Source organism: Streptomyces sp. NBC_01268, from assembly GCF_036240795.1.
GTDB lineage: Bacteria > Actinomycetota > Actinomycetes > Streptomycetales > Streptomycetaceae > Streptomyces.
Map to the genome: position 1 here is coordinate 7,553,046 of NZ_CP108454.1, position 57,671 is coordinate 7,610,716.

The following is a 57,671-nucleotide window of genomic DNA, read 5'->3' on the forward strand; positions in this document are numbered from 1 at the left end:
CGAGGTCCGCGCGGACCCGCGTGACGACGACTCCTAGCAAGGGCAGAACATTTTGATATCCACCACTCTGGGCGTGCGCCGTGCCGTGACCGTCGCGGTCACGACCTCCGCCGTCCTGGCCGGCGGCCTCTTCGTCGGCCAGGCTCAGGCCGCGACGCCGCCCGCCCCGTCCATCACCGCCGCCGGCGGCTTCGTGATGAACAACGGGACGGGGACGGCGCTGTTCGGCAAGGCCGCGGACACCCGCCGGTCGACCGGCTCCACCACGAAGATCATGACCGCGAAGGTGGTGCTGGCCCAGCGCGGCCTGAACCTCGACACCAAGGTCACGATCGACAAGGCGTACAGCGACTACATCGTCGCCAAGAACGCCTCCTCGGCCCGGCTCATCGTCGGCGACAAGGTGACGGTCCGTCAGCTCCTCTACGGCCTGATGCTGCCGTCGGGCTGCGACGCCGCCTACGCTCTGGCCGACAAGTTCGGCACCGGCACCACCCGGGCCGCCCGCGTGAAGTCGTTCATCGGCAAGATGAACGACGAGGCCCGCAAGATGGGCCTGCGGAACACGCACTTCGACTCCTTCGACGGGATCAGCAACGGGTCGAACTACTCGACCCCGCGCGACCTGACGAAGATCGCGAGCAGTGCGATGAAGAACTCCACGTTCCGCACCATCGTGAAGACGAAGTCCACGACGCAGAAGGTCACCACCAGGAGCGGTGGCTACCGGAACATGGCGTGGACCAACACGAACAAGCTGCTGAGCACGTACAGCGGCGCCATCGGCGTGAAGACCGGCTCCGGGCCGCAGGCCAAGTACTGCCTCGTCTTCGCCGCCACCCGCGGCACCAAGACCGTCATCGGCGCGGTGCTCGGTTCGCCGAACGAGACGAACCGCGCGGCCGACGTGAAGAAGCTGCTGGACTACGGCTTCGCCAGGTAGCGGCGACGGGAGGCGACCGGCGCCCCGGTGGGCCGGTCGCCTCCCCTCTCCCCGGCTGCCTCCCGCCCCGGCGGGAGGCAGCCCCGGCGGGCAGCGGTCGGACCTCAGCGCTCAGGTGCAGGTCAGCACGGTCTTGGCGATCGTCCCGCGGGCTTCGAGGGCCGCGTGGGCCGACGCCGCGTCGGACAGGTCCAGGCGTCGGCCGATCCGGACCCGCAGGTTCCCGTCGCGGACCAGGCGCAGCACGGCCGTTCCCCGGCGCAGCAGCTCCGCGCGGTCCCCGATGTGGTGGGCGAGGTTCGGACGCGTGACGTACGCGGATCCCGCGGCGTTGAGGCGCTGCAGGTCGAACGGGGGGACCGGGCCACCGGACTGGCCGTAGACCGCCAGAACTCCCCTCGGGCGCAGCGCCGCCAGGCTCTCGTCGAAGGTCGGACCGCCGATGCCGTCGAAGACCGCGGCGGCCCCGAGACCTCCGGAGTGCCGCCGCACCGCCGCGAGGAGCGCGCCCGGCCGGTAGTCGACGACCTCGGCCGCCCCCGCGGTACGCGCCGCCTCCGCCTTCGCCTCGGTCGACGCCGTGCCGATCACCGTGCCGCCGCGCAGCCGCACGAGCTGGGTCAGCAGCATGCCGACGCCGCCCGCCGCGGCGTGCACGACGACGGTGTCGCCGGGCTCGACCGGATACGTGTCGTGGCAGAGGTAGTGCGCGGTCATGCCCTGGAGCAGGGCGGCCGCGGCCTGTTCGGCGGCCAGTCCGGCCGGCACGGGCACCAGCCGGTCGGCGCTCAGCAGCGCGTACTCGGCGTACGCGCCCGGCAGGTTCGCCCAGGCGACCTCGTCGCCGACGGCGACCTCGCGCACCCCGGGCCCGAGCTCGACGACGGTGCCGGCGCCCTCCTGTCCCGGGACGAAGGGCAGTTCGTGCGGGTAGAGGCCGGAGCGGAGGTAGACGTCGATGTAGTTGACGCCCGCGGCGGCGATCCGCACCAGCGCCTCGCCCGGGCCCGGCGACGGGCGGGGCAGGTCGACGAGCTCCAGCGCCTCGGGTCCGCCCGGCCGGCTGACCCGTATCGCCCTCATGGCCGCGATCGTACGACGGGGGTCCGACGCCGGGCGAGGGACGGGCGGTTCAGTCGCGGTCATAGCCGGCCTCTTCGGCGAGCTCGCGGACGATCGGCAGGACCTGGCGGATCTCGTTCTCGTGGCGGCGCCACTTGTCCGGGTCGGGCCGGGTCTGGGTCATCACCACGGGGAGGTCGCGGCGGCCCCAGGCCTCGGCGAAGGGCAGGTCCGCCGCCTCGGCCACGGCCTCCATCGTGGCCACCGGGTCGGCCTGGACGTCCTCGTAGCGCACGAGCACGGCGTTGCCGGTGGGGGCGAGGGCCTTGGCGGCGTCCAGGACGGCCCGGTTGTGGGCCAGCCAGTTGCGGGCGCAGACCTCGGCCAGCGTCAGGTCCACCCAGTCGCGCCAGCCGGGCGGCAGGCTCAGGTTCCACCACTGCTCGCCCCACGGGAACACGTCGGAGTAGCCCTTGATGCGCAGCGGCTCCGGCACCGGGTAGGAGAAGAACATCCGCGGGTTGAGCCAGGCGTCCATCAGGGAGCCGATGCTGGTGCGCGGATCGCGGACGACGAAGACGTACTTGGCGTCCGGGTAGAGGGCCTGGAGGAAGGGGATCCGGAAGCAGGACTGGATGCTCTTCTCCACCAGCCGTATGCCGTCGGCGAGTTCGGCCCCGGTGGGGCGCGGGCCGCGCGGCGGGAAGCAGAACGGGGTGATCTCGTCGAGTTCGCCGCCGTCCCGCGTGGTGGGCGGGCCCTCGGGCAGGTCGCCGGGGAAGCGCTCCTTGAGGGCCTTGAGCGGCACGTCGTAGTAGTACGGCTGGGGGCCCTGCGCGCTGATGAAGTCGAGGTAGTCCAGCTTGTCGTCGACGGTCCACTCGGCGCCGGGCCGGCGCGCGGCGGCGAGCAGGTCCGCGCTCAGCCGGGCCGCCACCTCGGGGGTCGCGTCGGAGGCGTCCAGGGCGTTGGAGTGCCAGCCGCGCCGGCTGGGGTGCAGGTCGCCGCGCTCCCAGATCGGCTTGCCTTCGCGGCCGATGCTCCAGACGTGCTCGCTGCGTTCGATCAGGCTGCGGACCAGACTGGTGCCGGAACGGGGGTGGCCGACGATGAAGACGGGCTGCTTGAGCATGGCTGAGGTCGCTTTCGTGAGGAGGCGGGTTCTCATGCGGGCCAGCGAGCGGATCTGACGTGCCGGTTCGCGAGCCCGGCCACGGTGATGAGGGCCTGGACGCCGGCGATGAGCACGATGGCGCCGGTGACGCCGAGGAACTGCAGGGCCAGACCGCCGACCAGGGAGCCGAGCGGGGATCCGGCACCGATGAGCGTGATGGTCGCGGCGATGGCACGGCCGCGCCGGTGGTCCGGTGTCTGCCGGAAGATCATGATGTCGACGAGGATCTTCAGCGCGGGCAGCCCGAGCGCGGCCAGGGTCAGCATCGCGAAGACCCAGACGGGTCCGAGCGGGAGCGCCAGCAGGGCCACCGCGACGGTGGTGAGCGTGGACGCGCAGAGCAGCAACGCGCCGGGGCCGAGCACCCGGTGGAGCCGTGGCACCAGCGCCGATCCGACGAGCATGCCGACGGCCGTGCCGGACAGCGCCAGGCCGATGGTGCCGGGGGAGTGGTCCTGCTCCTGCAGGGTCACCATCACCATGAGGATCGCGGCGGTGACGCTGAAGTAGAAGATGCTGACCAGCAGAAGCGCGGACCGCAGCAGCCGGTCGCCGAGCAGTTCGACCAGGCCGGAGAAGGCGGTGGTCAGCGGGCCGAGCGCGCTCTTCTTCCCGTCGGGCGCCGGTGCGGTGGCCGCCGGTTCGTCGGGCCGGTCCGTCGTCGGTACCCGGACCACCAGGGCGCAGACGAACGAGATCACGAAGCCGGCGATCGCGGCGACGAACGGGAAGGTGCGGGAGACCAGGTAGAGCGCGCCGCCCAGGGGCGGTCCCGCCAGGGCGGCGGCTCCGCTGCGGGCCTCGTCCTGGCTGAGCGCCGCCGTCAGCTGATGGTCCGGCACCACGGCGCGGATCAGCAGCATCCGGGCCGGTGCGCCGAAGGCCGTACCGGTGCCCAGGACGACCGCGGCGAGCATCAGGAGCCCGAAGTCCGCCTGACCGGCCAGCAGACCGAGGACGATGAACGCGAGGGTGAGCGCCCGGACCGCCTCGGAGATCAGCAGGATGCGGCGCCGGTCCCACCGGTCGACGACCACGCCGGCCGGCAGTCCGACCAGGAGGGCGGTGCCGATCTGGACGAAGCCGAACAGGCCGGCCAGCGCCGGTGACCCGGTCAGGGACATGATCAGGAGGGGATAGGCGACCTCCACGGTCTCGAGGCCGAGGTTGGCCGCGGCCGCCCCGATCCAGAGAATCTGGAAGCGTCGGTTACGGCGCAGGGGTGTCGGCGGGGGAAGAGTCGCGCTATCACTCTGATGTAAGCGTTCACTCATGCGTGAAAGGTAGCATGGTCGTGAATGGTTCGCTACGAGGAAACGGAGATGGGTTCATGGCTGAAGACGCCGACGCGGTGGCGGTCGTCCGCGAAGTGGACGACGTGGAGACGCTGAAGGCCCTGTCCGACCCGCTGAGGCTGGCGATCCTGCGCACGATGATGAGCGACGTACGCGCCGCGCACCGGGTGAAGGACATCGCCCGGCTGCTCGACCAGCCGCCCACCCGGCTCTACCGGCACATCAAGGTGCTGGAGGCGGCGGGCCTGATCAAGGTGGCGCAGACCCGGATGGTCTCCGGGATCCAGGAGAGCCAGTACCAGGTGGCGCAGTTCGCCCTGCGGCTGAGCCGCGACCTGCTGGCCGCGCCGGGCAACGCGGGCGAACTCGCCGACGCGTTCGCGGCCACCCTGAACGACTTCCGCGACCGGCTCGTACGGGACATCATCAGCGGGCGCTTCCAGCCCGAGCCCGATCCCGAGGCCGATCCCGAGGCCGCCGAGCAGCCCGATCCGCTCGGCCCGATGGTCGTGGCACTCGACCGCCGGCTCACGCCGGAGCGGGCCACCGAGTTCAGGTCCCGCCTGTCCGCGCTGATGGAGGAGTTCAACCGCCCCGACGACGAGGAGAAGGCCGTCGTCCCGGTCGAGTTCCTGATGATGTTCTGGGCGCCCAAGGAGCCCGCGGGGGACGCCCCCGCGTAGGCGCCCCCGCGGGCGGCGGGCGGCTCCTCGGACACGTGAAGGCGCCCTCGGGCTCCGGCCGGTGAAGGCCGGACCCCGAGGGCGCCCTGGTGCGGGTCAGGACCGCCGGACGGCCGCCCTGCCCCCTGAGCCCGTTCGGCTCACTTGGTCGCGATGAAGAGCCGGCCGCCGGGGAACCGGTGCGGCACGCACTCGGCCTGCTCGAAACCGGCCTGCCGGAAGCGGGCCAGCCAGTCCTCCTCCGGAGGCAGCGTCACGTTCATGAACCCGGCGTGCAGGTAGGTGAAGAGCGCGCTGAACCGGCGCTCGCGCTCCGCCGACGCGTACGGCACGGCGTCGGTGATCGCCATGATGCCTCCCGGGCGCAGCGCCTCCCGGCACTGGCGCAGCACGCGGTCGAAGACGTCGCCCTCCTGCACGATGTCGTGGAAGACGAACCCGGCGTGGATGACATCGGCGCCCGCCACCGGCCCCGGGTCGTCGGCGATCGACTGGATCGGACGCTCCACCACCGTCAGACGCTCGCCGACCCCCGCCGCCAGCGCCGCGCGGGACGCCTCCCGGCACGCGCCCGCGCTCATGTCCAGGGCCACCCCGGTGCTCTCCGGGAGCCGGCCGAGCAGGTCGATCAGCAGACCGGCGGCACCGGCGCCGAGGTCGACGATCCGCTTCGGGCGCGCCCCCAGGATCACCTCGGTGGCGGCCGGGTAGAAGCCCTGGCTGCCGATCCACCGGGAACTGACCGCGACCTCGCGCCCGTCGCGGCTGTACTGCGCCGCCGCGGCGGCCGGGTCGCGGAGGAACTCGGCGGGATGCTGCACGTACGGCTGGTTGGCCCGCAACGACCAGGTGAGGTAGCCGGACTGGTGGATCCGGTCGGCGAAGTCGTCCGCGACCCGGAACTCCTTGACACCGGTCGGCACGAGCAGCGCCGCGGCGACCAGGGTGGCCAGGAATCCGGCCATGCCCTCCTCGGGCACGTCCGCGGCCACGGCCAGCTCGGCGGCGGTGACCGGGTCACCGCGCTCCAGCAGGGGGACGATCCCCAAGCGGTCGGCCATCTCCAGCAGGGTGGCGACGGCGGCGAGATCGGCTGCGGTCTCCGGGGTGCTGATGCTTGACATCGGGCTCTCCCACTCCATTTCGACGGTCATCGGGAAGTTCCACGGGGCCGGACCGGTGTGGTGCCCGGCCTGCGGGCGCGGCACGGTCGGCGCCGCGCGGGTCTGGGGTCGCTCATCGGGCATCAGGCGCCCTCTCCACCGGAGCGCCGGCGGAGCTTCGGCCGGCTGCGGTGCGCCGCCCGTCCGAGGTGTGCGGCGAGCGCGGCGACCGTCGGGGACTCGAACAGCGCGGCCACGCTCAGGCTCGCGTCGAACCGGGTGCGCACCCGGTTGAGCAGGCGGGTGGCGAGCAGCGAATGCCCGCCGAGGTCGAAGAAGTTGTCGTGCACACCGACCCGCGAGGTCTTCAGGACCTCGGCGAACATGGCGCACAGCGCGGCCTCCCGCTCGTCCCGGGGCGCCAGGTAGGGCGTGTCGGACGCGCCCGGGTCGGGCACGGGCAGCGCCTTCCGGTCGACCTTCCCGTTGCCGGTCAGCGGCAGCCCGTCCAGCGTGACGAACACGCTCGGCACCATGTGGTCCGGCAGGGTCCGGGCGGCGTGCGCCCGCACGGCCGCCACGTCCACGTCGGCCGGGACGAGATAGCCGACCAGCCGCTCCCCGTCTCCGGTGACCGTCGCGTGGGCCACCTCCGGGTGGCCGGTCAGGGCCGCCTCGACCTCGGCCGGCTCGATCCGGAACCCGCGGACCTTCAGCTGCGCGTCGACCCGGCCCTCGAACTCCAGCACCCCGTCGGGCCGGTACCGGGCGAGGTCGCCGGTGCGGTACATGCGCCCGCCGGCCGGGCCGTACGGGTCGGCCACGAACCGGGCGGAGGTCACGTCCGGCTGGTACGCGTAGCCCCGGGCCAGGCCGGTCCCGGTCACGTACACCTCACCCGGCACCCCCGGGGGCACCGGCCGCAGCCGCTCGTCGAGCAGGTACAGCCCGGTGTTGTCCATCGCCCGGCCGATCGGCACCGTACGGGACGGGGCCGTGGCGATCGGGTACCAGGAGGAGATGACCGTGGTCTCCGTGGTGCCCCAGGCGGCCGCGACCGAGGTGTGCGGCGCCTCGGCGAGCAGCTCCGCCACCGAGGCGGGCGACACCACGTCACCGGCCGTCCAGACGAGGTCCAGCGCGGCCAGCGCCGGCCGGGCCTCGGCCACCATCAGGTTGAACAGCGCGGAGGTGAAGACCGCGGTGGTGGCCCCGCCCTCGACGATGGTGCGGGCCAGCACGTCGGTGTCCAGATCGCCCTCGGGCGCGATCACCACCCGGCCGCCGGTCAGCAGCGCCAGCCAGATCTCGTACGTGGACGGGTCGAAGGACGTCGGCGAGTGCATCAGCGTGTCCGCCCGCCGCAGCCCCGCCCAGGCCCGGTCGGCGACGAACTCGGCGACGCCGCGGTGCGAGACGCTGACCGCCTTGGGCGCGCCGGTGGAGCCGCTGGTGAACATCGTGTACGCCGTACGGTCCGGGTGCGCGGTCGTCGCGGGGCCGTGCTCCTCGGTGCCGGGCGACGGCGTGACGACCGTGACCCCGGTCAGCCCGGTGGGGTCGTCGGTGACCAGCAGGCGGGCCCGCATGTGGTCGACCATCAGCTGCTGCCGGGCCGGCGGCGCGGAGCGGGGCAGCGGCAGGTAGCCGCCGCCGGCCTTGACGACCGCGAGCACGGTCACGAGGTAGTCGATGCCGCGCGGCTGACGCACCGCCACCGGATCGTCGGGCCCGCAGCCCGCCGCCACCAGCGCGTGCGCCAGGTGATTGGCGCGCCGGTCGAGGTCCCGGTAGCTGACCGACCGGTCGCCCTCGACCGCGGCGACCGCGTCCGGGGTCTGCGCGGCCTGCCGGGCGAAGAGGACGGCCAGGTCCTCGTCGACGACCGGCCGCGCCGTGTCGGGCCCGCCCGAGAGCGCGGCCCGCCGTTCGGCGTCGGAGAGCAGGTCGATCCGCCCGATCGGCAGGTCCGGATCGGCGACGGCCGCGCTCAGCACCCGTATCAGCCGGTCCGTCAGAGCGGCCACGGTCTCCCGGTCGAACAGGTCGGTGCGGTAGCGCACGTCCCCGGTGATGCCCTCGGGCACCCGGCCTGCGCCGTGGTGCTCGACGAAGCTCAGGCTCAGGTCGAAGTCCACCGGACCGACCCGGATCGCGTCGAGCGCCTCCCCGGCCGGCGCCGGAGACACGTCCACGCCCGGCAGCGCGAACGCGGACTCGGCGTTGTTCTGCAGCACCAGCATGGTCTGGAACAGGGGGTGCCGGCTCAGCGTGCGGGCCGGGTTCAGCTCGTTGACGATCCGGTCGAACGGCAGCTCCTGGTGGGCGTAGGCCGCCAGGTCCAGCTCCCGCACCCGGCCCAGCAGTTCACGGAAGCCGGGGTCTCCGGAGGTGTCGGTCCGCAGGACCAGGCTGTTGACGAAGCAGCCGATCAACTGGTCGAGGCTGTCGTCGCTGCGTCCGGCCACCGCCGTGCCGAGGGGGATGTCGGTGCCCGCGCCGAGCCGGGTGTACAGCGCCGCGAGCGCCGCGTGCAGCACCATGAACAGCGTGGTGTGGGTGCTCCTCGCCAGGTCGAGCAGGCCGGCGTGCAGCGACGCGGGCAGGGTCACCGGCAGCAGTGCGCCCCGCAGGTCCGAGGAGTCGGGCCGGGGCCGGTCGTAGGGCAGGGCCAGCTCCTGCGGCAGCCCGGCCAGCCGCTCGGACCAGTACGCCGAGAGGCGGTCCCCGGCCGGACCTTCGAGCAGCTCCCGCTGCCACAGGGTGTAGTCGGCGTACTGCACCGGCAGCGGACGCGGGACCGGCACGTCGCCACGGACCCGGGCGGCGTACGCCTGGGCGAGGTCGTGGGCCAGCGGGGCCTGGGACCAGCCGTCGCCCGCGATGTGGTGCATGAGCAGCAGCAGCGTGTGCCGCTCGGGTCCGGTACGGAACAGGTGCAGCCGCAGCGGCAGGTCCGTGGTGAGGTCGAAGCGGTGTCCGGCGGCGGCCGCCACGGCGCGCTCCAGGTCGGCCGGCTCCACCGGCTCCACCCGCAGCACCTCGTCCGGGTCGGCCTCCTTCAGGATCTGCTGGCTCGGCGCCCCGTCCACCTCGGGGAAACGGGTGCGCAGCGTCTCGTGCCGGTCCAGCAGGTCGCCCACCGCGGCCCGCAGCCCCTCGACGTCCAGGGCCCCGTCCAGGCGCAGCACCAGCGGCCAGCCGAGACCGTTCCACCGGGACAGGAACCACAGCCGTTCCTGGGCGTAGGACAGCGGCAGCGGCGAGGGCCGCGCGGCCGGCACCAGGGCGCCGCGGGTCCGGTGCGCCTCCTCGCCGGAGCCGATCCGCGCGCCGAGGGCTGCCGCCGTCGGGGCCTCGAACAGGTCCGCGACGCCCAGGTCCGCTCCGAGGTGCGTGCGGATCCGGTTGACCAGACGGGTGGCGAGCAGCGAGTGGCCGCCGAGGTCGAAGAAGTTGTCGTGCGCGCCGACCAGGGATCTGCCGAGCAGCTCGCCCATGAGCTCGACGAGGATCTCCTCGGTGGGGGTGCGCGGCGCCGTGTATCCGGAGCCGGTCTCGAACTCGGGCTCCGGCAGCGCCCGCCGGTCGACCTTGCCGTTGCCGGTGAGCGGCAGCCGGTCGAGGACGACGAAGGCGCTGGGCACCATGTAGTCCGGCAGAGCAGCGGCCACCTGGTCCCGGACGCGGGCGAGGTCAGGCCCCGCGCCGTCGGGCACCAGGTAGGCGACGAGCCGGCGCTCACCGCCGCGGTCCTCGTGGGCGGTGACGAAGGCCTGCCCGACCTCCGCGAGGGCGGTGAGCGCGGACTCCACCTCGGCCGGCTCGACCCGGAAGCCGCGGATCTTCACCTGGGCGTCGGCCCGCCCGACGAAGTCCAGGGTGCCGTCGGCCCGCCACCGGGTGATGTCACCCGTGCGGTACATCCGGCCGCCACGCGGCCCCCAGGGATCGGCGACGAACCGTTCCGACGTCAGGTCGGGCTGCCCCGCGTACCCGCGCGACACCCCCGAACCGGCGATGTAGAGCTCGCCCGGCACCCCGGCCGGCACCGGCTGGAGCCGCGCGTCGAGCACGTACAGCCGGGTGTTGTCCATCGGCGCGCCGATCGGCACCCGGCCCGGCACGGACTCCGCGCCCGACATCGAGAACCGTGACGAGCAGGTGGTCGTCTCGGTCGGCCCGTACAAGGCCCGGACCGTCAGGCCGGGATGGCGCTCCAGCAGGCGGGCGACGGCCGCGGGCGGCACCACGTCGCCACCGGTCAGGACCTCCCGGACCCCCGCGAAGCAGTCCGGGTCCTCGGCGAGCGCCGCGAACAGACCGGAGGTGAGCCAGACCCGGTCCACCCCCGACGCGGACACCGCGCGGGCCAGGGCGGTGTCGTCGAGGATCCCCTCGGGCGCCACCACGACCGTGCCGCCGGTCAGCAGCGGGGTCCAGATCTCGTGCACCGACGCGTCGAAACCGGTCGCGGAGTGCATCAGCACCGTGCCACCGGCCCGCCAGAGCCGGTCGCGGACGAACCCGGCCGCGTTGCGGTGCGTCAGGACGACGGCCTTGGGAACGCCGGTCGAGCCACTCGTGAACATCACGTACGCGGCCTGGTCCGGATGCGGCTCCGGGCCGGGCGGCCCGGCCGCCTCGCCGTCCCCCGGCGTCAGCACGGTCAGGTCCACGAGGTCGTGCGGCACGTCGTCAGGCCGGTCCGTGACGAGCAGCGCGGCACCGGCCCGTTCGGCCATCCGGCGCAGCCGGCCCGGGGGAGCGGTCGACGGCAGCGGCAGGTACGAGGCACCGGCCTTGAGCGCCGCGAGCATGGACACGACCAGATCGGCCGAACGCGGCTGCAGCAGGGCCACCGGCCGGTCCGCGACCGCCCCGGCCGCCACCAGCCGGTGCGCCAGGTGGTTGGCGCGCCGGTCCAGTTCGGCGTAGGTCAGGACGACGGGGCCGGTGACCGCCACCGCGTCGGGGTCCGTCGCGGCGCGCTCGGCGAACAGGCCCGGTATCGACGCGGCGGGCAGCGCCCGTGCCGTGTCGTTCCAGGTCCGCAGGAGGGTGTCGCGCTCGGCGTCGTCCAGGACGTCGAGCCGCCCGAGGCGCTGGTCGGGATCGGAGGCGACGGCCCCGAGGACCCGGAGGAACCGGTCGGCCAGCACCCGCACCGTGGCCGCGTCGAAGAGTCCGGTGCGGTAGACGATCTCGCCGACGATGCCGTCGGCGGCACCGTCCCGCCGGTAGGCGTCGGTCAGGTTGACGAAGAGGTCGAGCTGGGCGGCGGACGGCGTCGACCGCACGACCTCGACGTCCAGGCCCGAGAGGCCGAACTCGGCGTCCGCGTTGTTCTGCAGGACCAGAGTGGTCTGGAACAGCGGGTGGCGGCCGAGCGCGCGGACCGGGTTGAGCGCCTCGACGAGCCGGTCGAAGGGCAGCTCCTGGTGGCTGAGGGCGGCCACGTCCTCGGTCCTGGTCCGCTCCAGGAGCTCGCGGAAGGTCGGATCGCCCGACGTGTCGGTGCGCAGCACCAGGTTGTTGACGAAGAAGCCGACCAGATCGTCCAGCTTGTCGTCGCCGCGCCCGGCGACCACCGTCCCGATCGGGATGTCGGTGCCCGCGCCGAGCCGGGTGAAGAGCGTGGCCAGGGCGGCGTGCAGCACCATGAAGAGCGTGGTCCGGCTCTGCTGGGCCAGGGCCTGGAGCGAGGCGTGCAGCGACGCGGGGATGCTCAGCGGGAGCAGCTCGCCCGCGTGGTCGGCGCCGCTCGGGCGGGGCCGGTCGTAGGGGAGCGCTAGCTCCTCCGGGAGACCGGTCAGGTGCTCGCGCCAGAAGCCGGTCATCTGCTCCTGGTACGCCGAGGTCAGCAGGGAGCGCTGCCACAGCGCGTAGTCGGCGTACTGCACCGGCAGCGGCTGCCAGTCCGGTGCCGCCCCGGCGGCCCGGGCGGCGTACGCGGTGGCCAGGTCCCGGGCCAGCGGCCGCATCGACCACCCGTCGCCGGCGATGTGGTGCAGCACCAGGACCAGCACGTGCCGGTCCGGCGCGGTGCGCAGCAGCCGCACCCGCACCGGGACGTCGGCGGTGATGTCGAAGGGCTCCCGGCACGCGTCGCGCACGGCCTCGTCCAGGTCGGGCCCGGCCACGTCGAGCACCCGCACCAGGCCGTCGGCCGGTCCCGCGGGCAGGATCCGCTGGTACGGCTGCCCGTCCTGCTCGTCGAAGACGGTGCGCAGCGACTCGTGCCGCGCCATCAGGTCCTCTACCGAGGCGACCAGCGCGGCGTGGTCCACCGGGCCGGTCAGACGCAACACCACGGGGAGGTTGTACGTCCAGCCCAGCGGGTCCATCCGGTTGACGAACCACAGGCGCTGCTGGGCCCAGGACAGCGGCACGCGGTCCGGGCGCGGGGCCGCGACCAGGGCCGGCGCCTCGAGACCGGCGGTCCCGGCGACGGCGGCCGCGAGACCCGCGACGGTGGGCGCGGCGAAGAGCGCGTCCAGCCCGAGCCGGACGCCGAACGCGGCACGGATCCGGTTGAGCAGGCGGGCGGCGAGCAGCGAGTGGCCGCCGAGCTCGAAGAAGTCGTCGTCGATGCTGATCCAGGGCCGGTCGAGCAGTTCGGCGGCGAGCTCGCAGAGCAGCCGCTCCCGCGCGTCACGGGGTGCCCGGCCGGACACACCGCCCCGGAAGTCGGGTTCGGGCAGCGCCCGCCGGTCCAGCTTCCCGCTCGCGGTCAGCGGCAGCGCGTCGAGCACCGTGAACGCGGACGGCACCAGGGAGGAGGGGAGCCGCTCCTTGCCCCAGTCGCGCAGGGCCGCGACGAGGAGGCCCCGACGGCGGGTGGCGATCGGGTCGTTGGTGAAGGGGGCGGGGCCGGTGACGTCCGTGGAGGAGCTGGAGCGGTGCAGGTACACGCCGTCCAGCACCTCGGAGCCGTAGGACGCCCCGGACCCGTCCGCGCCCTCGGGGCGGCCGGCGGCCGGGAAGAGGACGTCGACGAGGTCCGGTCCGTCCGCGGACCAGGTGACGACGGCGGTGCGCCCGTGCGCCTCGGCCAGCCCGTGCCAGGACTCCGGGTCGATCCGGTCGTCCGGTCCCTCCAGCGCGGCGCGCGCTGCTTCCACCGGTGCGCCCGCGCGGACCGCCCGCAGGGCGGCGACCTCACCGGCGACCCGGGCGTTGCGCACCCCGGTGAGCCGCAGCGCGGAGCCGTCGGAGAGGCGGGCGGTCAACTCCTCGGGACCCCGCACGTCGAGGCCCCAGCGGAGCGCCGGGACCGCCGACAGGTCCTGCGCGGCGGCGCCGTCCTTGTGCAGCACCACGTCGTAGCGGTGCCGGGTGAGCTCGTTGAGGTCGGCGCCGCGCTTGAGCCGTACGTCGACCGCGCCGGCGCCGACGGTGCAGAAGAGCCCCGGGTGGATCAGGAGCTCCTTCTCCAGGACCACCGCCTGTTCGATCTCGCGGCGCAGCACCTCGGGGCCGGGGTCGTGGTCGAGCTGCCCGAGCCGGACGCCCGTCCACATGGTGTCCACGAGCGGCAGGCACCGCACGTCGCCGACGAGCAGCCGGCCGCCCGGCCGGAGCAGGTCGAGCAGCTTGGCCAGGACGTCCCGCAGGTAGCGCTCGTGGGGGAAGTACTGCACGACCGAGTTGATGACGATGGTGTCGAAGTGGGCGCGGGGCAGGCCGGTGGTGACGTCGGCGGCCTGGACGCGCAGGGTGACCTTCGCGGCGGTGCCCGGTTCGCCGGCGAGCCGGTCGCGCAGCCCCTCGATCGCGGACGCCGAGTAGTCGGTGCCCCAGTACTCGTCGACCTGGCCGACCAGCGGCGTCAGGATGAGCCCGGATCCGACGCCGACCTCCAGGACGCGGCGGGGCGCGAAGCCGCGGACGCGGTCGACGACCGCCTCCCGCCAGCGGGCCATCTCCTCGACGGGAATGCCCGTACCGGTGTAGGTGGAGTTCCAGCCGGAGAAGTCGGCGCCGAAGGCGGCGCGGTCCGACCCGTCGTAGAACGTCTCGTAGATCTGCTGCCACTCGTCGACGTGCCGTTCGGCGTTGCCGTCGTCGGACTCGGGGGCCCGCGCGGCGACCACGTAGGCGGCGAGCCGCTTCTCGCCCAGCTGGTCCTCGTGCACCAGGACGCGGGCCTGCCCGACCGCCGGGTGGCCGGCGAGGACCGCCTCGATCTCGCCCGGCTCGATCCGCAGGCCGCGGATCTTGACCTGGTCGTCGGCCCGGCCGCAGTAGGCGAGCTGACCGTCCGGCAGCTGCCGGACCAGGTCGCCCGTGCGGTACATCCGGCTGCCCGGCGCCCCGAACGGGTCGGCGACGTAGCGCTCCGAGGTGAGTCCGGCGCGGTTCACGTACCCGCGGGTCACGCCTCCGCCGCCGCTGTACAGCTCGCCGATCTCGCCGGGGGGCGTCGGGCGCAGCGCGGCGTCGAGGACGTACAGGCGGGTGTCGCCGGACCGGGAGCCGATCGGCGGCGCGTCCGGGCCGGCGACGAGCGGGGCCGACAGGGTGATCGCCATCGTGGTCTCGGTGGGTCCGTAGCCGTTGACCATCCGGCGGTCGCGGCCCCAGGTCTCCACCAGGCGGGCCCCGCAGGCCTCGCCGCCGACCATCAGGGCGCGCAGCGCGGGCAGTTCGGTGGGCGGGACGGTCGCCAGCACCGAAGGCGGTGTGAACGCGTGGGTGATCCCGTGCTCCGCGAGGAACGCGGCCAGCTCCTCGCCGGCGAGCGTGTCGGGGGGCGAGACGACCAGGGTGCCGCCCGGCCCGAACGCCAGCAGCACTTCGATGATCATGGCGTCGAAGCTGGGCGAGGCGAGCTGGGACACCACGGAGTCGGGGCCCGCCGCCATCCGGTCCGCCAGGTCGGCGGCGAACGGCGGCACCCCCCGGTGCGGTACGGCGACCCCCTTGGGCCTGCCCGTCGAACCGGACGTGTAGATCACGTACTCCAGCGACAGCACGTGGTCCACCGGATCCGGGGCGGTCACCGGCGCCGTCGCCGCCTCGGCGAGCAGCTCCGGCAGCACCCACTGGGGGGTGCCCGGGGTGTCCGGCAGCCCGGGGCGCGCCGCCTCGGTGGTCAGCAGGGCGCGGGGCGCGCTGTCCGCGCACATGAAGGCGATCCGCTCCGCCGGGTGGTGGAGGTCGACCGGCAGGAACGCCCCGCCGGCCTTCCCGACCGCGAGCATCGCCACGATCAGCTCGGCCGAGCGGGGCAGCGCCAGCGCGACCACGTCGTCGGCTCCGATGCCGCGGGCGCGCAGCACGTGGGCCAGCTGATTGGCCCGGACGTCCAGCTCGGTGTAGCGCAACTCGACCGGGCCACAGCGCAGTGCCGGTGCGTCACCGCGGCGCGCCGCGTGCCGGGCCACCATCCCGTGCAAGGACTGGTGCGGTTCTGTATCGGCCGACGGCAAGCGCTCCGGCGAAAACGGCATCGCGGCTCTCCATGATCGGTGTGTGCCGGTGGTCCCAGGCGGGCTGGCTCATGATGGGCGGACGCCGAGCGGCCCGACAACCCCTACTAGGGGCCGCCAAAACCCCTTGGGACAAGGCCTTTTGGCCCTCCGGGGCCCTCGCGCCCCGGGGGAGCGTCCTATCGTGCGGCCGACGACCGTCGATGCCTCGCAGGCGCAGGAGGATCCGTGTTCCCCTTGTCTTTCGCGCAGCAACGCCTGTGGTTCCTGAACCGTCTCGGCACGGGCGCGTGGACCTACAACCTGCCACTCGCGCTGCGCCTGGAGGGCCCGCTGCACACCGCGGCCCTGCGGGCCGCCCTCGGTGACGTGGTGGCCCGCCACGAGAGCCTGCGCACCGTGTTCCCCGAGGTCGACGGCGAGCCGCGGCAGCAGGTGCGCGACTCCGTGGACGTCGCCGAGTTCGTCACCGAACTGGACGTCGCACCGGCCGAACTGCCCGCCGTGCTCGACCGGTTGGCCCGGCACGCGTTCGACCTCACGGCGGAGCTGCCGCTGAGGGCGTGGCTGCTGCGCGCCGACGAGCGGAACCACACGCTGTACCTCGTGCTCCACCACATCGTCGGCGACGGCTGGTCGACGGCCCTGCTCGGCCGCGACCTGGGCACCGCCTACGCGGCCCGCCGGGCCGGTGCCGCGCCGGACTGGGAGCCGCTGCCCGTCCAGTACGCCGACTACGCGCTCTGGCAGCGCGAACTCCTCGACGGCCCGGACGGCACGGAGCTCCTCGACCACTGGACGGGGCGGCTCGCCGACCTGCCCGACGAGCTGCCGCTGCCCCTGGACCGGCCCCGGCCCGAAGTCTCCGGCGACGACGGCGCGGAGGTGCTCCTCGACCTGCCGGCGGCCCTGCACACGCGTCTGCTGCGGCTCGCCCGCGAGGCCGACGCCTCACTCTTCATGGTCGTGCACGCGGCCCTCGCGGGCCTGCTCACCCGACTGGGCGCCGGCACCGACATCCCGCTCGGCACGATGGACGCCGGCCGCTCCGAGGAGGACCTGGAGGACCTGATCGGGTTCTTCGTGAACACCCTGGTGCTCCGGCTCGACACCGGCGGCGACCCGACGTTCCGGCAGCTGCTCGCCCGGGCCCGGGAGGCCGACCTCGCCGCCCTCGCCCACCCCGAGCTGCCGTTCGACCGGCTCGTCGAGGCCCTCAACCCGAGCCGGGCGCTCAACCGCCACCCCCTCTTCCAGGTCGCCCTCGTCCTGCAGAACAACGCCGCCGCGCGGTACACCCTGGACGGCCTCACCGTCACGGAGCTGCGGAACCGGACCATCGCGGCCCACTTCGACCTGTCGGTCAGCTTCACCGACCGGTACGCCGAGGACGGCACACCGCTGGGACTCACCGCGCAGCTCGTCCACCGCACCGAACTCTTCGACCGGGACACCGTCACCGGCCTCGCGCACCGCCTGGTGCGGCTGCTCGAACAGGTCGCGGACGACCCGGACCGGGCCCTCGGCGACATCGACCTGCTCGGCCCCGGCGAACGCGACACCCTGCTGCACGGATGGAACGGCGAGACCCGGCCCGAACCGCCGATCGGACTCGCCCGGGCCTTCACCCGGCAGGCCGCCCTGACCCCCGCCGCACCCGCCGTGTCCGACCGGGACGGCACCCTGAGCTACGCCGAACTCGACCGCCGCAGCGACCTGCTGGCCGGCCGCCTCGCCCGGCTCGGCGTGACGGACGAGACCCGCGTCGCGCTCCTCCAGCAGCGCTCCGCCGACCTCCTCGTGGCGATGCTCGCGGTGCTCAAGGCCGGCGGCTGCTTCGTACCGCTGCCGCTCACCGCGCCCACCGAACGGCTGCGCGACATCCTGACCGGGTCCGGCGCCGAACTGCTGCTCGTCGACACCGCCACGCGCGACCACGAGGTGGCCGCCGCTGCCGGGGCGGCCACCCTGACCGTGACCGGATTCGCGCCCACCGCGGCCGACCGCGCCGCCGTACCGGACGGCACCGCGCACCCCGAGCAGGCCGCGTACATCATGTACACCTCGGGCTCGACCGGCGCCCCCAAGGGCGTCGTCACCACCCAGCGCGGCGTGCTCGCCTTCGCCCGCGACCGCTGCTGGCAGGACGACCGGCCGCGCCGCGCGCTGCTGCACTCCCCGCATGCCTTCGACGCCTCGACCTGCGAGATCTGGGTTCCGCTGCTGTCCGGCGGAGAAGTCGTCGTGGCCCCGGTCGGCGACGTCGACGGCGGCGTCGTACGGGCCGCGGGCCTCACCGACGTCCTGCTGGTCTCCGGGCTCTTCCAGGTCATCGCCGAGGAGGACCCGGACTGCTTCGCCGGAGTGCGCGAGGTGATGACCGGCGGCGACGTCATCAGCTCCACCGCCGTCCGCGCGGTCCTGCGCCGCCACCCCGGCCTGCGGGTCCGCGCCACCTACGGCCCCACCGAACTGACCATGTGCTCCGTGCAGATGCCCCTGTACGACCCGGACGCGGTCCCGGACAGCGTGCCGCTGGGCCGGCCCATGGACAACACCGCCGTCTACGTGCTCGACGACCGGTTGCGGCCGGTCCCGGCCGGAGTGGTCGGCGAGCTCTACGCGGCCGGGGCCGGTCTCGCGCGCGGGTACGCCGGCCGCCCCGGGCTGAGCGCCGAACGCTTCGTCGCCGACCCGTTCGGACCGCCCGGCACCCGGATGTACCGCACCGGCGACCTCGCCCGGTGGCGCGCCGACGGCACCCTCGAATTCGCCGGCCGCGCCGACACCCAGGTGAAGATCCGCGGCTTCCGGGTCGAACCCGGCGAGGTGGAGAGCGTGCTGGTCCGCCACCCGCACGTGGCCCAGGCGCACGTGCACGCCCGCGAGGACCGGCCGGGCGACAAGCGCCTCGTCGGCTACCTCGTGCCCGCGGTGCCGTCGCCGGACCTCGCCGGGATCCGCGCCGCGGCCGCCGCGGTGCTGCCGCCGTACATGCTGCCCTCCGCCCTGCTCCTGCTCGAACAGCTGCCGCTCACCCCCAACGGCAAGATCGACCGCAGGCTGCTGCCCGCCCCCGACCCCACCGCCCCCGGCACCGACTTCGTGGCACCGCGCGACGACCGGGAACGCGCCCTGTGCGCCCTGTTCGCCGAGGTGCTCCAGGCAGAACGGGTCGGCGTCCACGACGGCTTCTTCACCCTCGGCGGGCACTCGCTCCTCGCGATCCGCCTGGTCAACCGGATCCGCACCACCCTCGGCGTGGACCTCGGCGTGGCCACCCTGTTCCAGGCACCCACCGTCGCCGAACTCGCCACCCGGCTCGTCGAACCGGACGCCGCCCGGCGCATCCCCGCCGCCCCGCGCACCGCCGCGCTGCCGCTCTCGCACCAGCAGGAAGGCCTGTGGTTCCTGCACCAGCTCGACCCGGCCTCCCCGGTCTACAACGTGCCGCTCGCGCTGCGGCTGCGCGGCCGCCTCGACCCGGACCGGCTCGCCCACGCCCTGGGCCGGCTCGTCGCCCGGCACGAGAGCCTGCGCACCCGGTTCGTCGCGGTGGACGGCGTCCCCGTCCAGGTGACCGACCCCGCACCGGCCACCTGGCCGCTCGCGGTGACCGCGACGCACCCGGACGCCGTGCCCGAGGCGCTCGCCGAGGCCGCCACCCGCCCCTTCGACCTGGCCGAGGACCGGCTGCTGCGCACCGAACTGCTGCGGCTCGGCCCGACCGAGCACGTGCTCGTGCTGTGCGCCCACCACATCATCGCCGACGGCTGGTCCGCCGGCGTCCTGCTCGACGAGCTGGCCACCCTGTACACCGACCCCGACGTCAGCCTCCCGGCCCTGGACATCCAGCCGGCCGACCACGCCGTCTGGCAGCGCGGCCGGCTCGCCGACGACGTGCTGGACAAGCAGCTCGGCTACTGGCGCGAACAGCTCCACGCGCTGCCCCAGCTGGACTTCCCGGCCGACCGCCCGCGCGGCACCGGCTCCGGGCACCCCGGGGCCACCGCCGAACTGCACCTCCCGGACGGGCTCGGCACGTCACTGCGCCGCCTGGCCGACGCCGAACGCGGCTCGCTGCTGTCCGTCGTGATGGCCGGACTCCTGGTGGTGCTCTCTCGGCACACCGGACAGGACGACATCGGCATCGGCTCCGTCCTCTACGGCCGCGACCGCCCCGAACTGGAACCGCTGGTCGGCTACTTCGCCAACACCGTCGTGCTGCGCGCCGACGTCGCCGGCGACCCGGCCTTCCGCGAACTGGTGCGCCGCTGCGAACTGGCCGTCCGGGGCGCCACCGAACACCAGGACCTGCCCTTCAGCACCCTGGTCGAGGAGCTGCGGCCGGCCCGTGAACCGGGCCGCAACCCGCTCTTCCAGATCAGCCTCACCCTGCACGCCGACGAAGTCGCCCCGGCCGCACCGGCCTTCGGCCCGCTCACCGCCGAAGCGCTGCCGGTCGCCGGCCGGGTGGCCCGCTTCGATCTGGCCGCGCACGCCACCGTCACCGCCGACGGCGGACTGCGGCTCCAGGCCGAGTACGCCACCGACCTGTTCGACGCCGACCGGATCACCCGGCTCCTCGAACACCTGGGCAGGGTCCTGACCCAGGCGGCGGCCGCCCCGGACGCCACACTCGGCACGTTCGTCCTCACCGGGCCGGACGAGGCCGCGCTCCTGCGCCGGTGGAGCGCCGCCCGGCGCGAGGTCCCGGCCGACACCTCCCTGTGGGAGCTGTTCGCCGCCCAGGTCCGGCTGCGCCCCGACGCGGTCGCGGTCGTCGCCGGAGAGGAGCGGACCACCTACCGCGAACTGGCCCGGCGCGCCGAACGACTGGCCGCCCGGCTGGCCGCCCGCGGGGTCACCCGGGGCAGCCTGGTCGGCCTGTGCACCCGTCGGGACACGGACCTCGTCACCGGCATCCTGGGCATCCTGCGCGCCGGAGCCGCGTACGTACCGCTGGACCCCGACCACCCGGCGCAGCGCCTGTCCTACATGGCCGCCGACGCCGGCCTGACGGTGGTGGTCACCCAGCGGGGGACCGACGTGCCCGCCACCGCGCTGCCGCTGGACGAGGACACCGACGGCGACCTCCCGGTGCCGGAGGCGACCGCGACCGCCGCCGACCTGGCGTACCTGATCTACACCTCGGGCTCGACCGGGGAACCGAAGGCGGTCACCGTCCCGCACGGGCAGGTCGTCCGGCTGCTGCGGGCCACCCAGGACCGGTACCGGTTCGACGAGCGGGACGTGTGGACGCTGTTCCACTCGTTCGCCTTCGACTTCTCCGTCTGGGAACTCTGGGGCGCCCTCGCCCACGGCGGCCGGCTGGTCGTGGTCCCGCAGTGGCAGACCCGCTCGCCCGAGGACTTCCAGCGCCTCCTGGTCCGGGAGGAGGTCACGGTGCTCAACCAGACCCCGGCCGCCTTCCGGCAGCTCGTCGCCGTCGACGAGGAACGCCCGGCGGAACTCTCCCTCCGGTACGTGATCTTCGGCGGCGACGCGCTGGACACCGACTCCGTACGGCGCTGGTTCGACCGGCACGGCGAGGAGCACCCGCGCCTCGTCAACATGTACGGGATCACCGAGACCACGGTCCACGTCACCTACTGCCCGCTCACCCGGGACCTCCTGCGGGACAACAGCAGCCCCATCGGCGAGCCGATCCCCGACCTGTCACTGTGGGTCGTCGACCGGGCCGGACAGCCGGCCCCCATCGGCGTACCGGGCGAACTCCTCGTCGGCGGCGCCGGGCTGTCCTGGGGATACCTGCACCGGCCCGGCCTCACCGCGCACCGCTTCGTCGCCGACCGGTTCGGCGGCGCGCCCGGCGCCCGGCTCTACCGCTCCGGCGACCTGGCCCGGCGCCGCGCCGACGGCGGCCTGGAGTACCTGGGCCGCATCGACCACCAGGTCAAGATCCGCGGCTTCCGCATCGAACTCGGCGAGATCGAAGCCGTACTCGCCGCCCATCCCCGCGTCGACGACGCGTGCGTGACCGTCCGCGACGACCGGCTCGTCGGCTACGTGGTGTCCAAGGAGGCGGCCGACCTCGGCGAGCTCCGCGCGCACCTGGCGGCCCGTCTGCCCGACTACATGGTGCCCTCCGTGCTGGTGCCCGTGGAGCGCATCGCGCTGACCGGAAACGGCAAGGTGGACCGGGCCGCGCTGCCGGCACCGGAGCCGAGCCGCGCCGACGCGTTCGTCGCCCCGCGCGACGCCACCGAGCAGGCGGTCGCCCGGATCTGGGCCGCCCTGCTGGGCGCCGAGCGGATCGGCGTCCACGACAGCTTCTTCGACCTCGGGGGCACCTCCCTCGACCTGACCCGGCTGCGCGCCGAGATCCGCCGCGAGCTCGGTGTCGAACTGGACATGCGCGACCTGTACTCGGCTCCGACCGTGGAGATGACCGCCATGCTGCTCGATCCGTCCCGCCACCGGCGCACCCGGCCCTCGCCGCTGGTGCCGATCAAACCCACCGGCGGCAGGCCGCCGCTCTTCCTGGTGCACGCCGTCGGCGGATCCGTCGTCCCGTACCTGCCGCTGGCCCGGCTCTTCGACGCCGACCAGCCGCTCTACGGACTGGAGGACCCGGGGCTCGACGGCGGCCCGCTCACCACGTCCCTGACCGCCCTGGCCGCGCGGTACGTCGACGCCGTCCGGGCCGTCCAGCCGCACGGCCCCTACCACCTCGGCGGCTGGTCCCTGGGCGGCATGGTCGCCGCCGAGATGGCCGGCCAGCTGACCGCCGCGGGCGAACCGGTCGCCCTGGTCGTCATGCTCGACACCGGAATGCCGCCGTACCTGGGCGAGGAACTCCCGGACCGCGCGGTGCTCCTCGGCGGCTTCGTCCACGACCTGGCAGGCCAGGCCGGCGTACCGGCACCGCCGTACGACGCGGCCGCGCTGCGGGCCCTGTCGCCGGAGCGCCAGGACGAGGCACTGCTCGACCTGCTGGAGCGCGCCGCCCTCGTCCCGGAGGGCATCCGGGAGGACATGCGCGACCGGATACGGGTCTTCGAGGCCAACACCCTCGCCCTGCTGCGGCACCGCCCGGGCCCGGTCGACGCCCGCCTGGTGCTCCTGTCGGCGCGGCAGCAGCCGCGCCGGCCGAAGACCCGCCCGTGGCGCGTCCTCGCCCGGGACGGATTCGAACTCCACACGGTGCCCGGCGACCACCACAGCATGCTGCGGCAGCCCCACCTGAGCGCGCTGGCGGAGAGCCTGCGCGGCGTCCTGGACCGGCTGGTCCGGAAGTGACGAACCGCCGCCCCCGGCCCGTCGTCCGCACGGACGACGGGCCGGGGGCGGCGGCCCCGGGCGCACCGACACGCACAGGACGGCGGGAGCGAGGAGATCCGCTCCCGCCGTCCTGTGCGTGCGGCGCTTGCTGCGTGTTCCGTCCGCGGTGCGGGCCGGGATGTCAGGGGCGGGCCGGGCCCTCCCCGTACTCGGCGAGCCGGGCCGCGAAGTCCGTCAGCACGGGGTGCTCCAGGAGCACCCGGACCCGGACCGTGATGCCGGTGCGCCGGCGCACCGCGGCCATCACCTCCATCGCGGCCAGCGACTGCCCGCCCAGGGCGAAGAAGTCGTCGTGCTCCGTGACCGGGACGCCCAGAACCTCCTGCCAGATCTCGGCGATTTCGGCGGTGTCCATCGTCCATCAGCTCCTTGACGGGCTCACGCCGGGCTCAACCGCACCGGCAGACTGGTCAGTCCATGAATGAAGTTGCCGGTGCTCCACACCGGCTCGCCGGCCGGGGCCAGCGCGCGCACGCGCCGGATCAGCGCGGTCAGCAGCGCCGTCAGCTCCAGCCGGGCGACCCGGGACCCCACGCAGACGTGCGGTCCCCAGCCGAACGCGAGGTGCCGGTTGGGCGTGCGGTCGGGCCGGAAGACGTCCGGGTCGGCGAAGACGGCCGGGTCGCGGTTGGCCGAGCAGAGCCAGGCCGTCACCCGCTCGCCGGGGGCCAGCTCACTGCCGGCCACCGTCACCGGCCGGGTCACCGTACGCAGCGCGTGCAGCCCCGGACTGGTCCACCGCAGGATCTCCTCGACGGTGGTCGGCAGCAGCTCCGGCGCCGCCCGCAGCTCCGCCCACAGCTCCGGCCGTCCGCCGAACTCCAGCAGCGCACCGGCCGCCGAGTAGCGGACGGTCTCGCTGGCGCCGGTCAGCACGCCGGAGCAGTTGAGGATCAGCTCGTCGTCGGTCAGGTCGCCGCCGGCCGCGAGCAGCGCGCTGATCAGGTCGTCGCCGGGGCGGGCACGGCGCTCGGCGATCAGGTCGGCGAAGTAGCCGAAGATCTCGGCGTTGGCGTCGAGCCGGTCGATCGGGTCGGGGGAGTCCAGGCCGTCGGTGGTGAGGCGGCCGATCGTCGGCCAGTCCGCCCGGGGCAGGTCCATCATGGCGCAGATGACCTGGTTGGGCAGCCGCTGCGCCAGGTCCTGGACGGCGTCCAGGACCCGGGGCCCGCCGGCACCGGGCTCGACCACCTCGTCCACCAGGTCGGTGACCCCGGCGACGATCCGGTCGTGCCAGCGGCGCAACGCGGCCGGCGTGAACGGCGCACCCACCACACGGCGGATGCGCCCGTGCCGAGGCGGGTCGCTGACCACCATCATCCGGTCGGCGACCAGATCGGCCGCCTCGCCCGATCCGCCGAGCCGGATGCCGGCGCGGGAACTGAAGGTGGCCGGATCGCCCAGCACCGACAGGACGTCGTCGTACCGGGCGGCCACCCAGAACCCGGGGCCGTCCGGCTCCGGATGCCAGGTCAGCCCCGGGCGCGCGCGGACGGCCGCCAGCTGGTCGAGGAAGCGGTGCCCGGAGAAGACCTCCGGAGTGAGCAGGTCGATGTCCATCGCCGGTCAGCGCGCCTCGATCACCGAGAACGGCGACCCCGGGATCGCCAGGACCCGGTCCAGGCGGTAGCCGGCCGCCTCCAGGATCCGGGCGAACCCGGCCCGGTCGCGCTCCCGGCCGCCGGTGAGGACCATCATGCCGAGGTCGCTCCAGCGGCTGACGTGCCCGCCGCCGTCCTCCGGCACCAGCATCTCGATCACGAGGAGCCGGCCGCCGGCGGCCAGCGCGCGACGGCTCGACCGCAGGATGTCCACCGCCTGCTCGTCGGTCCAGTCGTGCAGGACGCTGCACAGCAGGTGGGTGTCCGCTCCGGTGGGCACGGCGGCGAAGAAGTCGCCGGGCACCGCGCGGCAACCGGGCACTCCACCGCGGAGGTTCACCTCGTCGATCACCGAGGGGCGGTCGAAGAGCACGCCGCTCGCGTGCGGGGCCACCGGCAGGATCTCGCCGAGGAGGAACCCGTCGGCGCCGCCGATGTCCAGGATGACCTTCGACTCCGACCAGTCGACGGCCTCGGCCGCCTGCCGGTACAGCCGGCCGGTGCGCTCCCGCATCCGGCGCAGGAACGCGAGGTTCTCGCCGCGCCGGGTGTTCTTCACCCCGAAGAAGCCGCCGTCGCCCGCGTTGCTCTCGCCGTCCCCGAAGGACGCCGTACCGGTGCGGAACGTGTCCGTGGCCCGCAGCCAGGCCAGCGGACTCTCGGCGTTGACCAGCGAGGCGGAGAGGCTGTCCGGGTGGTCGCGGCGCAGCCGCGCGCCGAGCGCGGTCAGCCGGAAGCCGGTGGCCCGGTCGCCCGCGAAGAACCCGGCCGCGGCGAGGGTGGCCAGCAGCCGGCCCAGGGCGTCGGGGTCGGCGTCGACGAGCTCCGCCGTCTTCGCGACGGGCTGGGCGGCCCGGGGGTCGAGCACATCGGCGACGCCGAGTTCGACGGTGATGCGCAAGGCGTGGGGGAGCACCGCGACCATGCTGTCGTCGACGAGCGTGAGGTAGTCCCGCACGATCGGGTCGGTGGCCTCGGCGGGGTCCGCCCGTATGGCCGCCTCGGGTCTCTCGGTTCTCGCATCGGACTCTTGGGTCCCGGGGGTACCGGAGGTCTCGGGTGTCTCCGGGATCTCGGAGGTCTTGGCGGCCTCGGCGGCCTCGGCGGCCTCGGCGGCCTCGGCGGCCTCGGCCGTCTCTGTGTACGTGGTCATCGTCAGCCCTTTTCCGGGGGTCGGGACGCGCAGCAGTTCCGTGACGGCTCGGTGGTCGACCTTGCCGTTGGCGTTGTGGGGGAGTGCGTCGAGGCGGCGCACCAGATCGGGCACCAGGTGGCCGGGGAGCCGGTCGAGCAGCTCCGCGCGCACCCGGTCCGGGTCCGCGTCCCCGGTGAAGGCCAGCGCCAGACGCTCGTACGCGCCGCCGCGGCCGGCCAGGGCCACCGCCACGCAGTCGCGTACGCCGGCGCGGTCCGCGGCGTGGCTCTCCACCTCGCCCAGCTCCACCCGGTAGCCGCGGATCTTCACCTGCCGGTCCGCCCGGCCCAGGAAGTGCAGCACTCCGTCGGCGTCGCGCACCGCGCGGTCACCGGTGCGGTAGACCCGCGTCGGCACACCATCGACGTCGACCGTCACGAACACCTCGGCGGTGCGCTCCGGGGCGTGCAGGTATCCCTGGGCCAGGCCCGCGCCCGCGACGCACAGTTCACCGTCGATCAGATGGATCTCGGTGCCGGGCACCGGCAGCCCGATGGGCACGCCGTGCTCCCGGTCGCAGTCCTCGGGGCGGATGCGGTGCATGGTGGCGAAGGCGAAACTCTCCACCGGGCCGTAGCAGTTGTGGACGATCGTGTCCGGATGGCTCAGCAGCAGCTCGCGCACCGGATCGGGCGCCAGCCGTTCGCCGCCGATGAACATCCGGTCGACCCCGCGGAAGCAGTCGGGGTCCAGCCGCACCAGCAGGTTCACCACGGAGGCGACCAGGACGAGGGTGTTCACGCCGTGATCCGCGATCAGCTCGCGCAGGGTGTCCGGGAGCAGGTGGTCCTCGTCGGGCAGCACCACGGTGCCGCCCCGGCTGAGCATGCCCCACAGTTCGAGGCCGCAGGCGTCCCAGCCGACCGGGGCGAGCTGCGGCAGCACCCGGCCGGGCCCGAAGACCGCCAGGGGGCCGCTGTCGAACAGGCGTAGCACCGCCCGGTGCGGGGTCACCACCCCCTTGGGGGCGCCCGTGCTGCCGGAGGTGAAGAAGACGCAGGCGGGATCGTCCGGCCCGGTGCCGGCGGGGACCGTCCCGGCCGGCGGCGCGTCCGGCGCCGCCGCCGGGGGCGTCCAGCACCGGGCGCCGGCGAACGGGGTGTCCGTGAGGAACAACGGCGCGTCCAGGATGCGCAGCAGTTCCCGGACCCGCTCGTCCGGCCACTTCACGTCGATGGGGCAGTACGCCGCGCCCGTCTTCAGCACCGCCAGCAGGAAGGTCACCATCCGGGCCGAGCGCGCGACGCGCACCGGCACCAGACAGCCCGGTCCCACCCCTTCCGCGACCAGCGCGGCGGCATACGAATCGGCCGCCGAAACCAGTTGGGAATAGGTGACCGGGCCGTTGTCGTCAATCAGCGCAATATGGTCGCCATATTCTGCCGCGCGCTCGTCGAGTGCCTGATGAATCAGCACGTACCGCTCCTTGTCCGCAGCTTCGATCGGTCGCATACTCACCTGCCACCAGGGCGTGCGCAACCCCTACGAACCCCATAGCGGGCACCCCGACACCCAAGTGCCGGAAGGGGTGTTCCGCACTGTTCGGCGGCTGGTGGCGGAGTCCGTTGACATTCTTCCGGGCCCGTCCGTAGCGTTTTTTCCGTCGCGGTACCGGGATCTGACAATTCTTGATTCCCGCCGTTGAAACCGATTATCGAGCCTTGGGGGAATTCATGTCGTCCATACCCCAGACCAGAAATCAGCAGGCTGTCGACGCGGGGATCGACCACATCACGCTCTCCGTCACGGACGCCCACGCCCGTGCCGCCGAGTTCGTCGAGCGCTACGGCTTCGAGGTGATCGCCGCCGGGGACACCCCGGAGTTCACCGCCGTGGCGGTGGGCCAGCGGGACACCGTCCTGGTGCTGCTGCAGGGCCGCACCGACACCCATCCGGCCACCCTCTACACCGCCCGGCACGGCGACGGCGTGAGCGACATCGCCCTGCGCGTGGACACGCCGCTCCGCCCGGCCCTCACCGCCTTCGGCGACGTGACGCACACCTTCGTGAGCCGGTCCGCCGGCGAACCCTGGTCGCTGCCCGGCATCCCGCCGGTGCGGTCCGAGAGGACCGAAAGGACCACGACGTCCGCGGAAGCGGCGCAGCACCACCTGCTCCGCGTCGACCACATCGCGGTCTGCCTGGAGAGCGGCGAGCTGGACCGGACCGTCGAGTTCTACGGCCGGGAGCTCGGCTGGGGCGTGGTGTTCGAGGAGGACATCCACGTCGGCGCGCAGGCCATGCAGTCCAAGGTCGTCCAGAGCCCGGGCGGCGGCGTGACGCTGACGCTGCTGCAGCCCATGGCCGGCGCCGTCCCGGGCCAGATCGACGACTTCCTGAAGAAGCACGGCGGCAGCGGGGTGCAGCACCTGGCCTTCGCGGTGCCGAGCATCGTGGACGCGGTCGCCGACCTCGGCAGCGCCGGCGTCCGGTTCCTGTCCACGCCCGACTCCTACTACGAGGACTTCGAGCAGCGGATCGAGTCGTCCGGCTATCCGGTGGCCGAGCTGCGCAAGTTCAGCGTGCTCGCCGACCGGGACCACGACGGCGAGCTGTTCCAGATCTTCACCCGGTCCGAGCACCCGCGCCGCACCCTCTTCATGGAGATCATCGAGCGCCGGGGCGCGACCACGTTCGGCAGCAACAACATCCGCAAGCTGTACGAGGCGGTCGAACGGCAGGACCTGGCGTGACGGGCGGACCCGGCGCCCCGGCGGCGGATGAGGCGCATCAGGCGGATCCGCTCACCCTCGCCGACGTCGAGGACCGCGCCCGCGCCGTCCTGGCGCCCGAGGTGTACGACTTCGTGGCGGGCGCCAGCGGGCGGGAGGAGACGCTGCACGCCAACCGGACCGCGTTCGACCGGTGTCACCTCGTCCCCCGGGTCCTGTCCGGGGTGGCGACCGCCGACACCACGACGACCCTGCTGGGGGTCCCGGCGGCGATGCCCGTCGCGGTGGCGCCGATGGCGTTCCACGCGGTGGTGCACCCGGACGGCGAACCGGCGGTCGCCCGAGCGGCGGCCGCGGCCGGCATCCCGTTCACGGCGGCCACCCTGTCCGGCTGCCCGCTGGACGAGCCGGCCGCCACCGGTGCCGACCTGTTCCTCCAGCTGTACTGGCTGCGCGACCGGGCCCGTACCGAGTGGCTGATCGGCGAGGCCGAGCGGCTCGGGGCCCGTGCCCTGATGCTCACCGTGGACGTGCCGTTCATGGGGCGGCGGCTGCGCGACCTGCGCAACGGGTTCACCGTGCCGGCGCACGCCGCGCCGGTGAACCTGGCCGACACCCAGCGGGGCGCCGGCCAGAGCGTCGGGGCGCACGCGGCGGAGGTCATCGACCCCACGCTGTCCTGGTCCGACGTGGCATGGCTGCGGCAGCGGACGCGGCTGCCACTGGTGCTCAAGGGAGTGCTCGACCCGGCGGACGCGCGGCGCGCGGTGGACCTCGGGGTGGACGGCCTCGTGGTGTCCAACCACGGCGGCCGGCAACTGGACGGCGCCGTACCGAGCCTGCTCGCCCTGCCGGCGATCCGGGACGAGGTCGGCGACGCCTGCGAGCTCCTGCTGGACAGCGGGGTGCGCGGCGGCACCGACGTGCTGCGCGCGCTGGCCCTCGGCGCGTCCGGGGTGCTGCTCGGCCGGCCGGTCCTGTGGGGACTGGCCTCCGGCGCGGAAGCCGGAGTGACCGGGGTGCTGGAACTGCTGCGTGCCGAACTCGCGGTGTCGATGGCCCTCGCCGGTGCGCCGTCCGTGGCCGCGGCGGGCCGGCTGGGCGTGCGCCGGGAATCCGCGACGAACGAACGGGAGGGGTCATGACCGAGGCGTCCCACGCCTCGACGGCGCGGCCGGGGACGGTGCTGGACCTGGCCGATCTGCACGGCTCGCTGTCCGATCCGGCGCTGCTGTCCATGAACCTGCTGAACGAGGTGTCGGACCGGTACCCGGACGCGGTCTCCTTCGCGCCGGGACGGCCGGACCCGGGCGGGTTCGAGATCGAGGACGTGCACCGGTACCTGCGGACCTGGACCGCCCACGTCGCCGACGGCACGGCCGGAGGCCCCGAGACGGCCCGCAACCGGCTCTACCAGTACGGCAGGACGAAGGGGGTCGTCCAGGACCTGGTGGCCCGCAACCTCGCGGTCGACGAGGACATCCACGTCGACCCGGAGACCGTCCTGGTGACCGTCGGCTGCCAGGAGGCCATGGTCCTGGTGCTGCGCGCGCTGCGGGCCACCGACCGCGACGTGCTCCTCGCCACCTCGCCGAGCTACGTGGGCATCACCGGCGCCGCCCGCCTGGTCGACCTGCCGGTCGTACCGGTCGACAGCGGCAGCGGCGGCATCGACCTGGACGACCTGGCGGCCAAGGTGCGGGGCGCCCGCGAGGCCGGTCTGCGGCCCCGGGCCTGCTACCTGGTGCCCGACTTCGCCAACCCGACCGGGCTCAGCCTCGACGTCCCGACCCGGCGCCGGCTGCTCGAACTCGCCGCCGAGCTGGACATCCTGATCATCGAGGACAACCCGTACGGCTTCTTCGGCGACGGCGTCGCCCCGAAGCCGACGCTCAAGTCCCTGGACACCGGCCACCGGGTGGTCTACCTCGGGTCGTACGCCAAGACCGCCCTGCCCGGCGCCCGGATCGGGTTCGTCGTGGCGGACCAGCCGGTCTCCCGCGGCGGCGAGCACGTCGGCACCCTCGCCGACGAGCTCTCGAAGATCAAGAGCATGATCACGGTCAACACCCCGCCGATCGCCCAGGCGGTCATCGGCGGCAAGCTGCTGGAGAGCGGATTCTCCCTGCGCACGGCGAACCGGGACGCCACCGCGCGGTACGGGCAGCGCCTGCGCCACCTGCTCGACGGGCTGGCCGCCCGCTTCCCGACGACGTCGCCGGTCAGCTGGAACCGACCGGACGGCGGATTCTTCCTGGTCGTCACGGTGCCGTTCGTCGCCGACGACGACCTGCTCGCCTACTCGGCCAAGCGGCACAAGGTCATCTGGACCCCGATGCACCACTTCTACGCGGCAGGGGGCGGACAGCGGCAGCTGCGGCTGTCCTGCAGCTCCCTCACGCCGGAGAAGATCGACCTCGGTCTCGACCGGTTCGCTTCGCTGGTGACCGACCTTCTGGAGAGGACCTGACAACCATGAGAGCGCTGACGGTAAACGAGCGGATCATCTCGGACGACACCGACGCCTACGTGATCGCGGAGATCGGCCACAACCACGAGGGCGACCTGGGCAAGGCGGAGGAGCTGATCCGCCAGGCGGCCGCGGCCGGGGCCAGTGCGGTCAAACTGCAGAAACGGGACAACCGCGCGCTCTACACCCGGGCGATGTACGACTCCCCGTACACCGGGCGGAACAGCTTCGGCCCGACGTACGGAGCGCACCGCGCGTTCCTGGAGTTCGGCACCCACGAGTACACCCACCTCCAGCGGCTCTCGGCCGAACTGGGCGTGGACTTCATCGCCACCGCCTTCGACTTCGGCAGCGTGGACTTCCTGGCCGAGCTCGACGTGCCGGCCATCAAGATCGCGTCCGGGGACATCAGGAACACCCCGCTCCTCGCCTACGCGGCGAAGGTCGGCAAGCCGCTGATCGTCAGCACCGGCGGCGCCGACATGGAGACCGTGCGGCGCGCCTGCGGCACCGTCCTGCCGATCAACCCGGACCTCGCCCTACTGCAGTGCACGGCGACCTACCCGGCCGAGCAGGAGGAGCTGAACCTGGCGGTGCTGGGCAGTTACCGGGCCGAGTTCCCCGACACGGTGGTCGGCTACTCCGGGCACGACCTCGGCCCGTGGGCCGCCTGGACCGCGTACGCGCTGGGCGCCCGTGTGGTGGAGAAGCACGTCACCCTCGACCGCACCCGCCCCGGCAGCGACCACAAGTTCTCGCTGGAGCAGGCGGACATCGCCGAACTGGTCGACGGGCTGCGCCGGGTGCGGCGCTCGCTCGGCAGCCCGGACAAGCAGGTCCTGGAGGCCGAACGGCCCGCGATCACCAAGATGGGCAAGAAGCTGGTCGCCCACCGGGACCTGCCCGCCGGGCACCGCCTCACCCTGGAGGACGTGGCCATCAAGTCGCCGGGCGACGGGCTCACCCCCGACCGGCTCGCCGACGTGGTGGGCCGCAGCCTCGCCCGGCCGCTGGCGGCCGACGCCGACATCGTCCTGGACGACCTGGTGGACACCGATGCCGGCCGCGATTGACCTGACCGGATCGGTCGCCGTCGTCACCGGCGTCTGCGGACGGCTCGGCGCGGTGTGGGTGGACGCCCTGCTGGGCGCCGGCGCCGACGTGGTGGGCCTGGACGTGCGGGACACCGTCGGACCGGAGCTGCGGGCGGTGGTGGACGCCCACGACCCGAAGCGGTTCCGCACGCTGGTCGCCGACGTCACCGACACCGGCAGCCTGCGCCGGGCGCTCGACGCCTGCCTCGAACAGGCCGGCGAGCCGGACGTACTCGTCAACAACGCCGGCATCGACAGTCCGCCGTCGGCCGACGGCACCGGCTGGCGCTTCGAGGACATCCCGGACGAGGTGTCCGGCGGCGTCCTCGACGTCAACGCCGGCGGCACGCTGCGGATGTGCCAGGTGTTCGGCTCGCGGATGGTCCGCAACGGGCGCGGATCCGTCGTCAACATCGGCTCGATGTACGGCGGCCTCGCCCCCGACCCGCGCATGTACGAGCACCTGCCGGTGGACCCGCCGTTCCTGAAGCCGCCCGCCTACGGAATGTCCAAGGCCGGCGTCGCCGCGCTCACCCGGTACCTCGCGGCGCTGTGGGGCCCGGCCGGGGTGCGCGTCAACACCCTGTCGCCGGGCGGGGTGCTCGGCGCACAGGACCCGGTGTTCCGGGAGAAGTTCGACGCGCGCGTCCCGCTGCGGCGGATGGCCCGCGGCGAGGACCTGACCGGACCGCTGCTGTTCCTCGCCTCCGACCTGAGCAGCTACGTCACCGGTACCGAACTCGCCGTCGACGGCGGGTTCGGGTGCTGGTGACACCGACCCCTCCCCGAGGAGAAGCCATGGACAGGCCGCTGGCCTGGATACCGCGTGCCGAGTTCGAGCGCGTCCTGGGCGACGTCGCCGATCCGCACGAGCGGGCCCTCGCCTTCGCGGCGATGAGCCGGATCAACACCCTCTACATGATCACGCGCGCCGGCTCCGGCCACATCGGCTCCAGCTTCAGCGCCGCCGACCTGGTCAGCTGGCTGGTCCTGGAGGAGCTCGACCGGCCCTTCGAGGCCGACGGAGACGTGTACTTCTCCTCCAAGGGACACGACGCGCCCGGACTGTACGCCGCGATGATCGGGCTCGGACTGCTGGACGAGGACCTCCTGCACCGGCTGCGGAGGATCGACGGACTGCCCGGACACCCCGACGTCGGCACCCCCGGGATGCCCTTCAACACCGGCTCCCTCGGCATGGGCATCTCCAAGGCCAAGGGCCTGGTCCTCGCCCACCGCCTGACCGGCCGGAGCTCCCGCGTGGTGGTGATGACCGGGGACGGCGAACTGCAGGAGGGCCAGAACTGGGAGGCGCTGCCCAGCGCCGCGCGGTACGGGATGGGCGAGCTGACCGTGGTGGTCGACCACAACCGCCTCCAGTCGGACACCTTCGTCGCCGACGTCAGCGACCTCGGCGACCTCGCGGGCAAGTTCACCGCCGCCGGGTGGGGCGTGCTGCGCTGCGACGGGCACGACCCCCGGCAGCTGGAAGAGGCCTTCGCCCGGCGTGCCGCGGACCACCCCGAGCAGCCCGTGGTGATCATCGCCGACACCGTGAAGGGCGGTGGCTGCCCCACCTTCGCCGCGACCTCCCTGGCCCCCGGCGAATGGCGCTACCGCCACCACAGCGGCGCGCCCGGCAGGCAGGACCACGACTCCGCGTACCGGGAGCTGCTCGACACCGCCGACGGGATCCTGCGCGGGCGCGGCCTGCCGCCGCTCCGGCCGGTCGAGCGCACCGTGGACCTGCCGGCGAAGCCGTCCGGGGTCAGACTCCCCGAGGTGTACGGCCGGCTGCTCACCGAGGCGGCGCACGAGGATCCGCGGATCGTCGCGCTCGACGGAGACCTGGTGCTCGACACGGGCCTCATCCCCTTCCGCGAGACCCACCCGGACCGGTTCGTCGAATGCGGCATCGCCGAACAGGACATGGTCTCGATGGCCGGGGGACTGGCGGCGGGCGGTCTGCGCCCGTTCGTGCACTCCTTCTCCTGCTTCCTGCACGCACGCCCCAACGAACACATCTACAACAACGCCACCGAGGGGCGGCCGGTGGTCTACGTCGGCTCGCTCGCCGGGCTGCTGCCGGCCGGGCCCGGCCACTCGCACCAGGCGGTCCGCGACGTGTCGGCGCTGAGCGCCGTCCCCGGACTGGCCGTCCTGGAGCCGTCCCACCCCGCCCAGCTGGCCGCCGCCCTGGACCACTGCCGGACCACCCCGGACAGCGTCTACCTGCGCCTGTCCAGCCAGGTCGTCCCCGCCGCACTCGCCGAGCTGCCGCCGGCCCCGCTGGCCGTCGGCCGGGGACAGGTCCTGCGGCCCGGTGGCCCGCAGGTCGCGTTCGGCGCCGGGCCGGTGGTCCTCGGACAACTGCTGGGCGCGGCCGACCTGCTCGCCGCCCAGGGCATCGCGCTGACCGTGGTGGACCTGCCCTGGCACAACCGGGTCGACCCGGAGTGGCTGGCCGAGCTGCTGTCCGACACCCGGCACGTGTTCGTCGTCGAGCACCAGTACGGCAGCGGCGGCCAGGCCGACCTGATCGCCCGACACCTCCTGGAGACGGGCACCGGGGACGGCATCGCCTTCCGCGGCCTCGGCCTCACCGAGGTCCCCCGCTGCGGCACCGACGCGGAGGTGCTCGCCGCCCACGGCATGGACGCGGCCCACCTCGCGCAGCTGATCGGCACGGACGTCCTGGACCCCACCCGTACCACCCGACTCATGGGAGACACATCGTGGAAACTGTCCGCAACGAGCTGAACCGCCCGCCCGAGGAGATCGTCGAGGGCTTCCGCGCGGTGCTCGCCGAGTACAGCCCCAGCTGCCTCGTCACCGACGCGCGGCGCCGGGTCGGCGCCATCGGCGGACTGCTGCCGGTGAAGCACCACCACAAGATCGCCGGGCCGGCGCTCACCGTGAACCTCTCCATCGACGACCTCGTCGACTGCATGCCGGTCCTCGTCCAGGCACAGCCCGGCGACGTCATCGTCGTCGCCTGCCACGAGACCACCCGCACCGCGATGTGGGGCGGCCTCATGTCCACCCTGTCGAAGCAGATCGGGATCGCCGCGGGCATCGTCGACGGCGCCGTCCGCGACGTCGACGAGATCCGCGACCTGGACTTCCCCGTCTGGTACCGCAGCACCGTCCCGAGGCCCTCCCCGACGGCCGTGCACGACCGCACCGAGCCCGTCCAGGTGAACGTGCCGGTGGTGATCGACGGCCAGGTGATCAACCCCGGGGACATCGTCGTCGCCGACGAGAACGGCATCGCGGTCGTGCCCAAGGAGCAGGCCGACAGCGTGCTCGAACGCACCCGGATGAACATCGACCGGGAGCGCGTCATCCGCGAGAAGATCAGCTCCGGCCTCTCGGTCGCCGAACTGATCGCCGAGTTCGGACACCTGTGATGCGCGTCTACCTCACCGGCGCGGACGGGATGCTCGGCACCGCGCTGCGCCAGGAGCTCGCGACGCGTCCGGAGACCGCCGACTGGCCCGTCCTCGGGGTCTCCCTCGCCGACTTCGACATCGGCGACGCCGCCGCCGTCCGGGACTCGATCGACGGATTCCGGCCCGACGTCGTCGTGCACACCGCCGCGAACGCGGTGGTGGACTCCTGCGAACGCGACCCGGCACTGGCCCTGCGCGTCAACGTGGGCGGCACCCACCACGTCGCGGAGGCCTGCCGGCGGCACGGCAGTCGGCTGATCTACATCTCCAGCGACTACGTCTTCGACGGCCGCGCACCCGGCCCGGCCGGGTACAACGAGGACGACATCCCCGCCCCGGTCAGCGTGTACGGCCTGAGCAAACTGGCCGGCGAGCGGATCGTCGAGGCCGTGCCCGACCACCTCGTGGTGCGCACGTCCTGGCTCTACGGCGGCACCGACCCGCGCCTCGACCAGGTGCTCGCCGCCGCCCGGGACTTCCTCGACGGCGGCCGGCCGCGCCTGATCGACGACCAGTTCAGCAGCCCGACCTACATCCCCGACCTCGCGTCGGCGCTGGTCCGGCTGCTGCCCGGCGCACTGGCCGTCCGCGGCCTGCTGCACATCGCCAACCGGGGCCGGGCGAGCTGGTACCAGGTGGGCCTGGCCCTCGCCGAACGCCTCGGCACCGCCCACCCGGTGCCGATGTCCATGGCCGAAGCGGGCTTCGTCGGCGGCCGGCCGCGCGACTCGCGCCTGGACAGCACCCGCGCGGCCGCCTTCGTCCACGCGATGCCCCACTGGACCGACGCCCTCTCCCGCTACTGCGCCCTGCTCACCGCGGGCGACCGAGGGCCGGTGAGCCACTGATGCGCACGCCGTTCCTGCTGCTGGACTTCGACGGTGTGGTCTGCGACACCGAACGGGCCGCGCTGCTCGCCTGGCAGGACCTCTACGACCGGCTCCAGGTGCCCCTGAGCGCCGAGACCCGGGCCGGGATGCTCGGCAACTCGGCCGGGGCGAAGGTCGCGCTGGACGACCTGGCCGCCCGGCTCGGCCGGCCGGTCGGGGACGGCGAGTGGGCCTGGCAGCGGGAGCGGCGGGCCGTCCGGTGCGCCGCCGCGCCGGTCCGGCCCGGCGTGGAGCGGCTGCTGCGCACCGCCGACCGGGCGGCGGTCGTGTCCAGCAGCCCGGCCGCCTGGGTGGAGGAGCACCTGCGGCGGCTCGGGCTGCGCCACCACTTCGCCTTCCTGGTGACCGGCGACGACACCGCACGGCACAAACCCGAACCCGACCTGTACCTGCTCGCGCTGGAACGCGCCGGGGTGGGCGCCGACGACGCCCTCGCCGTCGAGGACTCCCCGACCGGGGTCCGCGCCGCCCGGGCCGCCGGCCTGCGCTGCGTGGCGGTGCCCTGGGAGCCCGCGGGGGCGTCCGGCCTGGCCGGCGCCGACGCGGTGCTGACCGGCCTGCACGAGCTGGACCTGCGGCGCTATCGGCGCGACGAGGGGTGACATGGAGATCACGGCGGACAACGCCCTGGAGGAACTGTCCCGGCACGTCCTGATGGACGGCCTGGACCTCGTGCTCGACCTGGAACGCAGCCACGGCAGCACCCTGGTCGACGCGCGCGGCGGCGAGGAGTACCTGGACCTTCTCACGTTCTACGGCTCGCTGCCCCTGGGCATGAACCACCCCGGCATGACCGGGGACCCGGCGTTCCTGGCCGAACTCACCCGGGCCGCCCTGCACAAGGTCACCAACTCCGACATCTACACCGTGCAGTACGCCCGTTTCGCGGCGACGTTCCGCCGGGTGCTCGGCGACCCGCGCCTGCCGCACCTGTTCTTCATCGACGGCGGAGCCCTGGCGGTCGAGAACGCGCTCAAGGTCGCCTTCGACTGGCGGGCGCAGAGACGCGGCGCCGACCCGTCGGCCCCCCTCGAAGTCCTGCACATGGAGGGCGCCTTCCACGGGCGCAGCGGCTACACCCTGAGCCTGACGAACACCTCCCCGACGGTGACCGCGCGGTACCCGGCGTGGACCTGGCCGCGCGTGCCCGTCCCGGCGCCCGGCGAGGAGCGGGAGGCGGTCGAGGTCGCGCGCCGCCACCTGGCCGAACGCGGCGACCGGATCGCCTGCTTCCTCGCCGAACCCGTCCAGGGAGCCGGCGGCGACCGGCACCTCGGCCGGGAGTTCCTGCTGCGCATGCAGGAGCTGTGCCACGACCACGACGTGCTGTTCGTGCTCGACGAGGTGCAGACCGGCTGCGGCCTGTCCGGCGCGCCGTGGACGTACCAGCGGCTCGGACTCGCCCCGGACGTGGTGGCCTTCGGGAAGAAGACCCAGGTGTGCGGCCTGATGGCGGGCGGCCGGGTGGACCAGGTGCCCGAGGGCGCCCTGGCCGTGCCGGACCGGCTCGGATCGACCTGGGGCGGAAACACCGCGGACATGGTGCGGGCCACCCGGATCCTGGAGATCGTCGAGCGGGACGGACTGGTCGACGCGGCCGAGGCCAGGGGCGCCCACCTGGGCCGCCTCCTCGCCGATCTGGCCGAGGCCCACCCGGCCCTGGTGAGCGACGTGCGCGGCCTGGGCCTGATGTGGGCCTTCGACCTGCCCGACACGGCACGGCGCAACGAGGTCCTGGACCGCCTGCGCCGCCGCCACCGGGTGCTGCTGCTGCCCGGGGGACCGCGCGCCGTGCGGTTCCGCCCGGCGCTGACCGTCGGGCCCGACGAGCTGGACAAGGGAGTCGCCGCGCTGGACGCGGTGCTGACCTCGATGGACGTGCGGTGAACGGCCCCCGCGTACGGGGACATAGGGGTTGTCAGGAGTTTGTCGCGCGGCCAGAATTCGGGCGGCTCTCTATTTCGACGGCAATTGAGGAGTGCGAAGGCTCATGAGCAATCCGTTCGAGGACGAAAACGCCTCCTACCGCGTTCTGGCCAATGCGGAGGAGCAGTATTCCCTGTGGCCGGATTTCGCGGAGGTCCCGGACGGCTGGACCGTCGTCCTGCCGAGCACGACCCGGCAGGCCTGCCTGGACTACGTGAACGAGCACTGGGTCGACATGCGCCCCAAGAGCCTCGTCGAGGCGATGCGCCAGGCCGGCTGACGCGCCCGCCCCGAACCGCCAGGGACCACACGGCCAGGCCGCGTGGTCCCTGCCCGTGTTCCCCCGGGTCCCCCTCCGCTTTCCCCGCTCCATTCCCCGGGACCGGATTCTCCGGCCGCCCGTCGATTCATCGATAGCGCGCTGATAGCCGGTCGATGAGCCCGGCGGGAAACATGGGCCGGGTCGGCGACCGGCAGGGGAGGAGTTCGCGGTGGAACTGGTGGAGCGCGAAGCACCGTTGGCGCTGCTGACCGCACTGGCCGAACAGGCGCGGGACGGACACGGAAGGGCCGTGCTGGTCTCCGGACCGGTGGCGGCGGGCAAGAGCGTACTGGTGCACCACTTCGCCGATCACGCCCTCGGACGCGGCATGCTGCCCTTGTCGGCACTGGCCTCCGAGGACGAGCGGCACCTGACCCTCGGCGTGGTGCGGCAACTGGTGGACGACGCGCCGCTGGACCCCGAGGACCGGGCGCGGGCCGTGGCGCTGATCGAGGACGGCGTACGCGCCGCCCGGACCCGGGACGGCGAGCAGATGGACGCCGGCATCGTCCACGGCCTCTGCACCGTCCTGCTCGAACTGGCCGAACGCTGCCCGCTGTACCTCGCCGTCGACGACGTCGAGCAGGCCGACCAGGCCTCGCTGACCTGCCTGGCCTACCTGGCGCGGCGCCTGAACAGCGCCCGGGTGCTCGCCGTGTTCACGCACAGCGGCCACGGCTGCGACACCGAGTTCCGCTTCGGGGCCGACCTGCTGCGCCGGCCCAACTGCCATCGCGTGGAGGTCACCCCGCTCTCCCCGGCGGGCGTACGGCAGCTGACGGCCCAGCACTTGGGCGAGGCGGTCGCCGACGAGCGGGCCGCGGACTGGCACGCCCACAGCGGCGGCAACCCGCTGCTCGTCGAGGCCCTGGTCCGCGACCACCTGGGCGGCGGCGAAGCCGGACCGCGCTACCGCGAGGCCGTCCTCTCCTGCCTGCGCCGCAGCTGCCCGGACATGGTCCGCGCCCTCACCGGCTATCTGGCGCTCGGCGAACTCGACCACCTGGACGGACTGCTCGACCTGAGCCCGGCCCGTACCACCGAGGCCGTGCACGCGCTGATCGCCGGCGGGCTGCTCACCATGGACGGCTTCCGGCACGAGGCGGCCCGCGAGGCGGTGGCCGGCGCGGTCGACGCCGACGAGCTCGCCGGGCTGCACGCCCGCGCCGCGGTCCTCGCCCACGAGCGCGGCGCGGGCACCGCGGTGATCGCCGGCCATCTGCTCCACGCCGGAGCTCCGGCCGACGGCGGCGTGCTGGAAGAGCCGTGGGCGCTGCCCGCGCTGGAGGACGCCGCCGCGCACGCCCTGCGCGACGGCGCCGCCGACCGAGCCGTGGCCTGTCTGAGGCTGGCCCGGCTCGTCTGCGCGGACGCGCACCGCCGGTCCCGCCTCACCGCCGCCCTGATACGGGCCGAGTGGAGCATCAACCCCGGCGTCTCCAGCGGCCGCCTCGGCGAACTCGTCGAGGCGATGCGCAAGGGGTGCCTGCGGGGCGCCGACGCGCTCACCCTGGCCCGTGCGCTGCTCTGGCACGGACGCTTCGACCAGGCCCAGGAGGTCCTCGGTCAACTGGCCGGATCCGGCCAGCCGACCGACCCGGAGACCGCCACCGAACTGCAGATCACCCGGCGCCGACTGCGCCACACCTACCCCTCGTTCCTGGCCGCGCTCGGCCCGAGGTCCGGCGCCGGACGGCCCCCCACGCACTCGGTGAGCGCCGACCGGCGCCTCCAGGCGGTGTCCGCGCTGGCCGCCGTGCTCGGCGAAGGCCCCCACCAGGAGGCCGTCGGCGTGGCCCAGCGGGTCCTCCACGGCACCCGGCCGGACGAGCTGTCCACCGAGACCGTCGAGAGCGCCCTGCTCGCCCTCGCCTACAGCGGCCGGGCCGAGCGCGCCACCGCCTGGTGCGACGTCTTCCTCGACCGGATGCAGGCCCGGCACACACCGAGCAGGCGCGCCAGGCTCGGCGCCGTACGGGCCGAGATCGCGCTGCGCCGCGGCGACCTGACCGACGCCCGGCGGTACGCGAGCGAGGCGCTCGCCACCCTGCCCGCCATCAGCTGGGGCGTCACCGTCGGCGCGCCCCTGAGCACCCTGATCCTGGCCACCACCGCGATGGGCCGCTACGACGAGGCGCAGACCTACCTGGACCACCGCGTCCCGGAGGCGATGTTCGAGACCCGCTACGGCATGCACTACCTCCACGCGCGGGCGCGGTTCGGACTCGCCACCGGCTACCTGGAGATGGCCCTGGAGGACCTGCGCCGGTGCGGTGCCAAGCTGTCCCAGTGGGGGATGGACACGCCCGGCCTGATCCCGTGGCGCACCGACGTCGCCGAGGTGTACCTGGGCCTCGGCCGCCCGGACGACGCCCGGCGGATCCTCGCGGAGCAGTCGGCCCGGTTCACCTTCATGCCCAACCGGGTCCGCGGTGCCGCGAGCCGGGTGCTGGCCGGCGCCGGCGCCCCGGCGCACCGCCCCACGCTGCTGCGCCAGGCGGCCGAGCTGCTGCAGTCCGACGACGGTGACCGCTACGAACTCGCCCTGACCTTCGCCGACCTGGCCCGCGCCTACCGCACCCTGGGCGAGTTCCGGCGGGCCGCCGCGGCCGAGCGGCGCGCGGTCATCGTGGCCGCCGACTGCCACGCCGAGGCGCTGGTCCGCGGCTTGGCGGTGGAGAGCGCCACGGCCCTGCCGGCACCGGCCGACGGCGGCGACGGCCTGACCGAGGCGGAGCGCCGGGTGGCCTCGATGGCCGCCGTCGGCTGTTCCAACCGGGAGATCGCCGAGGGCCTGCACGTCACGGTCAGCACCGTCGAGCAGCACCTGACCCGCACCTACCGGAAGCTGCGGATCAGCCGGCGCGCGGACCTGCCGCCGCTGCTGGGCGGACCGGTGACGGGGGACCTCACCGAGGCACGGAGGCGGTGAGCAAGGAAAACGGGACACATCGCCCAGCCCACTTCCCGGCGCCCGCCCCGCTCCACGGCGTCCCTTCCCGCCCTGGATCCCCGGCCACTTCCGCACCACCGCTCACTGGACAGAGCCGATCGCGTTAGGTAGATATTGAGGTGCTGCGTAGCTGACCGGCGGAAACTGTGTCGTGGATGTGAAGGACGGTCATGCGCTTTCGATTACTCGGGCCGTTGGAAGTCGTCGGTCCCGGTGGCCCGGCGCTGATCACCGCCGAGCGTCAGCGCATCGTCCTGGCGGTCCTCCTCCTCGAACCCAACCGGATCGTCCCCATGGGCCGGCTCGTCGACGCGGTCTGGGGTTCGGCCCCGCCGCCCACCGCGCGCGCCCAGATCCAGATCTGCGTCTCCATCGTGCGCGCCAGCATGGCGAAGGCCGGACTGCCCGACGTCATCCAGACCAGGTCGCCCGGCTACTTCGTCGAGGTCGAGGACGAAGAGCTGGACCTGTACGTCTTCGAGCGGGCCGCGACGGCCGGACGCACCGCCGCGGAGGCCGGCCGCTTCGAGGAGGCGGCCTCCGCCTTCGAGACCGCGCTCGGGCTCTGGCGCGGCTCCGCGTGCTTCGGCGGCGGCATCACCAGCACGGTGCTCCAGGCCCCGGCCGCACGCCTCGACGAGCAGCGGCTCGCCGTCGTGGAGCAGTGGGTGGACGCGCGGCTGGCCCTCGGGCTGCACCAGCAGCTCGTCGCGCGACTGATCGACCTGGTCATGCAGAACCCGCTGCGCGAACACCTCCGGGCCCAGCTGATGGTGGCGCTGTCCCGGTCCGGCCGTCAGGCCGAGGCGCTGGAGGTCTACCGGCGCGGCCGACGCGAGCTGATCGACGAACTCGGCATCGAGCCGGGCGAGGAGCTGCGCCGCCTGCAGGAGTCGATCCTGTCCGGCCGGCTGGACGGCGCGCCGCACGCCGACGCGGCCTCGGTGGCACGGACGGCACCGGCGGCGGCCGCTGCATCCTCCCCGGCATCACGAGCGGCGCAGGCGGCACCGGCACCTCAGGAGCCCCAAGGAGCGCCGGCGGTGGCCGCGACGGGGGTCGAGCCGCCGGCGGTGCCCCGTCTGCTGCCCGGCGCCATCGCCGACTTCACGGGACGCGACGACCTGCTCGCCGCCATCCGGAAGGCGCTGGAGGAGGACCCGGAGACCTCGTACGCCCTGCGGATCGTCTCGATCACCGGCAGGGGCGGCGTCGGCAAGACCACGCTCGCGGTGCACCTCGGACACTCCCTGGCGAAACGATTCCCCGACGGCCAGATGTTCGCCAAGCTGCGCGGTCCCTCGGCCCAGCCGATCCTGCCGACGCGCATCCTGGAGCGCTTCCTGCGCAGCCTGGGCATACCCGGCTCGGCCATGCCGTCGACCATCGAGGAACGGGCGGAGCTCTTCCGCAACCTCGTCGCCGACCGGCGCATGCTGATCGTCCTCGACGACGCGATCGACGAGGAACAGGTCCGCTGGCTGCTGCCCGGATCGTCCAACTGCCCGGTCCTCGTCACGAGCCGCTCCCGGCTGGCCGGTCTGGAGGGCGCCAGCTCCGTCCAGATCGACGTGTTCTCCACCGACCAGGCGCTGCAGCTGCTCAGCCGCATCCTCGGCGCCGAGCGGATCCACAGCGAACTCCCCAGCGCCCTCCAGTTGATCACCCTGTGCGGCAACCTCGCGCTGGCGCTGCGGATCGTCGCCGCCCGACTGGTCAGCCGCCCGCACTGGCCGTTGAGCAAGATGGTGGCCCGGCTCCGCGACGAGAGCCAGCGCCTGGACGAGCTGACCCACGGCGGCGTCGGCGTCCGGGCCGGTCTGGCCATGGTCTACCAGGGCCTGCCCGCCGACGCGCAGCGCCTCTTCCGGCGCCTGTCCATGCTGGAGGCCGCGGAGTTCTCCAGCTGGGTCGCCGCGCCCCTGCTCGACCTCGCCGTCACGGAGGCCGAGGACGTCCTGGAGTTCCTCGTGGACGCCCAGCTCGTCGACGTCGAGGTGGTGAAGGGCCGCCGCCCGCGCTACCGCCTGCACGACCTGGTCCGGGTCTACTCCCAGGAGTGCCTGGCCCAGCACGAGAGCACCGCCGAGCGGTCGGTCGTGCTCGGCCGGGTGCTCAGCACCTGGCTCCTCCTGGTGGAGGAGGCGCACCGACGGGCCTACGGCGGGGACCACACGCTGATCCACGGGCTGGCGCCGCGGCTCTCCCTGGACGAGTCGGTGCTCGACCGCGAACTCGCCGACCCGCTCCGGTGGTTCGAGGACGAGCGGGCCGGCCTGATCACGGCCGTCAGACAGGCGGCCGGCGCGGGTCTCGACGAGCTCTGCTGGGACCTGGCGCTCACCCTGGTCACCCTCTTCGAGATGTACGGCTACTTCGACGACTGGCGCACGACGCACGAGATCGCGCTCGCCGTCACCCGGCACAACGACAACCGGCGCGGCCAGGCGGCGATGCTGTACTCCCTCGGCGCCCTGCACATGTTCGAGTACAAGCTGGACGAGGCGCGCGACCGGCTGGGTCCCGCCCGCGAGCTGTTCCAGCAGGTCGGCGACGTGCACGGCGAGGCGCTCGCCCTGCGCAACCTCGCGTTCGTCGACCGGATCCAGGGCCGCCTGGACGAGGCGATGGAGGGGTACGAGAAGGCGCTGGCCATGCTCGCCGAGGTGAACGACTCGACCGCCGAGGCGCACGTGCTGAGCAACATGGCGCAGATCCACCTGGACCGCGGCCTGATCGCGGAGGGGAAGCGGACCATGGCGGCCGGTCTGGCGGCGGTGGAGCGCTCGGGCAACCGGCGGGTGCGCGCGCAGATCCTGGTCCGCCTGGGCGAGGCGCACCTCCAGATCGACGAGGTGACCGAGGCCGAGTACGTGTACACCCAGGCCCTGGACACCGTCCGCTCGGTCGGCGACCCGGTGGGGGAGTGCTACGCGCTGCGCGGTCTGGCCATGGTCCGGGCGCGCCAGGGGAGTCACGGCGCGGCCTACGAGATGCTGGAGCAGGCCATGGGGATCGCCTCCCAGGCCCGTGAGTACCTGGCCCTCGGACGGATCCTGCTCTCCCTCGGTGAGGTGGCCGCCGACCGGGGTAGTCATGAACGCGCCAAGGAGCATCTCGCCGCGGCGCTGGACATCTTCAGACGGATGCGGGCCACCCGGTGGGAGAAACAGACGGCGCGCCTGATGCGCGAGGTCTGCGAGGCCTCCGGCGACGCGGCCCCGGCCGCCCCGTACGCACAGGCGAACGCGGGCTGACACCCGGGCCCCGCGACGGTCGGCGGCGGACGGTGCCCGGCCGCCCGCGGGCCGTGCGCGGGCTCTCCCCGAGGCCGTCCCCGGCCGGCGGCCGGGCCGCGGCCCCGGCACCGGAACCGGCCAGCGGGGCACGAAAAGTCCCCCGCCCCCTCCGGCCGCGTGGCAGGATGCGCGACTCGGCGGCAAGCTCCGCCCCGACGGCTTCGCGCGGGCGGTGGAACGCAAGGAAGGACGTCGCGATCGCGGCGGGGCTGATGTTCGCAGACGGGGCGCATCCGGCGTCCCGTCCCACAAAGGACGCAATCGATGAGGCCGGTGTCACGTGAAACTCGGAGTGTGTGTCTCTGATGGAACCAATGGGCGGCCCGTCGACGGGCTGATGATCCGCATCGAACGCCCTCGCCTGGACGAGTGGCAGACCGTGTGGCACGGGCTGACCGGGAGGGACGGGCGACTGGACCGCCCGTCCCTCCCGGAGGACGCGCCCGGCCCGTTCCGGCTGGTCCTGGAGACCGACCGGTACTTCACGACGCTCGGGATGCGCCCGTTCTACAGCCACATCGCGGTCGCGTTCGCCGAGTGGGAGGCGGACCAGGAGATCCCGATCGTGATCGCCCCCCACGGGTACGCGGTGTGCGCCGTCGGCCAGTAGCCGCGGCCCACGAGCGACGCACGACGCCAGGCGGCCCCACCCCGGCCGCCTCCCCTGTGCAGGCGCGGCCGCGGGCGAAGGCGATCCCTTCCCCGCGCACCCCGCCGAGCGTGCAGGCCGTCCGCCCGGGCCGTCCCCGCGTACACCACGCTGACCTGCACCGACGGCCACGGCGCCAGGATCTTCTCCCTCCCGTGCGGAGCGCTTAGCGAGGACTTAGCGATCCAGTAGGAGGACGAAAAGGGGACTCACTAGAAAGGGAGTCGTCCACCCGGTCCACCGGGTCACGAGTTTCCGCAAGGGAGATCGACATGATGGCTCTGCTCACCACCCTGGCCGGATTCGCGGGCTTCTTCACCGCGGACGACACGATCTGGGGCTGACCTTCATGAGCATCTCGGTTCGGGTCGTCGACTCCACCAACGGCCGCCCCGTGGCGGACCTGGCCGTCACCCTGCACGGCCGGCAGCACGACGCATGGCCCGTGGTGGCCCGGTCGAGGACCGACGCCTCGGGAACGGTCGGCTCGCTGAGCGGCCCGACCGCCCTGCCGCACGGGTCGTACCGGCTGGTCTTCGAGACCGGTGAGTACTTCGCCGAACGGGCGGTCGACAGTCTGTACGCGGAGGTCATCCTCTCGCTCCACTACCAGGGCGATCCGAGCGACCTGCACCTCCAGCTGCAGCTGAGCCCCTTCTCGTACACCACCTACCGGGGACACGTCCCCTGGACGGTGCCGGCCGAGAAGGTGTGAGGCCGGGCGGCACCCGTTCGAACAACTCCACAACGCGGCCGTGCCGCCAAGCGGAAGGGGTGGAACAGTTGTTTGACGCATCGCAGTCGCCGATTCACACAGTGCCGGTCGAATCCCTGCTGCCGGCGGACTCGCCGCGCCTGGACGGGCTGAACGAGGGCCATGCCCGGGCGCTGGCGGAGAGCGGGACCGCGTTCGAACCGATCCTCGTGCACCGGGACACGGGACGCGTGGTCGACGGCATGCACCGGCTCCGGGCCGCGATCCTGCGCGGCGAACACCGCATTACGGTCCGTCATGTCGACGGCGCCTCGGCGGACCTGTTCATCCGGGCAGTGCAGGCCAACATCAGCCACGGCCTTCCCCTGACGCTGGGCGACCGCAAGGCGGCGGTCCTGCGCATCCTCTCGACCCATCCGCACTGGTCGGACCGGGCGATCGCCGCCGTCACAGGGGTGTCGCCCAAGACCGTAGGGGTCGTGCGGGGGAAACGTTCGAGTGAGGAATCTCCTCAGTCGAACCGCTCGGTCGCCCGGGTCGGCAGGGACGGCCGGGTCCGCCCCGCCGACATGCCGGAGCGGCGGGAGAAGGCACGCTCCCTGCTCGCGCAGCGGCCCCGCGCCACCCTGCGCGAAGTGGCCCAGGAGGCCGGGGTCTCGGTCAGCACCGCGCACCGCCTCCGGCAGGAGCTGCGGTCCTGCCCGGCCGGCCCCGACGGGGGCGAGCGGGCACCCACGGCGGTGGCCGTGCGCCTCCGGGTGCGGGCCCTGGACATCCTGGCCAACGACCCGTCGATCCGCTTCACGGACAGCGGCCGCGCCCTGCTGCGCTGGCTCAACGGACAGGCCCAAGGCCTCGCGGCGGGCGAGCAGTTGCTGTCCGCCGTGCCGCCGCACTGCGCGCGCGCCCTGACCGAGGTGATGAGCCATTACGCCAGGGAGTGGGAGCGGCTGGCCGCCGGGATGCAGCAGTCCGGGCTTTCCAGGGGCGGCCGGTGACGAAGCTCACGTTTGGCGTGCGGTTCATGGCTTCTTGACCCTCTTTGTATGGGGGGCAGTTCGGTGAATGTCCTGCAATATCGGATGCGTAAGCATTGGTGAAATCTTCTGCGGCCACCCCTTCGTCGTTACGGTGAGCCGCGAATCGAGGGAGCAGGCCCATGTGGCAGGTGCGATGTGTTCTGACAGGAGCAGCGTGAACATCTCGGTGGACGACGCGAGAGTCAAGGCCAAGGCGCTTTACGAGGCCCGTGCGACGGGCTGCCCCATCCCTCCCTTCACCGACGCGCAGCCGGCGCTGGACATGCACGACGGCTACGCCGTCCAGCGTGAACTGGTCGCGCTGCTGACGGCGTCCGGCGACACGGTCGTGGGCTACAAGGCGGGACTCACCTCCGTCCCGATGCAGCAGATGCTCGGGGTCGACACCCCGGACTACGGACCGGTGCTGGCCTCGACCGTGTACGAGAACGGGGCCACCACCCCCAGCGGGGCGTTCATCGCCCCCAAGGTCGAGGCGGAGATCGTCTTCCGGCTCGGAACGCCCCTGCGCGGGCCCGGAGTCACCGTGGCCGCGGCCCGTGAGGCGATCTCCGAGGTCATGGCGGGCCTGGAGATCGTCGACTCCCGGATCGAGGGCTGGCGGATCCGGCTCGCGGACACGGTCGCCGACCTCGCGTCGAACGGCGCGGTGGTGCTCGGCCCCCCGGTCGCCCTCCCCGACGACTGCGACGTGCGCCTCATCGGCATGGCCTTCTCCCGCAACGGCGCACTCGTGGCCACCGGAGCCGGAGCCGCCGCGCTGGGGGACCCGGCCGCGGTGGTCGCCTGGCTGGCGAACGTCCTCGGCGAGCACGGCGTGCCCCTCGAAGCGGGCCAGCTGATCATGACGGGCGCCCTGCACGCCGCGGTCCCCATGGAACCCGGCGACAGCTTCACGGCCGAGTTCGACCGGCTGGGCACCGTCACCCTCCATGTGGGCGACGCCTAGACCACCGTTGCGCCCCCACGGCGAACCTCCAGACAGGGAAGGGCGATGCAGTCATGAAGCGAAACGGGCGCCTGCCCGTGGCCGTCCTCGGCGCCGGCCTCATCGGCGTCGATCTGGCAGAGAAGATCATGCGTTCCGAGTACCTCGAATGCGGCCTGGTCGTGGGACGCGACGAGAAGACGCCCGGCCTGCGACAGGCGGCCGAGCTCGGACTTCCCGTCGGGACGCGCGGAATCGAGTCCCTCCTTCAGGCACCCGAGCCGTTCGGCATCGTGTTCGACGCGACCAACGCCATGGCGCACGCCGAGCACGCCGAGCTGCTGAGCCGGTCGGGCACCAAGCTGGTGGACCTGACGCCGAGCAAGGTCGGGCGGATGGTCATCCCGAGCGTGAACGGCGAGGAGGTCCTGAACTCCGACGACATCAACATGATCAGCTGCGGCGGCCAGGCCTCCATACCGATCCTCCACGCGATCACCCAGACCCACCGCGTCGAGTACGTCGAGGTCGTCACGACGGCCGCCAGCCCGAGCGTCGGGCGCTCCACCCGGCTCAACCTCGACGAGTACATCGAGACCACCCAGGACGCCGTACGGGACTTCACCGGCGTCAAGGACGTCAAGGCGATCCTCAACATCAGCCCGGCCCGGCCGCCGGCCACCTTCCGCGTCGCCATGTCGATGCTGGGCGAGGGGTTCGGCACGGCATCGGTGAACGCGGCCGTGCGGACCGCGGCCGAACAGGTCCGCTCCTTCGCCGGCGGCTACCGGATCACCGCCTGTGTCGTGGACGAGGACAAGGTGTTCGTCGCCGCCGAGGTCACCTCCTCCGGCGGACGCATCCCCCGGTACGCCGGCAACCTCGACATCATCAACTCCGCCGCCGTGCACGTCGCCGAACGATGTGCCGCGGTCGGCCTGGCGAGCATCGGTACGGAGACGTCATGAGCACAGCACCCTCTCCCGACGGCGCGCGCAAGCCGGTCGTCATCCACGACGCGTCCCTGCGCGACGGCCACCACGCCGTCCGCCACCAGCTGGACCGCGACCAACTGCGCGCCTACGCGCAGGCGGCGGACACCGCCGGCATCCCGGTCGTCGAGGTGGGACACGGCAACGGTCTGGGGGCCTCGTCCCTCCAGGTCGGGCAGTCCCGGCTCGGCGACGACGAGATGCTGTCGATCGTGCGGGAGGCCCTGACCCGCAGCACGATGGCCGTGTTCATGCTGCCGGGCTGGGGCACGACCGCCGACCTCGAACGGGCCATCGCCCACCAGGTGGACGTCGTCCGCATCGGCACCCACTGCACCGAGGGGGACCTCGCCGAACGGCACCTGGGCTTCCTCCGCGAGAACGGCGTCCAGGCCCAGGCCGTCCTGCTGATGAGCCACATGGCGAGCGCCGAGCGGCTGGCACGGGAATGCGCCCGCCTCGTGGAGTTCGGCGCGACCGCCGTCGGCATCATGGACTCCTCCGGCCACTACCTGCCGGCCGACGTCACCGAGCGCGTCGCCGCCATGCGCGAGGCCGTCGACGTACCGGTGATGTTCCACGCCCACAACAACCTCGGCATGGCGGTCGCGAACTCGATCGCCGCCGTCGAGGCGGGCGCGGACATCCTGGACGCCTGTGCCCGGGGCTTCGGCGCGGGCGCCGGGAACACCCAGCTCGAAGTCCTGGTGCCCGTCCTCGAACGCATGGGCTTCCCGACGGGCATCGACCTCTACGGTCTGCTGGACGCGGCCGACCTCGCCGAGCGCGAGCTCATGCCGGCCCCACCCACCATCGACTCGGTGAGCGTCGTCAGCGGTCTGGCCGGGGTGTTCTCCGGGTTCAAGACCCGGGTCCTGGACGTCGCGCGGCGCGAGGACGTCGATCCGCGCGACGTCTTCTTCGAACTGGGCCGTAGACAGGCCGTCGCGGGCCAGGAGGACCTCATCATCGAGGTGGCCCTCGCCCTGAAGGCGGCCCGTGGTGCGTGAACGCCGCAATCCCGCGGCGTCCGTTCGGGCGAGAACAACGAGGGAAGAGCCAGTCGTGTACGACGTACTCAAGGACATCCTGGTCGGCGACCTCCACGTGCGCGAGGAGGACGTCGTGCCCACGGCCACCCGCGAAGAGGTCGGCCTCGACTCGCTGGCCGTCGTGGAGCTCGCCGCCGCGCTGAACGACCGGCTCGGCATCGAGGTCCAGGACTACGAACTGCTGGACGCCGGGACCCTCGCCGACGTGGCCCGCCTGATGGCGGAGCGGCGGCCGGAAGGCTGAGCCCCACCGTCGACCCGGGCGCCGTCCGCACGACCGAGCGCGGCGGTGTCCCCTCCACCGGGAGCCCCATGTCCACTCCATCCCTGCGTGCGGTGCTCGACACCGTCGCCGCCTACCAGCCGTCCGCGGGCGTCCACGGCGCGACCGCCCGCCCTCGCCCGCTGTCGGCGAACGAGTCCCCGCACCCCCCGCTGCCCGGCATCGTCGAGGCGATCGCACGGGCCGGTGCCACGGTCAACCGCTACCCGGACCCCGGCTGCGGACCGCTGATCCGCGCCCTCGCCCGGCACCACGGGACCGACGAGGACCGGATCGCGGTCGGCGCCGGCTCCCTGGCCCTGCTGCAGACCCTGTTCCAGTCCGTCGCCGACCCCGGCGCCGAAGCCGTGTACGCCTGGCCGTCGTTCGAGGTCTACCCCACGCTCGCCGCCCTCGCCGGGGTGACCTCCGTCCAGGTGCCGCTGACCGGCGCGACCCACGACCTGCCTGCCATGGCCGCCCGGATCACCCCACGGACCCGGCTCGTGATCGTCTGCAACCCGAACAACCCGACCGGCACCGGCGTCGATCCCGCGGAACTCCGCGCCTTCATCGCGTCCGTACCGCCGACCTGCCTGGTCGCCGTCGACGAGGCCTACCACGAGTACGCCCGCGGGCCGGCCGCGCCCAGCGCCCTGCGCCTGTGCGCCGACCACCCGAACCTGGTCGTGCTGCGCACCTTCTCGAAGGCCTACGGCCTCGCCGGACTGCGGACCGGATACCTGATCGGGGACGCCCGGATCGTCGAGAAGCTGCGCAAGGCCTGCCTCCCCTACGCGGTGAGCACCGTGGCCCAGCACGCGGCCGTCGCCGCCCTCGGACTCGAGGAACAACTCCTGCGCCGCGTCGACGAGACCGTCGCGGAACGCACCCGCGTACGGGACGCCCTGCTGCGCCGCGGCCTGACGGTCCCGGACAGCCTGACCAACTTCCTCTGGCTGCCCCTGGGCCCGCACGCCGCCGACTTCGGCGCCTGGTGCGCGAGCCGGGGCGTCGCGGTACGGGCGTTCGCCGACGTGGGCGTGCGCGTGTCCATCGGCTCCGCCGAGGACGACGACCGGTTCCTCGCCGCCGCCGACGCGTGGCGACGCACCACCGGACGGCCGGTCACGGCCGGAGCCGGGCAGACCCAGCAGCTCCGAAAGGCGGCGGAGGCATGACCACACTTCACACCGCGCCCGACGCGCCGGCACGCGACGACGCCGGGGTCTCCCGCCACGTCGTCGTCGCACCCGGCATGTGCAGCGGCGGCTCCCTGGTGTTCGGCCGGATCGGCGACTGGACCTGGGAGGTGGTGGCCGAGTCGTGCCGGATCAACGTGCACGCCGCCCGCACCGCCGACGGCGACCCCGCCTACCTGTCGTTCTACTACTTCCACGTACGCGGCGGGGACGTCGTCCACCCCCACGGCCTCACCTTCGGCGACGAACTCCGCGTCGACTCGCGGTCGTTCCAGTTCGGCAGCCAGTCCGTCATCACCCTGCACCGTCTCGCCCCCGCCGGCCTGGAGCTGCCCGACGGGCCCCTGGACCCGGCGGAGGTGTACGAACACCCGCACCCGCAGTGCCTCTACGCGGAGAACTTCAACCGCTGGATCGCCCGCACCACCGCCGGAAGCAACCGGGGACTCGCCCAGGTGACACCCCCGGACTTCGCCTACCAGGAGCTGCCGCAGCTTCCCAACGCCTACTCGCCCCGCTCCCTCGTGGGCCGGGCCCGGGCCACCGGCAGCTTCCACCCCTCCGGGCCCCCCGGGTTCCACGAGGCGGGCCCCTCCGAGACGTACCCGTACACGCTGGACGTCGTACGCGACCTCAACGGCGCCGGACTCATGTACTTCGCCAGCTACTTCGCCGTCTTCGACACGATGCTGCTGCGCCTGTGGCGCTCACTGGGCCGCACCGACGAACAGTTCCTGCGGCGCAAGGTCCTCGACCAGAAGATCGGCTACTTCGGCAACGCCGACCCCGGCACCGTCTTCGAGGTCACGGTACGCAGATGGCGCGGCACCGCCACCCCGGACGTCGAGGTCGCCGACATGGCCCTGCGCGACACCGCGACCGGGCAGCTCATCGCCGTCACGGCCGTCGAGATCGCACTCGACGCCGGGACGACGGACCCCCGCACCCCGGACGGCGCGTGATGCCCGCCGCGAACGCCGGTGCCGCCGGCGCGACGGTCTGGCTCACCGGACTGCCCAGCGCCGGGAAGACCACCATCGCGCGGACCGCCGCCGCCCGGCTGCGGTCCGCCGGACGCCCGACGCACATCCTGGACGGCGACGAACTGCGCACCCACCTGACCTCCGACCTCGGCTTCTCCCGCGAGGACCGCGACACCAACGTGCGCCGCGTCGGCTACGTCGCGGAACTGCTCGCCGCCCACGGGGTGACCGTGCTCGTCCCGGTCATCGCCCCGTACGAGGACGCCCGCGCGGCGGTCCGCGCCCGGCACGAGGCCGCCGGCACCGCCTACGTCGAGGTGCACGTCGCGACCCCGGTCGACGTGTGCGCCGAGCGCGACGTGAAGGGCCTCTACGCCCGGCAGGCACGCGGCGAACTGTCCGGACTGACCGGGGTCGACGACCCGTACGAGCCGCCGGCCGCACCGGACCTCAGGATCCCGGCCCACGAGCAGACCGGGGCGGAGTCGGCGGAGGCGCTCGTCGCACTGCTCCGGCAGAAGGGCTTGGCATGACGACGTTGACGACCTGGTCCGAACGCACCGACGACCCGGGCACCCTGACCCACGCGGACCTCCTGGAGTCGGAGGCCGTCCACATCATCCGCGAGGTGGCGGGCGAGTTCGAGCGGCCGGTGCTCCTGTTCTCCGGCGGCAAGGACTCCGTGGTCATGCTGCACCTCGCCCTGAAGGCGTTCGCCCCCGCCCCGCTGCCCTTCGCGCTGCTCCACGTGGACACCGGACACAACTTCCCGGAGGTCCTGGCCTACCGGGACCGTGTGGTCGCGGCACACGGGCTGCGCCTCCATGTGGCCTCCGTACAGGAGTACATCGACCGCGGTGTGCTCAGGGAACGCCCCGACGGCACCCGCAACCCGCTCCAGACGCTGCCGCTCACGGACCGCATCCGGACCGAGGGATTCGACGCCGTCTTCGGCGGCGGCAGGCGCGACGAGGAGAAGGCCCGCGCCAAGGAACGCGTCTTCAGCCTCCGGGACCAGTTCTCGCAGTGGGACCCGCGCCGCCAGCGCCCCGAACTCTGGCAGCTCTACAACGGCCGCCACGCCCCCGGCGAACACGTACGGGTCTTCCCGCTCTCCGACTGGACCGAGCTCGACGTGTGGCAGTACGTCGCCCGCGAGGGCATCGAACTGCCGGACATCTACTTCGCCCACGAGCGCGAGGTCTTCCGCCGCTCCGGCATGTGGCTGCCCACCGGCGACTGGGGCGCCCCACAGGACCACGAGACCGTCGAGAAGCGGCGCGTCCGCTACCGCACCGTCGGCGACATGTCCTGCACCGGCGCGGTCGACTCCGACGCGTCGACCCTGGACCAGGTGATCGCCGAGATCACCGCGTCCCGGCTGTCCGAGCGGGGCGCGACCCGCGCCGACGACAAGCTCTCCGAGGCCTCCATGGAGGACCGCAAGCGCGAGGGGTACTTCTGACCATGACGACCAGCACCAGGACCAGGACCACCGCACTCCCGGCCGCCACCCTGCTGCGGTTCGCCACCGCCGGCTCCGTCGACGACGGCAAGTCCACCCTGGTGGGCCGGCTCCTCCACGACTCCAGGTCGGTCCTCGCCGACCAGCTGGAGGCCGTGGAGCGCGCGTCGGCCGGGCGCGGCCAGGAGGCACCCGACCTCGCGCTGCTCACCGACGGCCTGCGCGCCGAACGCGAACAGGGCATCACGATCGACGTCGCCTACCGCTACTTCGCCACCCCGAAACGCCGGTTCATCCTCGCCGACACGCCAGGGCACGTGCAGTACACCCGCAACATGGTCACGGGCGCCTCCACCGCCGAACTGACCGTCATCCTCGTCGACGCCCGCAAGGGCGTCGTCGAGCAGACCCGCCGGCACGCCGCCATCGCCGCGCTGCTCCGCGTCCCGCGGGTCGTCCTCGCCGTCAACAAGATGGACCTGGTCGGCCACCGCGAGCCCGTGTTCGCCACGATCGTCGCCGAGTTCACCGCCTACGCGGCCGAGCTCGGCATCCCCGGGGTCACCGCGATCCCGATCTCGGCACTCACCGGGGACAACGTCGTCGAACCGTCGGCGGTCATGGATTGGTACAGCGGCCCCACCGTCCTCGAACACCTGGAGACCGTCCCGATCAGCCGCGACCCGGCGCACGGGCCCGCCCGGCTGCCCGTCCAGTACGTCATCCGCCCCCGGACCGCCGCACACCCCGACTACCGCGGCTACGCCGGACAGATCGCGGCCGGCACGCTCCACGTCGGCGAACCCGTCACCGTCCTGCCGTCCGGCCGCACGACCCGGATCGCCGCCATCGACCTCCTCGGCCGGCCGGTCGGCACCGCCCGGAGCGGCCAGTCGGTCACCCTCCTCCTCGCGGACGACGTCGACGTCTCGCGCGGCGACCTGATCGTGCCCACGCCGCACGCCCCCGCGCCCACCCAGGACATCGAGGCGACCGTCTGCCACGTCGCCGACCAGGAACTGACCGTCGGGCACCGGGTGCTGCTCAAGCACGGCACCCGCACGGTCAAGGCCATCGTCGAGGACATCCCCTCCCGGCTCGCCCTCGACGACCTCTCCCTGCGCCCCCACGGCGGCCGGCTGGCCGCCAACGACATCGGCCGCGTCAGGATCCGGACCGCCGAGCCGCTGCCCGTCGACCCCTACGCCGACTCGCGCCGCACCGGCTCGTTCATCCTGATCGACCCGAGCGACGGCACCACCCTGACCGCGGGCATGGTCGGCGACTCCTTCGTCACCACCGCGCCGGCCAAGGGAGCCGCCGACGCCCCCGGGACCGACTCCGACCCCGATGCCGACGGCTGGGACTTCTGACGGCGCTCAGCCCGACGCGCCGCCCCCTCCCACAGCCGGGTCCTCCACCGCCGGGTCCTCCGCGGCCCGGTCCTCCACGGCCCGTCCGGACAGCACCGCCCCGATCGCGGCGAGCGGAACGGGATCCAGCATCGCGTAGTGGCCGCACGCGACGTCCACGGCCGTGACCCGACCGCCGCCGTACGCCCGCCAGGCGTCCGGGGCGGCGGGCGAGGCGGCCGCCCCGTCCGCCGCGGCCCGGAAGTGGAGCACGTCCACCTCGCGCGTCCGCGCCGGAGGCGTCCGCAGCGCGTCCACCGCCGACCGCACCGCGAGCCGCGCGCCCTCCACGGCCCGCTCCCCGAGCAGCGCGATCTGCTCCGGGGGCGCCCCGTCCGCGTCGAACCCGGCCGACCCGGCCACGTGCCGGTGCGTCTCCTCCCAACCGGGCAGCCCCTCCTCGGGCGCCGGATACGAGTCGAGCAGCGCCACGAACTCCACGGCCTGCCCCGCCTCCACCAGCTCCGCCGCCACCCCGTACGCCAGGACCCCGCCGACCGACCAGCCCAGCAGCCGGTACGGCCCGCGCGGCTGCACCTCCCGGATCTGCCGCGCGTACTCCCGCACCAGCTCCTCCGGCTTGCGCGCCCCGCCCTCCGGATCGGCGAGGCTCGGCGCCTGCAGCCCGTACAGCGGCACGTCCGGATCCAGGTGCGGCAGCAGCCGGGCGTACGGCCAGGCGAGGCCGCTCGCCGCGTGCACCGCGAACAGCGGCCTCAGACGCCCGCCGGTCCGCAGCGGCAGCAGCACGTCCAGGCCGGAGCCGCCGCCCGCACCGTCGAGGCCGCGTGCCAGGGCGGCCGGGGTCGGCGCCTCGAACAGGGCACGCACGGTCAGCTCGGTGCCCAGGACCGCACGCACCCGGCTCACCAGCCGGGTCGCCAGCAGGGAGTGTCCGCCCAGGTCGAAGAAGCCGTCGTCCGGGCCGACCCGGTCCACCCCGAGCACCTCGGCGAACAGCACGCACAGCGGCTCCTCGTGCGCGTGCGCCGCCCCGCGGCGGACGGTGGCGCCGTACGCGGGAGCCGGCAGCGCCGCCCGGTCCAGCTTGCCGTTCGGCATCAGCGGGAGCCGCGCCAGCGGCACCACCGCCGACGGCACCATGTGGTCCGGCAACGCGTCCCGCGTGAAGCGCCGCAGCTCCGCGCCGTCGAGCGGCACCCCGGGCCCGGCCGGCACGACGTACCCGACCAGCCTGCGGTCGCCCGGCCGGTCCTCCCGCACGACCGCGACGGCCCGCGCCACCCGCTCGTGCCGCAGCAGGGCGGCCTCCACGTCGCCGAGTTCGATCCGGAAGCCGCGCACCTTCACCTGGCCGTCGAGCCGGCCCAGGTACTCCAGCTGTCCGTCGGCCCGCCACCGCACCTGGTCGCCGGTCCGGTACATGCGGCCGCCGGGCACCCCGAACGGGCAGGCCACGAACCGCTCCGAGGTCAGCCCCGGCCGGTTCAGATAGCCACGGGCCACGCCCGCGCCCGCGATGTACAGCTCACCCGACTGCCCCACCCCGACCGGCTGGAGCCACGGATCCAGCACGTACACCTGAGCGTTGGGCACCGGCCGCCCGATCGGCGGATCACCCTCGGGAGCCGCGTCGGCTTCGGCGGCGCGCCACCAGGTCGAGTACGTCGTCGCCTCGGTGGGGCCGTAGATGTTGGTGACCGCACAGCCCGGCACCCGCTCCCGCAGCTCGCGCAGCAGGGCGTGCGGCACCGCCTCCCCGCCGAGCACCACGTGCGGTGCCGACACGTCGAAGGAGCCGCCCGCCAGCATGCTCGCCATCGCCGAGGGCACGCCGCTGACCAGGCTCCCCTCCCAGCCGTCCCGTTCGAGCAGCGCGAACAGGTCGTCCACCAGCTCCAGATGCCCGCCGAGCGCCAGGGTCGACACGATCTCGAAGACCGACACGTCGAAGCTGAGCGAGGTGGACGCCAGCACCCGCGCCATGCCGTCGGCGCCGAAGTGGTCCTCGACCGTCGCCACGAAGTCGACGGCGTTCGCGTGCTCGACGACCACGCCCTTGGGCACGCCGGTGGTGCCCGAGGTGTAGATGACGTAGGCGGGATGCCGGGGGAGGAGCGGCCCCGGCCGCTCCGCG

At 73.5% G+C, this 57,671-nt stretch carries 37 protein-coding genes (1 of these 37 only partly in view); 28 read left to right on the top strand and 9 right to left on the bottom strand.

The features are described from left to right. The first annotated feature begins 73 nt into the window (after positions 1–73). Complete coding sequence (locus OG309_RS33925; protein ID WP_329426824.1) at positions 74–943, top strand: D-alanyl-D-alanine carboxypeptidase family protein; 870 nt, start codon at positions 74–76, stop codon at positions 941–943. Between the two features lie 111 nt (positions 944–1,054). Here the strand turns inward: OG309_RS33925 and OG309_RS33930 are convergent, their stop codons facing one another. Genes OG309_RS33930 through OG309_RS33940 form a run of 3 tightly spaced genes read right to left on the bottom strand, consistent with a single transcriptional unit; the run spans position 1,055 to position 4,453 of the window. Continuing rightward, positions 1,055–2,026, bottom strand: a complete 972-nt coding sequence (locus OG309_RS33930; RefSeq protein ID WP_329426826.1) for a quinone oxidoreductase family protein — start codon at positions 2,024–2,026, stop codon at positions 1,055–1,057. A 49-nt stretch (positions 2,027–2,075) separates the two neighbouring features. After that, positions 2,076–3,137: a sulfotransferase family protein gene (locus OG309_RS33935; protein WP_329426828.1), complete on the bottom strand. Its 1,062-nt coding sequence runs from the start codon at positions 3,135–3,137 to the stop codon at positions 2,076–2,078. A gap of 32 nt (positions 3,138–3,169) precedes the next feature. After that, positions 3,170–4,453 carry an MFS transporter gene (locus tag OG309_RS33940; RefSeq protein ID WP_329426830.1) on the bottom strand — a complete coding sequence of 428 codons (1,284 nt, stop codon included), beginning with the start codon at positions 4,451–4,453 and terminating at the stop codon, positions 3,170–3,172. A 56-nt stretch (positions 4,454–4,509) separates the two neighbouring features. On the opposite strand from OG309_RS33940, the gene OG309_RS33945 reads away from it, so the two are divergent. Continuing rightward, complete coding sequence (locus OG309_RS33945; RefSeq protein WP_329426832.1) at positions 4,510–5,157, top strand: helix-turn-helix domain-containing protein; 648 nt, start codon at positions 4,510–4,512, stop codon at positions 5,155–5,157. Between the two features lie 140 nt (positions 5,158–5,297). On the opposite strand, the gene OG309_RS33950 is transcribed toward OG309_RS33945, so the two are convergent. Together OG309_RS33950 and OG309_RS33955 are read right to left on the bottom strand one after the other, a co-directional pair. Then, complete coding sequence (locus tag OG309_RS33950) at positions 5,298–6,404, bottom strand: class I SAM-dependent methyltransferase (RefSeq protein ID WP_329426834.1); 1,107 nt, start codon at positions 6,402–6,404, stop codon at positions 5,298–5,300. After that, positions 6,404–15,652, bottom strand: coding sequence for a non-ribosomal peptide synthetase (locus OG309_RS33955; RefSeq protein ID WP_329428689.1), 9,249 nt, complete (start codon positions 15,650–15,652; stop codon positions 6,404–6,406). Before OG309_RS33955 ends, OG309_RS33950 begins: the two co-directional genes overlap by 1 nt. Positions 15,653–15,922: 270 nt before the next feature. Here OG309_RS33955 and OG309_RS33960 point away from each other — a divergent pair, with 270 nt between their 5' ends. After that, a complete protein-coding gene (locus OG309_RS33960) occupies positions 15,923–22,957 on the top strand; it encodes a non-ribosomal peptide synthetase (RefSeq protein ID WP_329426836.1) in 7,035 nt (2,344 codons plus the stop codon). A gap of 163 nt (positions 22,958–23,120) precedes the next feature. Here the strand turns inward: OG309_RS33960 and OG309_RS33965 are convergent, their stop codons facing one another. The 3 genes from OG309_RS33965 to OG309_RS33975 are packed head-to-tail and all read right to left on the bottom strand — an operon-like array spanning position 23,121 to position 27,211. Next, complete coding sequence (locus OG309_RS33965) at positions 23,121–23,354, bottom strand: phosphopantetheine-binding protein (protein ID WP_329426838.1); 234 nt, start codon at positions 23,352–23,354, stop codon at positions 23,121–23,123. A 23-nt stretch (positions 23,355–23,377) separates the two neighbouring features. Beyond that, positions 23,378–24,559 carry a cytochrome P450 gene (locus OG309_RS33970; RefSeq protein ID WP_329426840.1) on the bottom strand — a complete coding sequence of 394 codons (1,182 nt, stop codon included), beginning with the start codon at positions 24,557–24,559 and terminating at the stop codon, positions 23,378–23,380. Positions 24,560–24,565: 6 nt separating this feature from the next. Continuing rightward, complete coding sequence (locus tag OG309_RS33975) at positions 24,566–27,211, bottom strand: AMP-binding protein (protein ID WP_329426842.1); 2,646 nt, start codon at positions 27,209–27,211, stop codon at positions 24,566–24,568. Positions 27,212–27,468: 257 nt separating this feature from the next. Between OG309_RS33975 and OG309_RS33980 the strand changes: the two genes are divergently transcribed. The 25 genes from OG309_RS33980 (at position 27,469) to OG309_RS34100 (ending at position 55,534) form a co-directional block, all read left to right on the top strand. Next, positions 27,469–28,488, top strand: coding sequence for a VOC family protein (locus OG309_RS33980; protein WP_329426844.1), 1,020 nt, complete (start codon positions 27,469–27,471; stop codon positions 28,486–28,488). Next, positions 28,485–29,612, top strand: coding sequence for an alpha-hydroxy acid oxidase (locus OG309_RS33985; RefSeq protein ID WP_329426847.1), 1,128 nt, complete (start codon positions 28,485–28,487; stop codon positions 29,610–29,612). Before OG309_RS33980 ends, OG309_RS33985 begins: the two co-directional genes overlap by 4 nt. Then, positions 29,609–30,937, top strand: a complete 1,329-nt coding sequence (locus OG309_RS33990) for an aminotransferase-like domain-containing protein (RefSeq protein ID WP_329426848.1) — start codon at positions 29,609–29,611, stop codon at positions 30,935–30,937. The genes OG309_RS33985 and OG309_RS33990 overlap by 4 nt, the downstream gene beginning before the upstream one ends. A gap of 5 nt (positions 30,938–30,942) precedes the next feature. After that, on the top strand, positions 30,943–32,010 hold the full coding sequence (locus OG309_RS33995; protein ID WP_329426850.1) for an N-acetylneuraminate synthase family protein: 1,068 nt from the start codon (positions 30,943–30,945) through the stop codon (positions 32,008–32,010). Further along, positions 31,994–32,803: an SDR family oxidoreductase gene (locus OG309_RS34000; RefSeq protein ID WP_329426852.1), complete on the top strand. Its 810-nt coding sequence runs from the start codon at positions 31,994–31,996 to the stop codon at positions 32,801–32,803. Before OG309_RS33995 ends, OG309_RS34000 begins: the two co-directional genes overlap by 17 nt. A 26-nt stretch (positions 32,804–32,829) precedes the next feature. Then, complete coding sequence (locus OG309_RS34005; protein ID WP_329426854.1) at positions 32,830–34,791, top strand: transketolase C-terminal domain-containing protein; 1,962 nt, start codon at positions 32,830–32,832, stop codon at positions 34,789–34,791. After that, positions 34,767–35,441 (top strand): RraA family protein, encoded by a 675-nt coding sequence (locus OG309_RS34010; protein WP_329426856.1) that lies wholly within the window; start codon positions 34,767–34,769, stop codon positions 35,439–35,441. Before OG309_RS34005 ends, OG309_RS34010 begins: the two co-directional genes overlap by 25 nt. Beyond that, positions 35,441–36,331 carry a dTDP-4-dehydrorhamnose reductase gene (rfbD, locus tag OG309_RS34015; RefSeq protein ID WP_329426858.1) on the top strand — a complete coding sequence of 297 codons (891 nt, stop codon included), beginning with the start codon at positions 35,441–35,443 and terminating at the stop codon, positions 36,329–36,331. Before OG309_RS34010 ends, rfbD begins: the two co-directional genes overlap by 1 nt. Further along, a complete protein-coding gene (locus tag OG309_RS34020) occupies positions 36,331–36,975 on the top strand; it encodes an HAD family hydrolase (RefSeq protein WP_329426860.1) in 645 nt (214 codons plus the stop codon). Before rfbD ends, OG309_RS34020 begins: the two co-directional genes overlap by 1 nt. Before the next feature lies 1 nt (position 36,976). Continuing rightward, complete coding sequence (gene lat, locus OG309_RS34025; RefSeq protein ID WP_329426862.1) at positions 36,977–38,260, top strand: L-lysine 6-transaminase; 1,284 nt, start codon at positions 36,977–36,979, stop codon at positions 38,258–38,260. 103 nt (positions 38,261–38,363) lie between these two features. Continuing rightward, positions 38,364–38,579 (top strand): MbtH family protein, encoded by a 216-nt coding sequence (locus tag OG309_RS34030; protein ID WP_329426864.1) that lies wholly within the window; start codon positions 38,364–38,366, stop codon positions 38,577–38,579. Between the two features lie 211 nt (positions 38,580–38,790). Next, positions 38,791–41,553, top strand: a complete 2,763-nt coding sequence (locus tag OG309_RS34035) for a helix-turn-helix transcriptional regulator (protein WP_329426866.1) — start codon at positions 38,791–38,793, stop codon at positions 41,551–41,553. Between the two features lie 215 nt (positions 41,554–41,768). Next, complete coding sequence (locus OG309_RS34040) at positions 41,769–44,831, top strand: AfsR/SARP family transcriptional regulator (protein WP_329426868.1); 3,063 nt, start codon at positions 41,769–41,771, stop codon at positions 44,829–44,831. Between the two features lie 334 nt (positions 44,832–45,165). Further along, the gene (locus tag OG309_RS34045; protein WP_329428690.1) at positions 45,166–45,483 is read left to right on the top strand and encodes a hydroxyisourate hydrolase; all 318 of its coding nucleotides are present in this window, start codon (positions 45,166–45,168) and stop codon (positions 45,481–45,483) included. A 388-nt stretch (positions 45,484–45,871) separates the two neighbouring features. Continuing rightward, positions 45,872–46,237 carry a hydroxyisourate hydrolase gene (locus tag OG309_RS34050; protein WP_329426870.1) on the top strand — a complete coding sequence of 122 codons (366 nt, stop codon included), beginning with the start codon at positions 45,872–45,874 and terminating at the stop codon, positions 46,235–46,237. 101 nt (positions 46,238–46,338) lie between these two features. After that, positions 46,339–47,235, top strand: a complete 897-nt coding sequence (locus tag OG309_RS34055) for a ParB/RepB/Spo0J family partition protein (protein ID WP_329426872.1) — start codon at positions 46,339–46,341, stop codon at positions 47,233–47,235. A 196-nt stretch (positions 47,236–47,431) separates the two neighbouring features. Beyond that, on the top strand, positions 47,432–48,226 hold the full coding sequence (locus tag OG309_RS34060) for a 2-keto-4-pentenoate hydratase (protein ID WP_329426874.1): 795 nt from the start codon (positions 47,432–47,434) through the stop codon (positions 48,224–48,226). A 53-nt stretch (positions 48,227–48,279) separates the two neighbouring features. Next, the gene (locus tag OG309_RS34065) at positions 48,280–49,173 is read left to right on the top strand and encodes an acetaldehyde dehydrogenase (acetylating) (protein ID WP_329426876.1); all 894 of its coding nucleotides are present in this window, start codon (positions 48,280–48,282) and stop codon (positions 49,171–49,173) included. Continuing rightward, a complete protein-coding gene (gene dmpG, locus OG309_RS34070) occupies positions 49,170–50,207 on the top strand; it encodes a 4-hydroxy-2-oxovalerate aldolase (protein ID WP_329426878.1) in 1,038 nt (345 codons plus the stop codon). Before OG309_RS34065 ends, dmpG begins: the two co-directional genes overlap by 4 nt. A 55-nt stretch (positions 50,208–50,262) precedes the next feature. Then, positions 50,263–50,493, top strand: coding sequence for an acyl carrier protein (locus OG309_RS34075; RefSeq protein ID WP_329426881.1), 231 nt, complete (start codon positions 50,263–50,265; stop codon positions 50,491–50,493). A gap of 68 nt (positions 50,494–50,561) precedes the next feature. Next, on the top strand, positions 50,562–51,692 hold the full coding sequence (locus OG309_RS34080; protein ID WP_329426882.1) for a histidinol-phosphate transaminase: 1,131 nt from the start codon (positions 50,562–50,564) through the stop codon (positions 51,690–51,692). Further along, complete coding sequence (locus tag OG309_RS34085) at positions 51,689–52,675, top strand: LnmK family bifunctional acyltransferase/decarboxylase (RefSeq protein ID WP_329426884.1); 987 nt, start codon at positions 51,689–51,691, stop codon at positions 52,673–52,675. The genes OG309_RS34080 and OG309_RS34085 overlap by 4 nt, the downstream gene beginning before the upstream one ends. Further along, a complete protein-coding gene (gene cysC, locus OG309_RS34090) occupies positions 52,675–53,229 on the top strand; it encodes an adenylyl-sulfate kinase (RefSeq protein WP_329426886.1) in 555 nt (184 codons plus the stop codon). The genes OG309_RS34085 and cysC overlap by 1 nt, the downstream gene beginning before the upstream one ends. Continuing rightward, positions 53,226–54,161: a sulfate adenylyltransferase subunit CysD gene (gene cysD, locus OG309_RS34095; protein ID WP_329426887.1), complete on the top strand. Its 936-nt coding sequence runs from the start codon at positions 53,226–53,228 to the stop codon at positions 54,159–54,161. Before cysC ends, cysD begins: the two co-directional genes overlap by 4 nt. A 2-nt stretch (positions 54,162–54,163) precedes the next feature. Further along, positions 54,164–55,534, top strand: a complete 1,371-nt coding sequence (locus tag OG309_RS34100) for a sulfate adenylyltransferase subunit 1 (RefSeq protein ID WP_329426889.1) — start codon at positions 54,164–54,166, stop codon at positions 55,532–55,534. 6 nt (positions 55,535–55,540) lie between these two features. Here the strand turns inward: OG309_RS34100 and OG309_RS34105 are convergent, their stop codons facing one another. After that, a protein-coding gene (locus tag OG309_RS34105) for an amino acid adenylation domain-containing protein (protein WP_329426891.1) crosses the window boundary here: on the bottom strand, positions 55,541–57,671 show its 3' portion. 1,832 nt of this gene lie beyond the right edge of the window; the window shows 2,131 of its 3,963 coding nt (coding positions 1,833–3,963); its start codon lies off the right edge, out of view — the gene reads right to left on this strand; the stop codon is at positions 55,541–55,543.

Bases quoted from the DNA above. Each gene is read 5' to 3' on its own strand.
- OG309_RS34005 (WP_329426854.1), top strand. From the start codon at position 32,830: ATGGACAGGCCGCTGGCCTGGATACCGCGTGCCGAGTTCGAGCGCGTC.
- OG309_RS33990 (WP_329426848.1), top strand. From the start codon at position 29,609: ATGACCGAGGCGTCCCACGCCTCGACGGCGCGGCCGGGGACGGTGCTG.
- OG309_RS34065 (WP_329426876.1), top strand. From the start codon at position 48,280: ATGAAGCGAAACGGGCGCCTGCCCGTGGCCGTCCTCGGCGCCGGCCTC.
- OG309_RS33970 (WP_329426840.1), bottom strand. From the start codon at position 24,559: ATGGACATCGACCTGCTCACTCCGGAGGTCTTCTCCGGGCACCGCTTC.
- OG309_RS33995 (WP_329426850.1), top strand. From the start codon at position 30,943: ATGAGAGCGCTGACGGTAAACGAGCGGATCATCTCGGACGACACCGAC.
- OG309_RS33980 (WP_329426844.1), top strand. From the start codon at position 27,469: ATGTCGTCCATACCCCAGACCAGAAATCAGCAGGCTGTCGACGCGGGG.
- OG309_RS33950 (WP_329426834.1), bottom strand. From the start codon at position 6,404: ATGCCCGATGAGCGACCCCAGACCCGCGCGGCGCCGACCGTGCCGCGC.
- cysD (WP_329426887.1), top strand. From the start codon at position 53,226: ATGACGACGTTGACGACCTGGTCCGAACGCACCGACGACCCGGGCACC.
- OG309_RS34050 (WP_329426870.1), top strand. From the start codon at position 45,872: ATGAGCATCTCGGTTCGGGTCGTCGACTCCACCAACGGCCGCCCCGTG.
- OG309_RS34020 (WP_329426860.1), top strand. From the start codon at position 36,331: ATGCGCACGCCGTTCCTGCTGCTGGACTTCGACGGTGTGGTCTGCGAC.
- OG309_RS34030 (WP_329426864.1), top strand. From the start codon at position 38,364: ATGAGCAATCCGTTCGAGGACGAAAACGCCTCCTACCGCGTTCTGGCC.
- OG309_RS34000 (WP_329426852.1), top strand. From the start codon at position 31,994: ATGCCGGCCGCGATTGACCTGACCGGATCGGTCGCCGTCGTCACCGGC.
- OG309_RS34100 (WP_329426889.1), top strand. From the start codon at position 54,164: ATGACGACCAGCACCAGGACCAGGACCACCGCACTCCCGGCCGCCACC.
- OG309_RS33965 (WP_329426838.1), bottom strand. From the start codon at position 23,354: ATGGACACCGCCGAAATCGCCGAGATCTGGCAGGAGGTTCTGGGCGTC.
- cysC (WP_329426886.1), top strand. From the start codon at position 52,675: ATGCCCGCCGCGAACGCCGGTGCCGCCGGCGCGACGGTCTGGCTCACC.
- OG309_RS33935 (WP_329426828.1), bottom strand. From the start codon at position 3,137: ATGCTCAAGCAGCCCGTCTTCATCGTCGGCCACCCCCGTTCCGGCACC.
- OG309_RS33945 (WP_329426832.1), top strand. From the start codon at position 4,510: ATGGCTGAAGACGCCGACGCGGTGGCGGTCGTCCGCGAAGTGGACGAC.
- OG309_RS33940 (WP_329426830.1), bottom strand. From the start codon at position 4,453: ATGAGTGAACGCTTACATCAGAGTGATAGCGCGACTCTTCCCCCGCCG.
- OG309_RS33955 (WP_329428689.1), bottom strand. From the start codon at position 15,652: ATGGTGGCCCGGCACGCGGCGCGCCGCGGTGACGCACCGGCACTGCGC.
- lat (WP_329426862.1), top strand. From the start codon at position 36,977: ATGGAGATCACGGCGGACAACGCCCTGGAGGAACTGTCCCGGCACGTC.
- rfbD (WP_329426858.1), top strand. From the start codon at position 35,441: ATGCGCGTCTACCTCACCGGCGCGGACGGGATGCTCGGCACCGCGCTG.
- OG309_RS34085 (WP_329426884.1), top strand. From the start codon at position 51,689: ATGACCACACTTCACACCGCGCCCGACGCGCCGGCACGCGACGACGCC.
- OG309_RS33930 (WP_329426826.1), bottom strand. From the start codon at position 2,026: ATGAGGGCGATACGGGTCAGCCGGCCGGGCGGACCCGAGGCGCTGGAG.
- OG309_RS34080 (WP_329426882.1), top strand. From the start codon at position 50,562: ATGTCCACTCCATCCCTGCGTGCGGTGCTCGACACCGTCGCCGCCTAC.
- dmpG (WP_329426878.1), top strand. From the start codon at position 49,170: ATGAGCACAGCACCCTCTCCCGACGGCGCGCGCAAGCCGGTCGTCATC.